47 protein-coding genes and 1 tRNA gene (2 of these 48 only partly in view) are annotated in these 57671 nt (G+C 52.8%); 16 read left to right on the top strand and 32 right to left on the bottom strand.

All coding sequences use genetic code 11. The features are described 5' to 3' along the window. A protein-coding gene (locus tag EZJ44_RS06600; RefSeq protein WP_131281515.1) for a hypothetical protein crosses the window boundary here: on the top strand, positions 1-726 show its 3' portion. Its footprint begins 291 nt before the window's first position; only the last 726 of its 1017 coding nucleotides appear in the window; its start codon lies beyond the left edge, outside the window; the stop codon is at positions 724-726. On the opposite strand, the gene EZJ44_RS06595 is transcribed toward EZJ44_RS06600, so the two are convergent. Next, the gene (locus EZJ44_RS06595) at positions 656-2662 is read right to left on the bottom strand and encodes an ATP-dependent DNA helicase UvrD2 (RefSeq protein WP_131281513.1); all 2007 of its coding nucleotides are present in this window, start codon (positions 2660-2662) and stop codon (positions 656-658) included. The genes EZJ44_RS06600 and EZJ44_RS06595 overlap by 71 nt on opposite strands. Positions 2663-3009: 347 nt before the next feature. On the opposite strand from EZJ44_RS06595, the gene EZJ44_RS06590 reads away from it, so the two are divergent. Then, positions 3010-3267 (top strand): mycoredoxin, encoded by a 258-nt coding sequence (locus tag EZJ44_RS06590; RefSeq protein WP_131281511.1) that lies wholly within the window; start codon positions 3010-3012, stop codon positions 3265-3267. A gap of 86 nt (positions 3268-3353) precedes the next feature. On the opposite strand, the gene mnmA is transcribed toward EZJ44_RS06590, so the two are convergent. After that, positions 3354-4454 (bottom strand): tRNA 2-thiouridine(34) synthase MnmA, encoded by a 1101-nt coding sequence (gene mnmA / locus EZJ44_RS06585; protein ID WP_131281509.1) that lies wholly within the window; start codon positions 4452-4454, stop codon positions 3354-3356. A 109-nt stretch (positions 4455-4563) separates the two neighbouring features. Between mnmA and glgX the strand changes: the two genes are divergently transcribed. Continuing rightward, a complete protein-coding gene (gene glgX / locus EZJ44_RS06580; RefSeq protein ID WP_241658621.1) occupies positions 4564-6792 on the top strand; it encodes a glycogen debranching protein GlgX in 2229 nt (742 codons plus the stop codon). A 144-nt stretch (positions 6793-6936) separates the two neighbouring features. Further along, entirely contained in the window at positions 6937-8043 is a 1107-nt protein-coding gene (trpS, locus tag EZJ44_RS06575; protein ID WP_131281507.1) for a tryptophan--tRNA ligase, read from the top strand. A 118-nt stretch (positions 8044-8161) separates the two neighbouring features. On the opposite strand, the gene EZJ44_RS06570 is transcribed toward trpS, so the two are convergent. Further along, positions 8162-9409, bottom strand: coding sequence for an ROK family transcriptional regulator (locus tag EZJ44_RS06570; RefSeq protein ID WP_131281505.1), 1248 nt, complete (start codon positions 9407-9409; stop codon positions 8162-8164). 153 nt (positions 9410-9562) lie between these two features. On the opposite strand from EZJ44_RS06570, the gene EZJ44_RS06565 reads away from it, so the two are divergent. From EZJ44_RS06565 to EZJ44_RS06525, 9 genes are all read left to right on the top strand, one after another. Beyond that, a complete protein-coding gene (locus EZJ44_RS06565) occupies positions 9563-10075 on the top strand; it encodes a PTS sugar transporter subunit IIA (protein WP_206661860.1) in 513 nt (170 codons plus the stop codon). Then, the gene (locus tag EZJ44_RS06560) at positions 10072-10341 is read left to right on the top strand and encodes a PTS sugar transporter subunit IIB (RefSeq protein WP_131281503.1); all 270 of its coding nucleotides are present in this window, start codon (positions 10072-10074) and stop codon (positions 10339-10341) included. The genes EZJ44_RS06565 and EZJ44_RS06560 overlap by 4 nt, the downstream gene beginning before the upstream one ends. A gap of 33 nt (positions 10342-10374) precedes the next feature. Next, a complete protein-coding gene (locus tag EZJ44_RS06555) occupies positions 10375-11883 on the top strand; it encodes a PTS ascorbate transporter subunit IIC (RefSeq protein WP_131281501.1) in 1509 nt (502 codons plus the stop codon). Positions 11884-12076: 193 nt separating this feature from the next. After that, positions 12077-14449, top strand: a complete 2373-nt coding sequence (locus tag EZJ44_RS06550) for a glycogen/starch/alpha-glucan phosphorylase (protein ID WP_131281499.1) — start codon at positions 12077-12079, stop codon at positions 14447-14449. Positions 14450-14528: 79 nt separating this feature from the next. Beyond that, complete coding sequence (locus EZJ44_RS06545; RefSeq protein WP_241658620.1) at positions 14529-16580, top strand: alpha-1,4-glucan--maltose-1-phosphate maltosyltransferase; 2052 nt, start codon at positions 14529-14531, stop codon at positions 16578-16580. Between the two features lie 3 nt (positions 16581-16583). Then, positions 16584-18413, top strand: coding sequence for a maltose alpha-D-glucosyltransferase (gene treS, locus EZJ44_RS06540; protein ID WP_131281495.1), 1830 nt, complete (start codon positions 16584-16586; stop codon positions 18411-18413). Further along, positions 18414-19976: a phosphotransferase gene (locus EZJ44_RS06535; protein ID WP_131281493.1), complete on the top strand. Its 1563-nt coding sequence runs from the start codon at positions 18414-18416 to the stop codon at positions 19974-19976. 35 nt (positions 19977-20011) lie between these two features. After that, positions 20012-22195: a 1,4-alpha-glucan branching protein GlgB gene (glgB, locus tag EZJ44_RS06530; protein WP_191088404.1), complete on the top strand. Its 2184-nt coding sequence runs from the start codon at positions 20012-20014 to the stop codon at positions 22193-22195. Beyond that, positions 22196-23206, top strand: a complete 1011-nt coding sequence (locus EZJ44_RS06525; protein WP_131281489.1) for a LacI family DNA-binding transcriptional regulator — start codon at positions 22196-22198, stop codon at positions 23204-23206. 43 nt (positions 23207-23249) lie between these two features. On the opposite strand, the gene EZJ44_RS06520 is transcribed toward EZJ44_RS06525, so the two are convergent. Genes EZJ44_RS06520 through EZJ44_RS06510 form a run of 3 tightly spaced genes read right to left on the bottom strand, consistent with a single transcriptional unit; the run spans position 23250 to position 26288 of the window. Then, complete coding sequence (locus tag EZJ44_RS06520) at positions 23250-24248, bottom strand: tetratricopeptide repeat protein (protein WP_131281487.1); 999 nt, start codon at positions 24246-24248, stop codon at positions 23250-23252. Further along, positions 24248-25261, bottom strand: coding sequence for a hypothetical protein (locus tag EZJ44_RS06515; protein WP_131281485.1), 1014 nt, complete (start codon positions 25259-25261; stop codon positions 24248-24250). Before EZJ44_RS06515 ends, EZJ44_RS06520 begins: the two co-directional genes overlap by 1 nt. Next, positions 25254-26288 (bottom strand): hypothetical protein, encoded by a 1035-nt coding sequence (locus EZJ44_RS06510; protein WP_131281483.1) that lies wholly within the window; start codon positions 26286-26288, stop codon positions 25254-25256. Before EZJ44_RS06510 ends, EZJ44_RS06515 begins: the two co-directional genes overlap by 8 nt. A 341-nt stretch (positions 26289-26629) precedes the next feature. Here EZJ44_RS06510 and EZJ44_RS06505 point away from each other — a divergent pair, with 341 nt between their 5' ends. Next, complete coding sequence (locus EZJ44_RS06505; protein WP_165496139.1) at positions 26630-27988, top strand: DivIVA domain-containing protein; 1359 nt, start codon at positions 26630-26632, stop codon at positions 27986-27988. A 122-nt stretch (positions 27989-28110) separates the two neighbouring features. Here EZJ44_RS06505 and EZJ44_RS06500 read toward each other — a convergent pair whose 3' ends face one another. The 23 genes from EZJ44_RS06500 to argS form a co-directional block, all read right to left on the bottom strand. Further along, a complete protein-coding gene (locus EZJ44_RS06500; protein WP_131281479.1) occupies positions 28111-28890 on the bottom strand; it encodes an alpha/beta fold hydrolase in 780 nt (259 codons plus the stop codon). 152 nt (positions 28891-29042) lie between these two features. Continuing rightward, a complete protein-coding gene (locus tag EZJ44_RS06495) occupies positions 29043-29330 on the bottom strand; it encodes an ATP/GTP-binding protein (RefSeq protein ID WP_131281477.1) in 288 nt (95 codons plus the stop codon). Beyond that, the gene (gene nucS / locus EZJ44_RS06490; RefSeq protein WP_131281475.1) at positions 29330-30025 is read right to left on the bottom strand and encodes an endonuclease NucS; all 696 of its coding nucleotides are present in this window, start codon (positions 30023-30025) and stop codon (positions 29330-29332) included. Before nucS ends, EZJ44_RS06495 begins: the two co-directional genes overlap by 1 nt. Before the next feature lie 30 nt (positions 30026-30055). Next, the gene (gene atpC, locus EZJ44_RS06485) at positions 30056-30313 is read right to left on the bottom strand and encodes an ATP synthase F1 subunit epsilon (RefSeq protein ID WP_165496138.1); all 258 of its coding nucleotides are present in this window, start codon (positions 30311-30313) and stop codon (positions 30056-30058) included. Then, a complete protein-coding gene (gene atpD / locus EZJ44_RS06480) occupies positions 30313-31773 on the bottom strand; it encodes a F0F1 ATP synthase subunit beta (protein WP_131281471.1) in 1461 nt (486 codons plus the stop codon). Before atpD ends, atpC begins: the two co-directional genes overlap by 1 nt. Before the next feature lie 46 nt (positions 31774-31819). Further along, positions 31820-32710, bottom strand: coding sequence for a F0F1 ATP synthase subunit gamma (locus tag EZJ44_RS06475; RefSeq protein ID WP_131281469.1), 891 nt, complete (start codon positions 32708-32710; stop codon positions 31820-31822). A gap of 2 nt (positions 32711-32712) precedes the next feature. Beyond that, entirely contained in the window at positions 32713-34338 is a 1626-nt protein-coding gene (atpA, locus tag EZJ44_RS06470) for a F0F1 ATP synthase subunit alpha (protein WP_131281467.1), read from the bottom strand. 48 nt (positions 34339-34386) lie between these two features. After that, a complete protein-coding gene (locus EZJ44_RS06465; protein WP_131281465.1) occupies positions 34387-35199 on the bottom strand; it encodes a F0F1 ATP synthase subunit delta in 813 nt (270 codons plus the stop codon). Then, positions 35199-35762, bottom strand: coding sequence for a F0F1 ATP synthase subunit B (locus EZJ44_RS06460; RefSeq protein WP_131281463.1), 564 nt, complete (start codon positions 35760-35762; stop codon positions 35199-35201). The genes EZJ44_RS06465 and EZJ44_RS06460 overlap by 1 nt, the downstream gene beginning before the upstream one ends. A 5-nt stretch (positions 35763-35767) precedes the next feature. Next, positions 35768-35977, bottom strand: a complete 210-nt coding sequence (atpE, locus tag EZJ44_RS06455) for an ATP synthase F0 subunit C (RefSeq protein ID WP_131281461.1) — start codon at positions 35975-35977, stop codon at positions 35768-35770. A gap of 27 nt (positions 35978-36004) precedes the next feature. Then, positions 36005-36829, bottom strand: coding sequence for a F0F1 ATP synthase subunit A (atpB, locus tag EZJ44_RS06450; protein WP_376988487.1), 825 nt, complete (start codon positions 36827-36829; stop codon positions 36005-36007). 136 nt (positions 36830-36965) lie between these two features. After that, a complete protein-coding gene (locus tag EZJ44_RS06445; protein ID WP_131281457.1) occupies positions 36966-37454 on the bottom strand; it encodes a hypothetical protein in 489 nt (162 codons plus the stop codon). Beyond that, positions 37451-38686, bottom strand: a complete 1236-nt coding sequence (locus EZJ44_RS06440; RefSeq protein WP_131281455.1) for an MraY family glycosyltransferase — start codon at positions 38684-38686, stop codon at positions 37451-37453. The genes EZJ44_RS06445 and EZJ44_RS06440 overlap by 4 nt, the downstream gene beginning before the upstream one ends. Further along, a complete protein-coding gene (locus EZJ44_RS06435) occupies positions 38683-39333 on the bottom strand; it encodes an L-threonylcarbamoyladenylate synthase (protein WP_131281453.1) in 651 nt (216 codons plus the stop codon). Before EZJ44_RS06435 ends, EZJ44_RS06440 begins: the two co-directional genes overlap by 4 nt. Positions 39334-39422: 89 nt before the next feature. Beyond that, complete coding sequence (prmC, locus tag EZJ44_RS06430) at positions 39423-40352, bottom strand: peptide chain release factor N(5)-glutamine methyltransferase (RefSeq protein ID WP_131281451.1); 930 nt, start codon at positions 40350-40352, stop codon at positions 39423-39425. A gap of 4 nt (positions 40353-40356) precedes the next feature. Continuing rightward, complete coding sequence (gene prfA / locus EZJ44_RS06425) at positions 40357-41457, bottom strand: peptide chain release factor 1 (RefSeq protein WP_131281449.1); 1101 nt, start codon at positions 41455-41457, stop codon at positions 40357-40359. A 113-nt stretch (positions 41458-41570) separates the two neighbouring features. Then, positions 41571-41783, bottom strand: coding sequence for a 50S ribosomal protein L31 (gene rpmE, locus EZJ44_RS06420; RefSeq protein ID WP_131281447.1), 213 nt, complete (start codon positions 41781-41783; stop codon positions 41571-41573). Between the two features lie 191 nt (positions 41784-41974). Continuing rightward, positions 41975-43756, bottom strand: coding sequence for a transcription termination factor Rho (rho, locus tag EZJ44_RS06415; RefSeq protein ID WP_131281445.1), 1782 nt, complete (start codon positions 43754-43756; stop codon positions 41975-41977). Between the two features lie 398 nt (positions 43757-44154). After that, the gene (gene thrB / locus EZJ44_RS06410) at positions 44155-45066 is read right to left on the bottom strand and encodes a homoserine kinase (protein ID WP_131281443.1); all 912 of its coding nucleotides are present in this window, start codon (positions 45064-45066) and stop codon (positions 44155-44157) included. 112 nt (positions 45067-45178) lie between these two features. Beyond that, positions 45179-46279, bottom strand: coding sequence for a threonine synthase (gene thrC, locus EZJ44_RS06405; protein WP_131281441.1), 1101 nt, complete (start codon positions 46277-46279; stop codon positions 45179-45181). Continuing rightward, the gene (locus EZJ44_RS06400; protein ID WP_131281439.1) at positions 46279-47619 is read right to left on the bottom strand and encodes a homoserine dehydrogenase; all 1341 of its coding nucleotides are present in this window, start codon (positions 47617-47619) and stop codon (positions 46279-46281) included. Before EZJ44_RS06400 ends, thrC begins: the two co-directional genes overlap by 1 nt. Before the next feature lie 23 nt (positions 47620-47642). Next, on the bottom strand, positions 47643-49016 hold the full coding sequence (gene lysA / locus EZJ44_RS06395) for a diaminopimelate decarboxylase (RefSeq protein ID WP_131281437.1): 1374 nt from the start codon (positions 49014-49016) through the stop codon (positions 47643-47645). 40 nt (positions 49017-49056) lie between these two features. Next, complete coding sequence (gene argS / locus EZJ44_RS06390) at positions 49057-50730, bottom strand: arginine--tRNA ligase (protein ID WP_131281436.1); 1674 nt, start codon at positions 50728-50730, stop codon at positions 49057-49059. Between the two features lie 160 nt (positions 50731-50890). Between argS and EZJ44_RS06385 the strand changes: the two genes are divergently transcribed. Continuing rightward, positions 50891-50963: transfer RNA gene (locus EZJ44_RS06385), tRNA-Arg, on the top strand. 425 nt (positions 50964-51388) lie between these two features. On the opposite strand, the gene EZJ44_RS06380 is transcribed toward EZJ44_RS06385, so the two are convergent. The 3 genes from EZJ44_RS06380 to EZJ44_RS08970 form a co-directional block, all read right to left on the bottom strand. Continuing rightward, a complete protein-coding gene (locus EZJ44_RS06380; protein ID WP_131281434.1) occupies positions 51389-52327 on the bottom strand; it encodes a D-2-hydroxyacid dehydrogenase in 939 nt (312 codons plus the stop codon). A gap of 21 nt (positions 52328-52348) precedes the next feature. Then, positions 52349-53161, bottom strand: a complete 813-nt coding sequence (locus EZJ44_RS06375; RefSeq protein ID WP_131281432.1) for a glycerophosphodiester phosphodiesterase family protein — start codon at positions 53159-53161, stop codon at positions 52349-52351. Positions 53162-53259: 98 nt separating this feature from the next. Next, entirely contained in the window at positions 53260-54513 is a 1254-nt protein-coding gene (locus EZJ44_RS08970) for a M23 family metallopeptidase (RefSeq protein WP_131281430.1), read from the bottom strand. Between the two features lie 369 nt (positions 54514-54882). On the opposite strand from EZJ44_RS08970, the gene EZJ44_RS06365 reads away from it, so the two are divergent. Next, positions 54883-57671, top strand: partial view of a multifunctional oxoglutarate decarboxylase/oxoglutarate dehydrogenase thiamine pyrophosphate-binding subunit/dihydrolipoyllysine-residue succinyltransferase subunit gene (locus tag EZJ44_RS06365; RefSeq protein ID WP_131281428.1) — the 5' portion only. It continues 937 nt past the right edge of the window; 2789 of the gene's 3726 nt are visible here — the first part of the coding sequence; it begins with the start codon at positions 54883-54885; the stop codon falls past the right edge of the window.

Genomic DNA, 57671 nt, shown 5'->3' with positions numbered 1-57671 from the left:
GCACTGCCAAAACACCGCAAAGCAATCCGGATATGCGTACCAAATCTTGATGCACTCGGATTCGGTATTGCTATTGAATTAGTTCGCGCAGGTATCGGAACAATCACGACTGCCGATACACAGAGAGTCGGTGAGTTTGACTTACCAAGTGTGCGCAGCGAATATCTTGGTTTGCCACGAGCCCAAGCGCTAACTACTGTTGGCCGCGAGATCAGCCCGCATATCGCTCTGGGTGCGCAGAAGCCACCGCATCTTGTTGTTATGACAGGTTCACACTGTGTAGACCCATTGGCAGTTGGAAAGTATTTGGCGCGCGGCATCCCTGTTTTTCAGGCAGTCACCGAGGAAGTGGATGTTTATGTAGGACCAATTTCGATTCCACATCGAAGTCCGTGCGGAACCTGTGTATATCTTGAACGGCTCGATGCCGATGCTCGTTGGTCTTATTTTGCTTCCCAAGCTTGTGCGGGGCGTCCCGTTATTCCCGAAATGAGCACGTTCCTGCTTGCCCAGAGCTTAGCGGTACGGGAAATTTTGAATATTGTCGACGGATTTAAGTGCTCAATCACTCACGCCCGTTGGCTCATACCACCTTCACCAGCACCTCCACAGCTCACAGCCATAGACGTGCATCCGAGTTGTGATTGCGCTAGCCCTAATACCGATCACGACGCCGAGCCGACTCAGGATCAACAATCGACAAAATCGCCAAACCATACTTCATGAGCTTGGTATTTCCAATCCCTTTAATTTTTCCTAGTTCTTCGAGGCTGCGAGGCTTGCACACAGCGATCTGCATAAGCGTTGCATCGTGAAGAATCACGAATGCTGGTTTACCTACCTCTTCGCTTACCATTTGCCGCCACTGTTTAAGTTCTTCGAGAAGTGGAACATCGTCGGGATGCTCATGAGCAAAATTCTCATGGCTAAGCTTGGCTTGCTTACGCTTCTGAGTCGAGAGAGATAAAGGTTGTGGCCATTCCTCGTCGAGAAATCTCGATATCTTTCGCTTGCCACGATTCCCATTGCCATGAGCATAGGAAATGTGCAGTTCTTCTTGTGCACGGGTAAGACCAACGTATAGCAATCGACGTTCTTCACGGATTTTTTCGGCAGAATTTGCTAAGGAAATCGGCATAAGGCCCTCGCTCATACCAATGAGGAAAACAATCGGCCATTCCAAGCCCTTTGCCGCATGCAAAGACGACAACGTTACAGAATTGACGGTTGGAACATTTTGCAGCTGTGACCTTTCCTCAAGCTCTAGCACAAAATCACGAACGGTAGCCTTGCGCGCATCCCACATTTCCTCTGCCAAGTTGAGTAACGCCCGAAGCGATTCCCAACGTTCGCGAGCGCTGCCCATCTGTTCCGGTGCAGTTGGTCTCCAGCCCATGGCTTTCAACGTACTTTCCACAATTTCTGGAAGCGCGCTCCGTTCTGTAACACGCGCAGCAGCACGTAAGGCGACCATTGCTTCTCGAACCTCGCGCCGGTTGAAGAACCGCTCAGACCCTTTGAGAGCATACGAAATACCAGCTTGCGACAGCGCGTTTTCGATCTGGGCAGATTGCGCGTTGGTTCGATAGAGAACTGCAATATCGCTGAGATCTTTTCCTTCGCTGCGCAAGGTCAATATTTTTCCAGCAATCTGCGCTGCTTCATCGGCATCATCAGCGTATGTTGAAAACTCAACCGGGCGTCCAGAAGGCAACATCGAGTTGAGATAAACTGCCCCAGCAAGTTGATCGTGGGAAATAGTCGAATTTGCCAACTCCACGATTTGCGGCGTGGACCGATAATTGCGATTGAGTTTAACAGTTGTAGCCTGCGGAAACTCTTTCGAGAATTCCGACAAGTACGAAGATCGAGCTCCAGTAAAAGAGTAAATCGTCTGCGATACATCACCAACCACACACAGATCTTTGCGATCCCCTAGCCACAACTGCAACAGCCTATGCTGCATTGGCGATACGTCCTGATATTCGTCCACCACAAAATGCCGAAAACGATTACGAATCCGACTGGTAATATCGCCACGGTCGCGCATAATACCGATGAGGATCAAGATCGCATCTTCGAAATCAATAATATTTCGTTCTTGTTTGACCTCTTCGTAGGCACTTATGAGCCGCGCAATATCCTCGGGCGACTGGTCAGCAATATTTATGCGCCCCTGTTCTACCGCACGAGCTGCATAATCCTGTGGAGCGATCAACGATACCTTTGACCACTCAATTTCCTCGGTGAGATCTTTCAAACTCCCACGATCAGTTGGCATACCGAGTTGCGCAGCAGCTTGGGATACAAATGGAAGCTTGTGTTCCTTGATCTCCGGCAGACGCCCGCCAATCGCATTCGGCCAAAAGAATCGCAGTTGATAAAGAGCCGCAGCATGGAAAGTCTGTGCTTCGACGTCGGGCACACCCAAATCGCGTAGCCGCGCTCGCATCTCTCCCGCAGCACGGCTAGTGAAGGTAACTGCCAAAACATTGCGCGGATCATAAACTCCCGAATGTACACCATGAGCAATTCGGTAGGTAATGGCACGCGTTTTTCCAGTACCTGCACCAGCGAGTACGCACATCGGACCATGAAGTGAGGTTGCGACGGCGCGTTGCTCAGGGTCTAGATCGCGCAATAATTCACCGTTATAATCCACTATCAGCGCTCCTCTCTTGTCTCGTGCATGTCAATTACTGCGTCGGCCACTGCTCTCCACTATCTACCAAAGCTCTAACTGCTATCTTGCCAATAACCCATCGCCCAAGCCGCCTGCAAATCGCTCAAGTCAGATGGAAAACTGCAAGATAGCTCCTGCGCTCTTCCTATAGTCTAGTGTGGCACAGGGCTCCTGCCTATTTTCGTTGCCGCTTCCCAACCGTCGTCATACACGCTCCAAATCTTCCTTTTTTACCTGCAATTTTATTCATCGTCCGACACCCAAACGAATTTCGCTCCCAGCGTCTGAGCAAGGCATCGCTCCTATACGACGTTTAAGATAAAAGTATGGCTCAAGAACTTCTCACGATATACACAACCACGTGGTGTGGCTACTGCAAGAACCTCAAGAAGCAGCTCGATGCAAAAGGCATTGCATATCGCGAAGTCGATATCGAAGCAGATCCACAGGCAGCCGATAGAGTTGCCGAGGTAAATGGCGGCGACCGCATCGTTCCCACTGTGGAGTTTTGGGATTCGAGCACGCTTACTAATCCGCGTGCGGCAGAGGTAGAATCCAAGCTCAGCGAGTATTCTGGCAGTTGAGGCAATTACCGCACACAGGTAATCCAATAATCCCGATAAGGCGAGTACTTGCTTCCTACTTACCGCGCATTACTGATTGCTCAACTCTAGCGACCGGTTTGCGCAACCAAAGCCCTTCCCAGTACTCGGTCATCGCGATACACCACTACTGATTGCCCGCGTGGTAGCCCGCGAACTTCTTCGTGCAGGTCAATGTGCATAACATCGGCTTCACGCCGTATCGACGCCGGAATCTCACGTCCAGGTGCCCGCACCTGCACGAAAGCCTCCACAACGTCGTCGGAAATATCGGGTGCGAGCCAATTAGCTTGATTACCAGTGATTTTACGTACCGCTAGCAGCTCTTGTGGCCCAACAGTAACCGTATTCGAACGCGCGTCCACGTCAATGACGAACTTGGGTTCCTTACCTTGCATTGACCGATCAAGACCTAGGCCTTTGCGCTGGCCGATTGTATAACCATAGATACCAGAGTGCTCCCCCACCACGTTTCCATGTTCGTCGCGAATCTCTCCAGCTTGTTTACCTAGGCGCGCTTCAATGAAACCGCGGGTATCGCCGTCTGGAATAAAACAAATATCGTAAGAATCCGGTTTCTCCCCTGTGCCCAAATTGCGCCGGATCGCTTCTTCTCGAACCGCTTCTTTCGAAGCAACATCGCCAAGCGGAAAATACGATTTGGAAAGCGCCTCAAGCCCCACTGCGGAAAGCACATAAGACTGATCCTTCGCTCGAAAACGCGCCCGATGCAGCTGCGTAAAACCGCTGGCAGATTCAGTGCCATGCACCACTGAGGCATAATGCCCGCTGATCACACCGTCGAAACCGTGCTCAGCGGCGAATTGATGCAGAACCGCAAATTTCACGTGCTCATTGCAATGCACGCAGGGATTCGGAGTGTGTCCCTGCTGGTAAGCGTCGAGAAAATAATCTATTACCAGCTTGGAGAACACTTCGGCGTAGTCCCATGTTTGGAATTCAATACCGAGTTTATCCGCCACCTTTTGGGCATCGAGCCTGTCGCGTGGATTGCCGCACCCCGCAATCGGACCATCGGGTACGACGTCGGACGCAAGGTTTGCGTGTAACGCGAGGTACACGCCCGTCACGTCGTGCCCTTGTTCCACCATTCGCGCCGTCGCCACGGACGAATCAACACCACCAGACATTGCTGCAAGAATCTTCACCCTCACAGTGTAAAGGCTTGCCCTGGCAATTACAGCAGCAAGAACAACGTGACACTCGACATTCGTTCACAATTTCGGAAAATAGCCCAAAACTGCCACAATATTATGCGTGACTTCACCGATTTTTCCGCCATCCGCGCCGCAGTTCGTTGAATACGACGCCCCGTGGAGTGAAACGCCGCACTCACCTGCACCGCGCTTCGGCGTGCAGCGGGTGGACGACGGCGTGGATATTTGCCTGCATGCAGGGCATGCAAATCGCGTGGATATTTGCTTTTTTGACCGCCGCGGAAACGAATGGCACGAGCGCCGTTTCCAACTACACCGCGCTCTACATGGGAATTGGCATGGACATGTAGCCGGAATTGACGCTGGTCAAGCCTACGGTTTCCGAGTGTACGGCCGCTGGGATCCCGATGCCGGAATGCGTCACAACCCCGCCAAGGTTCTACTTGACCCGTACGCACGAGCTTTTGCCCAAAATCCGCAGCTCCATCAAGCAATCTTTTCGCATCAGGTGGATGAGAATTTCGCACCGTTGCCCGGCAATCTCGCCTGCACTCTGGATTCTGCACCCTATTGCGCCCTCGGAATGGTCACTCACGAGGCACACCATCCCATTCGCCGTCCGCACGTGCCATGGGATCAAACAGTGATCTATGAAGCTCATGTGGTAGGCCTAACTCGTTGTTTGCCAGATATTCCGGCACATCTGCGCGGCACTTATGCAGGAGTTGCCCATCCTGAAACGATTCGATACCTTAAAGGGCTTGGAATCACCACGATAGAATTGCTGCCAATCCAGGCAAAATTTTCCGAACCATTCCTCACCCGAAAAGGTCTGGAAAACTATTGGGGCTACAATACGCTCTCATATTTTGCGCCCGAGCCAAGCTACGCCACTGAGGCAAATCGCAATGCTGGCCCCTCAGGCGTGATCGACGAGGTCAAAGGCATGGTTTCCCTGCTGCACGACGCCGGCATCGAGGTTATTCTTGACGTCGTCTACAACCACACGTGTGAGGCCGGAGTCGATGGACCTACGCTGAGCTGGCGAGGCATCGATTCCACCGCCTACTACCGTCATGATTCACGTCAGCCGGGCAGGTTCAAAGACACCACAGGCTGTGGCAATTCTTTTGATTTCCGCCGGCAAGCAGTCGTGCAGCTCACGCTCGATTCTTTGCGCTATTGGGTGGAATGTATTGGCGTTGACGGATTCCGTTTCGACCTCGCCCCTACTCTCAGCCGCGAGGGCGACACTTTCAACCGCAACCATCCTCTTTACGTGGCGATGGCTACCGATCCAGTTTTACGTTCGGTCAAGCTCATTAACGAGCCGTGGGATCTGGGCATCAACGGCTGGCAGACTGGCAATTTCCCCTCTCCAACAGCTGATTGGAATGATCGATTCCGCGATTCCCTCCGATCTTTTTGGCTGTGTGAGCCGGCCGCTATTCACGCCGGCGGGCAAGGCTGCGACCTGCGCGATATCGCCACTCGCCTCTCTGGTTCCGCTGATCTCTTCGGCCACGGCCGGATCCCAGGCGGGCGCGGTATCCATTCTTCGATAAATTTCGTCACTGCCCACGACGGTTTTACTGTACGTGACCTCGTCTCCTACAACGAAAAACACAACGAAGCAAACCTCGAAGACAATCGCGACGGAACTACGAACAACCTCTCGTGGAACCACGGTTCCGAGGGGGACGACGGCGTAAGCGCAACGTCCGAGATCGCCGTCGCCCGTCGTCGTTCCATCCGTAACCTACTCGGAACTCTCCTGCTCAGCGCAGGTACGCCAATGATTAACGCAGGCGACGAATCGCTGCGCACCCAGCGCGGTAATAACAATGCGTATTGCCAAAACTCAGATATTTCTTGGATGGACTGGGAAATCACTGGCGATTCACGCAATCTCTACGAAACGGTGTCTTATCTCAATTCTTTGCGTCGCGAGCATCAGGTGCTGCGTCCAACCGCGTTCTACACTGGTGAGGTTAGCGAAAACGACTCGATTCGCGATTTAGAGTGGTTCGATGCCACTGGCACGTCGATGGCAGACTACAAATGGTTCGACACCAATATTCGCACGTTGCAGATGTTGCGCTCGGGCAAAGGCGAGGACGTTGACGCACTGATGGTAATCAACGGGTCTATCGACGACGTTCACGTGACTTCGCCGCATGGCCGCGGGCAATCTTATGAGCTCGTGTGGGATTCCGTGTGGGAATCGCCAAATGAAGCGCACTGCGCTGCGTCGTTTGCTGCTGAATCCACCGCCCTCATGCCATGGCTTTCAATGCGGCTGTATTTTTCCACGTCACAGAGCTCATAGAGATAATATTGAGGCGTCGCTTCAAATGGCAGGCACGTACACGCTGATGACAAGTACTCAGCCGCTGATCACAGATACGCAGACCCTGATTTTCGCACGCGCACTCAAAGCCGGTAGGATATTTTGCAGAGTAAAGGAAGAAAAATGACTGCACATAATGTTCAAGATGCCCTAGAGAATGCCACATCCGACGCTTCGTTAGCGCGTGCACGTGAAGTGAGCGCAAAGATCAAGGAAGCGATCGCTAAGGATCCAAGCGAGTTTCGTGTACTCACCGGAGATCGCCCAACTGGCAATCTGCATATTGGGCACTACTTTGGCTCACTACGCAACCGCGTCGAATTGCAACAAAAAGGCGTCGACACTTGGTTGCTGATCGCTGATTACCAAGTGATTACTGATCGCGACGGAGTTGGCCCGATCAAAGATCGCGTTTATTCCTTGCTCACTGATTATTTGGCAATCGGCATGGATCCGCAGCGCACAACATTCTTCGCGCACTCCCAAATTCCTGAGCTCAACGAGCTGATGCTGCCTTTCCTCTCGCTCGTCACCGATGCTGAGCTTCGCCGTAACCCAACTGTGAAGGCAGAACTAGATGCCACAAACGGGCGGCCGATGTCTGGCCTGTTGCTCACTTACCCTGTGCATCAAGCAGCGGATATTCTGTTCTGCAAGGCAAATATTGTGCCGGTTGGCAAAGATCAGCTCCCTCATCTTGAACAAGCCCGCGTGATTGCCGACCGTTTCGAGGCTCGCTATGGCTTGGCTCCTTCTGGAAAGTCCGTGTTTCCACGGCCCCAAGCGCTTTTGTCTGAAGCCGAAAGCGTGCTGGGATTAGACGGCACCAAGATGAGTAAATCACGTGGTAATACCATTGAATTAGGCATGACTGCCGATGAAACTACCAAGCGCATTAAGAAAGCAGTCACTGATTCTGATCGCCATATCACTTTCGATCCGATCAACCGCCCAGAAGTATCGAATCTGCTGCTTCTAGCTGCACTCGCCACGAATGGCGATCCGCACGAAATCGCTGCTGAGATTGGCGACGGCGGTGGCGGCACTTTGAAGAACGTCGTCACGGAGGCACTAAATGAGCATCTCGCTCCGATTCGTGCCAAGCGCCTCGAATTGGCACAAGATCCGGCTTACCTTGCCGATGTGCTTCACACCGGTATTGCTCGTGCGCGTGAGCAGGCACAAGAGACGCTTCGCGAAGTGCACGCAGCAATCAATATGGTGTACTGAGCGGGCGAGGCATCGCCTGAGGAAACGACTATGCAGTCACGCACTGAGGATTTTAGGGGCTGTTTTCGCAACATCTGAATATATATCGAGATGTTGCGAAAACAGCCCCTACTTTCTACTACCCTCGCCCGACAGCTGACTTATCCGATACTTCTGCCTGTTCTTTTTCAGCATCGTTATTGCAGTTATTGCACGCGGCAAGGATTTTTTCTAAGTTCTCTGCAGAAAACAGCGCGTCAAGTGCGCTCATTCCCGCTCCGATAAGTCCACCACGATTCGCTAGCTGAGCAGGCGTGATAGTCACCGACTTTCGAATCATTCGCGGCACCCCTTCCCCAGCACTATCTCTAATTCCTTGGTAGATCAAATCTGAATACGCCGTGAGGTTGCCTCCAACCACCACCACCCCTGGATTGAGCATGGTAATGAGCGGTGCGATGGCCGATCCAATCTTCACTCCCGAGGCGTAGAGTTCATCGCGCACAAGTGAATTTCCAGCCACTGCAAGATCCATAATTTCGACCGAAGAACTGGCATCAATACCCTGCCATACCAGCGACGACGCTATTGCGCGGCCTCCTGCAACTGCTTCGAGGCAGTCGTCGTGTCCGCGTACGCATGGACGCCGTTCTGCGCCGCGAGCGCGCGCACCTACCTGTCGTATGTGCCCAACTTCAAAAGCTCCGCCGTCTTCGCCACGCAGGGGATCGCCGTCGTAAACCACCGAGCAACCTATTCCCATCCCCACCTTGATAAACATCATCATGCGAGTGTCGGGATGCTTAATACGCTGCTCAGCCATCGCCATGAAATCGACATCATGCCCAACCACAAACGGACCGGTAGTGAACCCGCCTAGTTCCTTGCGAACGTCGAAATCCTCCCATTGGCTGTGCCGATGTGATACGTAAGGTTCGTCAGTTTTGGGATTCAAAGGCACAGGTAAACCAACTGCTACCGAGCGGATAGGCGTCTTTGAACTGGATCGAAAGCGCGAGAACATATCGAATAGCTCGCGGCACGCCTCAGTTGGCGATTCAAAGGCCGCGAGCTCAGTTCCAAGGTTGTCTTCGAGCTCGCCGCGCATATTGACGATTCCAGCGCGCACGAAAGATGTTCCCACGTCCGCTACGAGAATCCGACCAAAAGAATTATTTAGGCAATAACGGCGCGCGGGCCGCCCACCCGTTTCGCGCTGTTCGTTCGCGACCGTCACTAGCCCGACGTCTTCAAGACTACGGAGCCAATCGTGCACGGTAACACGCGACATTCCGGTATTTTCGGTCAATTCGGCCTGAGTGGCAGCTCCTTGGCGCAAAAGAGAAACGATGGCACTTACGGGAGACGTTTTTGCTTCAACCGCCATGTTTCACCTGCTCTCTGCGCGGCAGCGGAATAAACCGAACCGCATCGTCCACTTTTGTCTATTCTAACGCCAGAAACATCTATTCAATCAACTTGACTTTTGTAAAGGACTGTACAAAAGTATGGCTTGTGAGCGAAGAGACACACTTTGCTCATGTCATATTCCATCTCAACGTCGAGACTCGAGGTAAGTATGCCTGATTCAACGTCCCTACTAAAACTCATGCCAGCCGAAGCTATGGCTGTCGGCGTGCAGGCGAGCACCTGGCAAGAAGCCATTGAAGCTGCTGGTAAAGGTTTAGTTGCCGGTGGAATCACAACCAGTGATTACATCGACGAAATGATCCAAACAGTCAATACCCTCGGCCCATACATTGTGATTTCCCCCGGTTTTGCCTTGGCACACTCACGTCCGTCTCCGTCTGTTCAGACCACAGGACTTTCGTGGGTGACCCTCGCCGAGCCGGTGGAATTTGGTTCGAAACGCAATGATCCTGTGAAGGTAGTTGTAGGACTCGCCGCACTCGATCACGACGCACATATCGTTGCGATGTCACAGCTTGCACGCTTAATCGCAGACAAGTCTCGATTCGCACAATTAAGCTCCTTGCCCAGCGTTGAGGCTGTGCGAGAAGCTATCGAATCCTATGAAAGGAATGCCCAATGAAGATCTTGGCAGTTTGCGGAATGGGAATTGGCACATCCATCATTCTGAAAATGAACATTGACTCAGCACTCACTGAGCTCAACATAGATGCTGACACCGAAGCGTCAGACATCTCAGCTGCACGTGGCGCCGCTGCCACCGCAGACCTCGTGCTCACCTCAGAAGAGCTCGTAGAACAACTCGGCGAAGTTGGAACACCCATCGAAGTAATCAACGATTTCACCGATATCGAAGAGATCAAATCCGCGATCTCACGGCACTTCTAGCACGCTTAAATAAATCAAAGAAGGAAAAACAAAATGAACGTTCTCCTCGGAATATCAAACTTTCTGGTGAACCAAATTCTTTCGGTTCCTGCTTTTCTGGTGGGAATTATCGTTGCAATTGGCCTTGCAGCGCTAAAGAAGAATTCCGGTCAGGTGCTCGGCGGAGCACTCAAAGCCATCATGGGCTTCCTGATTCTTTCCGCTGGTGCAGGCGTTGTAGTTACCGCGCTAACACCACTGGGCACGATGATTCTCGGCGCTACCAACGCACAAGGCGTAGTGCCAACAAACGAAGCTATCGTTTCCATCGCACAAGAGCAGTTTGGCGGCACCACCGCTTACGTGATGATCCTCGGCTTCATCATCTCGCTCATCTTGGCTCGATTCACGCCATTGAAGTACGTTTTCCTCACTGGTCACCACGTATTCTTCATGGCGACGATGCTCACCGTCGTCCTCACGACGGCGAAGGTCAACGAGGCTATAGTCGTGATCGTTGGCGCAGTGCTCCTGGGCGTCATCATGGTTATCATGCCTGCATTCGCCCATCCTTACATGAAGAAGGTTACCGGCAATAACAACGTGGCAATCGGTCACTTCGGCACGCTCGGTTACATCGCAGCAGGCGCTGTAGGTTCTGCCGTCGGCAAGAAGTCCAAGTCCACCGAGGATCTCAAGCTTCCACAGGGACTCAACTTCCTCCGCGACTCAATGGTGGCCACCGCCCTCTCGATGGTGCTGTTCTATGCAGTGTTCTCGGTGTGGTACCTACTCAAGGTTGGTAACGAGACCGCATTTGCCGTCTTTGATCCTAAGAGCCCAGCGGCTGATACCGGCGCATACATCATGAAGGCACTCACCAACGGTTTGCAGTTCGGAATTGGTGTGGCGATCATTCTCTACGGCGTACGCATCATCTTGGGCGAAATCGTTCCAGCATTCCAAGGCATCGCAAAGAAGTTCGTTCCTGGCGCTGTTCCTGCCCTGGACTGCCCAATCGTATTCCCATACGCTCCTAATGCAGTTCTCGTCGGCTTCGTGTTCTCCTTCGTTGGTGGAATTGCATCGCTGCTGCTCTTGGCAACCGTCTTTGGTCCAGCATTCGGCCTTGCGCTGATCCTTCCAGGCATGGTTCCTCACTTCTTCACTGGTGGTGCAGCGGGCGTATTCGGAAACGCAACCGGTGGACGACGTGGCGCGATCCTCGGTTCGTTCGCAAACGGCGTCCTCATCACCTTCTTGCCAGCACTGCTGCTCAAGGTTCTTGGCTCGCTCGGCTTCGCAAACACCACCTTCGGCGATGCTGACTTCGGCTGGTACGGAATCCTGATCGGCAACGGCGTGAAGGCAGGCGGCGTGATCGGCATCGTGATCGTGCTTGTGATGGCAATCGCCCTTGTTGCACTGGCGGCCGTATGGCAGAAGAAGCGCGTTGATACTGGTTGGGAGCCAGCCACGGCACATACCGCTTTCATCAATGAGCTGAAAGAGCAGGAAAAGGTTGCAGCACAAGCAGCACGTGAAGCTAAGGTTCAGCAGTAAATACACAGCCTATCGTAGATAGACCTGAGTTTTACGCGCGCATATAGCGCAAACAATAAACGGTTGTGGTGCGGGGATTCGCAACAGAAATCCTCGCACCACAACCGTTAAAATTTTGGACTCCGCCATTGTGTTATACGCTTGTTGTGTGTCCGATAGCGATTTAGTCGCTTTACCACATATAGGGAGATTCATGACAGACGTCGATTTCACTACGTCCCTTGGGCAGCAAGTTCGCACCGTTTCCGGGCGAACCCCCAGCACAGCAACATCAATGGAGTATTGGGCAGCGCTTTCGAATACGGTGATGTCAATGCTCGCCGATAACTGGGAGAGCAGCGAAAATACGTACAATGCACGGCGTATGCAGCATTATTTTTCTGCAGAATTCCTCATGGGACGAGCGCTCCTTAACAATCTCAACAATCTCGGTTTAGAACAGCAGGCAAAAGCGGCTCTTGATTCCTTTGGGCAAAACCTCACCGATGTGCTCGAAGCAGAAAACGACGCCGCGCTCGGTAACGGCGGATTGGGACGCCTCGCCGCATGTTTCCTCGACTCCTGCGCCACCTTAAATTTGCCAGTGCGCGGATATGGAATCCTCTACCGTTACGGACTTTTCAAACAGTTCTTCGAAAATGGCTACCAAGGCGAGAAGCCTGACGCTTGGATGGAAGAGGGCTACCCGTTCGTCATCCGCCGCGAAGAAGAACAAAAGCTCGTTCATTACAACGACCTCACCGTGCGGGCAATCCCCTACGATATGCCTATCACTGGATACGGCACCAATAATGTGAATACGTTGCGCTTGTGGAAATCCGAACCGATGGAGGATTTTGACTACAACGCCTTTAATTCCCAGCGATTTACGGACGCTATCGTCGAACGCGAGCGCGTCAATGACATTTGCCGTGTGCTCTACCCGAACGACACAACGTTCGAGGGTAAAGTCCTTCGCGTGCGCCAGCAGTACTTCTTCTGCTCGGCATCTTTGCAGGCCATTGTTGAAAATGAACTAGCTGAGCGCGGCGGTATAAACAATTTCGGCAAGTTCAATTCGATCCAGCTCAACGACACCCACCCTGTTTTGGCGATCCCTGAACTCATGCGCATTTTGCTCGATGAGCACGATATGGAGTGGGACGACGCATGGGCAATTGTTTCGCAAACCTTTGCCTACACGAACCACACGGTTCTGGCCGAAGCTCTTGAGACCTGGGAAATCGCTATTTTTGAGCGTCTTTTCCCGCGGATTCTTGAAATCATCCGAGAAATTGATCGCCGCTTCCGCCTCGAGCTGAGCGAAGCAGGCTTCCACCCTGGAAAAATCGATTATATGGCACCTATCGATGGAAACCGCGTGCGTATGGCATGGATTGCTTGCTATGCAGCCTATTCCATCAATGGAGTGGCCGCTCTTCACACTGAAATCATCAAGAAAGACACCCTTCACGACTGGTACGACGTGTGGCCGCACAAGTTCAATAACAAGACGAATGGCGTGACGCCGCGGCGCTGGCTCAACCAGTGTAACCCGCGTCTAGCTGCGCTTTTGACCCGTGCGCTAGGTAGTGATGCTTGGGTGCGCGATCTTGACGAACTCAAGAAAATCGGTTCGCTGGCCGATATTCCAGAAGTTCTTGACGAACTCAATGAGATCAAGTACCAGAACAAGGTTGATTTTGCCCGCTGGATCAAAGAGCGCCAAGGCATTGACATCGATCCTGAGGCCATTTTCGACGTGCAAATCAAACGTCTGCACGAATACAAACGCCAGCTCATGAATGCCCTCTATATTCTGGATCTTTACTTCCGAATTAAAGACAATCCAGAGCTCACCGTGCCACCGCGCGTCTTCATTTTTGGAGCCAAGGCAGCCCCTGGATACGTGCGTGCCAAGGCCATTATCAAGCTCATCAATGAAATCGGAAATCTCGTCAATAACGATCCAGATGTTTCGAAGATCATCAAGGTAGTGTTCGTTGAAAACTACAACGTTTCGCCTGCTGAGCACATTATTCCAGCTGCGGATGTCTCCGAGCAGATTTCGACGGCGGGTAAAGAAGCCTCCGGTACATCGAATATGAAGTTCATGATGAACGGAGCCCTCACCCTTGGCACGATGGACGGCGCAAACGTCGAAATCGTGGACGCTGTTGGCAACGACAATGCCTACATTTTCGGCGCCTTGGAGGAGGAGCTGCCGCAATTGCGCGCTTCGTATGATCCGCGTGCAGTAGCAGAGAATACGCCTGGTTTGAAACGCACCCTTGATGCCTTCGTTGACGGAACACTGAACGACGATGCCTCGGGAGCTTTCCACGATCTGCTCGGTTCTTTGCTTGATTCCAATGGTTGGGAACCGGCTGATGTCTACTATGTGCTTGGCGATTTCGCTTCTTATCGCGAAACTCGCGACGCAATTGCAGCTGATTACTACGCAGATCGCCGGCAATGGGCGGCAAAGTGCTGGCGAAACATCGTCGAATCTGGGCGCTTCTCCTCCGACCGCACGATCAATGACTACGCTCAAGAAGTGTGGAAGATTGAACCGGTAGCTATCTGAGGAACTGGCACAACTTCAAATTCGTTTGCTTGTGGAGTAACTGCGACGCGTTCAACACAATTCAATTAAGCTAGATATTGTGAAAAGTACTAAGAGTAAAGCACCTGCAAGCAAAGCTGTGACGATTCCTAAGAAGGCGCTTATTGGGCGCATTCCGATAGTCGACGTGTCGCCCTCCCTTGAAAATGGTCTCTGGGCTGCAAAAGCGTGTATTAACGAGTCTTTTCCAGTACAGGCAACCGTTTTCAGGGAGGGGCACGATCTTTTCGGTGCCGAATGTGTTCTTCTCGATTCGAACGACGCCGTGGTTCAGGTTGCTCCAATGCGCGACATCGCTCCTGGTCTGCGTCGTTACGAAGGCTGGCTCACTGCGCGCGACGGCGGTGCCCATTCTTTCTTCGTGCGGGCGTGGTCTGATCCAGTAGCGACCTGGGTTCACAACGCCAAAATCAAGATTGATGCCGGTGTTGATATTGAGTTAGTTTTCCTTGAAGCTGAGCAATGGTTAAATCGTGCTATCACCGGCGCGAAGGCAGATTCTAAAGCTCAGCAGATCTTTACCAATACGCTGGTCAAAGTAAAAAATTCAAAGCTCACTCCAGCAGAGCGACTCGCAGCAGCCACATCAGTTGAAGTTAATGATGCGCTCAGCAAGTATCCGGTGCGAGACTTTGTGACCGAATCTGCACGTTATCCCGTTTTTGTTGATCGGCAACGCGCACTCATCGGATCTTGGTATGAAATCTTTGTGCGCACTACAGGATGCTTCTTTGACCGCCGTTCGAAGAAGTGGGTGTCGGGAACGCTCAAAACTGCCGCCTTGGAACTGGACCGAATTGCGGGCATGGGCTTCGACGTCGTCTACCTCACTCCAATCCACCCGATTGGAACTACGAATCGCAAGGGCAGAAACAACACTCTCACTGCCGAAATCGACGATCCAGGCTCACCTTATGCCATCGGTTCAGAGCTCGGCGGCCATGATGCCATCAATCCCGAACTGGGAACTTTTGCGGACTTTGACGCTTTTGTTGCCCGAGCTCGCCAACTTGGTATGGAAGTGGCGCTCGATATTGCTTTGCAGTGCTCGCCAGACCACCCTTGGGTGAAAGAACATCCCGAATGGTTCACCACCCGCGCTGATGGAACGATTGCGTATGCAGAAAATCCACCCAAAAAATATCAAGACATCTACCCTCTGAATTTCGATAACGATCCTGAGGGCATCTACCAAGAGATTAAACGAGTCTTAGAACTGTGGGTTTCGCATGGTGTAACGATTTTCCGCGTGGATAATCCGCATACCAAGCCACTGAATTTCTGGCAGCGGCTGTTGCATGAATTTAGGATCAAGCATCCGCAGGTCATTTTCCTCGCTGAGGCATTTACACAGCCTCCGATGATGCAGACGCTGGGAATGATTGGATTCCACCAGTCCTACACCTACTTCACGTGGCGAAACGATAAAGAAGAGATTGAAGAATATCTCCAAGAAGTTTCGCGCGAGTCCGATGCGCGTATTCGCCCTGCATTCTGGCCCACGACGCACGATATTTTGACGCCGTATATGCAGCGTGGCGGCACTCCTGCTTTCCATATCCGCGCGATACTAGCCGCAACAAGTTCTCCTACCTGGGGAATTTACTCAGGCTACGAACTGGCAGAAAACATCGCGCGCCAAGGTGCCGAAGAACAAATCGATAACGAGAAGTACGAGTTCAAGGAGAGAAACTTCGCGGCAGCTGAGCACAATGGCATCGCCAAACTACTGCGTGAACTCAACGCCATTAGAGCGAACCACCCTGCCCTACAGCGCCTGCGTAACCTGACAATCCATCCCACCTCAAACGACAAGATCCTGTGCTTTAGCAAAACGGTGCGCCTCGAAGAAAACAACGGCAACACCGATTCTGTGATTGTGGTGCTCAACCTCGATCCGTATGCGTCTCGCGAGGCAGTTATCGATTTGGATGTGGAAGCTCTCGGCGCACAAGCTCGCTGGGACGCCGGCGCGATTCTCGAAGTGACTGATGAGCTGAGTGGCGAAACGTACGAGTGGAATCATCGCCCTTATGTTCGTCTTGATCCACATGGACGCGTAGCACATATCCTCAACGTAAAGGTTTTGTAGTATATGACTATTTCTGCAGCTAATCCCAATACTTTCCCACCTAATAACCTCGTTCTTCGCCTCGGTAACGACGGCGGCGGCTTGAGTAACGATCCAGATTGGTTCCGCACTGCCGTATTCTACGAAGTTCTGCTCCGCTCTTTCAATGATTCCACAGGCTCTGGAACAGGCGATATGCGTGGGCTAGTGGATCGTTTGGACTATCTCCAATGGCTCGGTGTGGATTGCTTGTGGATTCCGCCGTTCTACCCCTCGCCTATGCGCGACGGCGGCTACGATATTTCCGATTACACCGACGTCGACCCCAAATACGGTTCGCTCGCGGACTTTTCTGAGCTGGTAACCAAAGCTCATCAGCGCGGTATCCGCATCATTATTGACCTCGTGGTCAATCACACCTCTGATCAGCATCCTTGGTTCAAAGAGTCCCGCGAAAATCCAGATGGACCCTATGGGGACTTCTACGTATGGCGCGATACCAACGAGGGCTATCCCGATGCGCGCGTAATTTTTGTGGATACCGAAGAATCAAACTGGACCCTGGACGCGCAACGGCGTCAATACTTCTGGCATCGCTTCTTCTCACACCAGCCCGATCTCAATTACGAGAATCCAGCCGTGCGCGAAGCGATCAAAGACGTTGTGCGTTTCTGGTGCAAATTCGGAATTGACGGTTTCCGCCTTGACGCAGTGCCATATCTCTTTGAAGAAGAGGGCACAAACTGTGAAAATTTGCCGCAAACTCACGCTTTCTTGGCCGAATTGCGCGCGATGATTGACGCCGAATTCCCTGGGCGTATCCTGCTGGCTGAAGCCAATCAGTGGCCACAGGACGTGGTGGAATACTATGGTTCGACTGAGCAGCCTGAATGCCATATGTGTTTTCACTTCCCAGTGATGCCGCGTATTTTCTATGCCTTGCGCGATCAGCGTGCCACGGCTATTCGCGATATTCTGACTGAAACACCTGCAATTCCGGCGGGTACTCAGTGGGGAACCTTCTTGCGTAATCACGATGAATTGACGCTCGAAATGGTGTCCACCGAAGAACGCGAGCGCATGTACAGCTGGTACGCAGAAGATCCACGCATGAGAGCAAACGTCGGCATCCGGCGTCGGCTTGCTCCCCTGTTGGGAAATTCGCGCTCCGAAATCGAACTCGCCCACGCGCTCTTGCTCTCTCTTCCTGGTTCACCGTGCCTGTACTACGGCGATGAAATCGGTATGGGCGACAACATCTGGCTCAACGACCGCGACTCGGTTCGCACTCCTATGCAGTGGACTCCTGATCGCAATGGCGGATTTTCCATTGCCGATCCGGGCAGACTCACCTTGCCGGTGGTCCAGTCGCTGGTGTTTAACGCGCAGGCAGTGAACGTCGAATCCCAATTGGCTCAGCCAACTTCACTCCTGCACTGGATTAAGAACTTGCTAGAAGTGCGCAAATCCTATCCGGTTTTGGGTCAAGGCAGCTTTGAATTATGCGAGTGTGATACCGAATCAGTGCTCAGTTTTGTGCGTGCGGACGATCAGCAGACCGTTTTGTGCGTGATGAACCTCGCGCAGACGCCTGTGTCGTGCACGCTTTCGCTCCCCCAGTATGCGGCAGGCGCAGTGCGCGAGGTATTCGGTGGCAACAGTTTCCCTCCGATTGGTGAGGACGGCGCATACCCGCTCACGATCGCCGGTCGCTCGTTCTACTGGCTAAGCATCGATCGCGCTAGCCGTTCAACAATTGACCACACGGGTCACGCAGCTCATACGGAATCTTCAGTGAGCTCTGCGCTGCCTTCTGCAGCAAGTTCTACCCCTCCCGCTGAGGAGCTGAATTGAATGACTGCTCACGATTATGCCAATATTTCGCTGAACGAAAGTGTTTCCTTTCAAACGCAGCTCAACTCCTGGCTCGCTGGTATGCGCTGGTATGCCGATAAAACATCGCAATCGCCGGCATATATCAAAGATGAGTTCCTCTTGTTCGCGAACCGCATTGCGGCAGTGAAACTGCTCATTGTGGCTAGTGCCAACCAAGATTACTTCGTGCCGATTGTGCTACGAGGGCGCACGTCGTCCGCAATCGCAACCGACGGCATTGCCGCAGATAACGCCGCTGATGGCAGTGACGGTGTGGGGCACGAACGCAACCAGGGTGTCGTTGCCGGCAACGGCAACGGTGATGGCAACGAGGCGAGCTGGCACATCGGCGTCGTAGAAAATCCTGAGTGCCCCGAAACTTTGGTAGACGTTGTGGATGCGACGGACGACGAACTCGGACAGCTCACCTTGCTGAACTGCTGTTTCGGCAGCTCACAGACTCGAGCATACACTGAATCCTTCCTCGAGGCATCTGTTTTGCGGGCAAGCGTGGAGGAACTACCAGCAATCAGTTCAGTGGAGAAGATGCGCGCTGAGCAGTCAAATACCTCAATCGTGTACCGTTTTGCGCAACCTGATTCTTTCAACACTGCTGGATTGATCGTCAAACTGCTGCGTATCGTGCAAATTGGCAAGAATCCAGACGTAGAATTGCAAACCGCACTTGACTCGCGCGAGCCGCGCACGGTTCCGAAACAGTATGCGTCCGCGCGCGTTGCGCTGGGACGGATAGCGAATTCCGCCACCGCTTTCGTGCGTAGTGCCGACGCCGGATATGCAGATTTGCTGGTAGCGCAGGAATTTCTCGGTGGCTCGGTTGATGCTTGGCAGGTATTTCTTGACGAGCTTGACGCCGTGACTTCCGCTCCGAGCAGGCCAGATGATATTCGAGCTTTAGGAATGCTCACGGCAGACTTTCATTCGCAGCTGCGGGATCTATTTCCGGCTTCCGCGGTAACAGAAGATCGAAAAGAAGCAATCGTTGCCGGGTGGAAGGAGCGCGCGGAACGCGCAGTGGAGTGCGCTCCTGAGCTTCGTGATCATTTGGGCGACATTGAATCGGTATTCGAAAAAGCAAAGGCTGCCCAATGGCCTGATTTACAGCGCATTCACGGCGACTACCACCTCGGCCAAGTTTTGCAGGTGCCAGGTCAAGGCTGGAAAGCTCTCGATTTTGAGGGCGAACCAATGCGCCCATTATCGGAGCGAACTCAACCTGATCTGGCGCTACGCGATGTGGCTGGAATGTTGCGGTCCTTTGACTACGTAGCTGGTGCGGCGCAACTTGCCGGGAAACCGGCGTCGTTCACTCAGCAGTGGGCTCAGGAAGCAAAAGCACTCTTCATGCAAGGATACGGCGCGATTTCGGCCGAGGAAGAAATACTCTTGGCCGCTTTGACGCTCGACAAAGCACTCTACGAAGTCGCCTATGAAGCCAGCTACCGGCCGCGTTGGTTGCAAATTCCGGTAGGCGCAGTCAACGAAATTCTAAACTTCCATAAATCCACCAGCGAAAATTGACCACGTTAGCCATGAAAAAGTGGGAGACTTACATTATGAATTCGAACGCAATCATCGTCGCACCTGATATCCTCGATGCCGTCTCGCACGGCAGCTACCATGCTCCACACGATGTGCTCGGACCACATTCGGATGGCGAAAACGTCACTGTACGAGTGATTCGCCAGCTCGCAGACGCCGTAAGCATCGTTACTAGCGCCGGAGAGTTCGAAGCAGCCCACGAACATAATGGGATCTGGACGGCTGTAACTCCTGGGGCTGATGTTCCAGACTACCGTGTGCAGGCAACCTATGGCGAGGAAGCACAGCTCTCTGACGATGCGTACCGTTTCCTCCCCACTATCGGGGATATGGACGAGTACCTTTTCATGGAAGGTCGCCACGAGCGCTTGTGGGAGATGCTCGGTTCGCACTTGCGCGAGTACGAGACGACGATGGGTACCGTGCGTGGCACAAGCTTCAGCGTCTGGGCACCTAACGCACGCGCGGTTCGCGTTGTAGGAGATTTCAACGGTTGGAATGGCGTGGGCGCGGCAATGCGCACCCTAGGTTCAACCGGCGTTTGGGAAATCTTTATTCCTGGTGCAAGCGCTGGTGCTCATTACAAGTTCGAAATTCAGTATCAGGACGGCTCGTGGCATCAGAAGGCAGATCCGATGGCGCGCCAAACCGAAGTTCCGCCGTCAACAGCGTCGATCATTACGGAAAGCTCTTTCACGTGGGAAGATTCGCACTGGCTTGACCAGCGCAGTGCCACAGATGCCCATAGCGGCCCCGTGTCAGTTTACGAAGTACACCTCGGCTCGTGGCGCGCTGGACTCAGTTACCGCGAACTTGCCAAGCAGCTCATTGGGCACGTTAAGTATCTGGGCTTCACCCATGTGGAGTTCATGCCAGTAGCTGAGCATCCTTTTGGCCCGTCGTGGGGCTACCAGGTAACTTCCTACTATGCTCCAACCTCTCGTTTTGGTTCGCCAGATGACTTCCGTTATCTCGTCAACGAACTCCATAAAGCGGGCATTGGGGTAATCATGGACTGGGTACCAGCGCACTTCCCGAAAGACGCCTGGGCACTGGCACGTTTCGATGGCACACCACTTTATGAAGACCCCAACCCCCTGCGTGGAGAACACCCAGATTGGGGCACATACGTATTCAACTTCGGCCGCAATGAAGTGCGCAACTTCCTCGTAGCAAATGCACTCTACTGGCTGGAAGAATTCCACATCGATGGTATTCGCGTTGACGCTGTAGCCTCGATGCTCTACCTGGACTACTCGCGCGAAGCTGGCAAGTGGCAGCCGAATATCTACGGTGGGCGCGAAAATCTTGAAGCTATTTCTTTCATCCAAGAAGCCAATGCCACTGCATACCGCAACCATCCTGGCATCATGATGATCGCAGAAGAATCCACTTCGTGGGGCGGCGTCACTGGTCTAACCGAAAACGGCGGCTTGGGCTACGGCTTGAAGTGGAATATGGGATGGATGAACGACACCTTGCACTATTTGCAGGAAAATCCCATCAACCGCCGCTGGCATCATGGTGAATTGACGTTCTCACTGGTATATGCGTTCTCGGAGCAATTCCTCTTACCTATTTCCCACGACGAAGTCGTTCACGGCAAGGGATCGCTCTATTCCAAGATGCCTGGCGATCATTGGCAAAAGCTCGCCGGTGTGCGTTTGCTCTTCGGGTATCAGTGGTCACACCCAGGCAAACAACTGCTTTTCATGGGTCAAGAATTTGCGCAAATTGACGAGTGGAGTGACGGCCACGGGCTCGATTGGTGGCTCACCGATAATCCAGCGCATGACGGCGTGATGCAGTGCGTTAAAGCTCTCAACGAAGTCTATGTTTCGCATCCTGCGCTGTGGTCAGATGATTTCAAGAACTCCGGTTTTGAGTGGATCGATGTTTCCGACGGCGATCACAACGTTCTCTCCTACCTGCGCAAGTCTGCTGACGGTTCGCAAGTTGTGGCAGTGATCTGCAATTTTGCCGGCGTTCCACACAACGACTACCGCGTTGGTCTCCCCCAAGCCGGCGGTTGGAAAGAAATTTTCAACTCCGATGCCAAAGAATTTGGTGGCTCCGGCGTCGGAAATATGGGACGTGTGGAAGCAGAGGAAATCGGTTGGAATGGTCGCCCATATTCGGCAACTGTCCAGCTACCACCTTATGGCGTGATTTATCTCGAACCTGAGGATCTCAACTAGATGACTGGAAATCGGATTCGCCTTTCAGACGTCGCCGAACGAGCTAGCGTATCACCAGCAACGGTGTCTCGCGTGCTCAATGGGAAGAATACGGTTGCCTCGAGCACTCGCTTGTCGGTGTTAGCAGCGCTGGAGGAATTGGGTTATGAGGCGCCGCCTTTCTTGCGTGAGCGCAAAGATGGCTCTATCGGACTGATTCTTCCTGAGCTGACGAATCCCATATTTCCGCTGTTTGCACAGCAACTTCAGATGGCAATGTCCGTGCATGGCTTTACTACTCTGTTGGGAGCGTATGCCGCGAGCGATCCTCTTGAAGAACGCTACGTTGACGCGATGGTCGATCAGCACGTTGCAGGCATCATCTTTGTGTCTGCCTTGCACGCTGATAGAGATGCCGATCTGGATCACTACCATCGACTAATATCGCACAATATTCCTTTCGTGACGATCAACGGGCGAAATCCTCAGCTCAATGCGCCCGATATTTCGACCGACGACGCCTCAGCAGTGAACCAAGCACTGCGGTATGTGATTTCCCAAGGTCATCGAAATATTGGTCTCGCCACTGGTCAGTTGAGATTTCTTCCTGCGCACGAAAAATCCCAAGCATTTAGCGCTGCAATGCATTCGCTTTTGCCCGATTCTCCCATCTACGAGGCCAATACTTTGTTTACCGTAGAAGGCGGTTACGCTGCAGCTGAGCAGCTGGTATCCCAAGGTTGTAGTGCAATTATTTGCGCATCAGACGTGATGGCACTGGGTGTGATCCGCTACTGTCACGCGCACGGACTCGATGTTCCGAACGACGTATCCGTCATTGGATACGACGATTCACCGTTCGTCGCCTTTACGAATCCACCACTTACCACCTTGCGCCAACCAGTAAAAGAAATGGCTGAGGCAGCAGTATCGACGCTTATCACACGGATCAATAACGGCAGCGGTTCTATTAGCTCCGTCCGTTTCGCACCTGAGTTGATCGTTCGAAACTCAACTGGCCCTGCACAGTAATGTGGCACTGCTACATAGCAGTGCCACATCCAGTAACAACTGATTAAAATAGCGCGTTTGTCAAGGCCTTACGAGCAGTTTTCACTAGCTCGGTGCCGTTGCCAACCACATCAAAAAGTTCGATCACACGTTTGCGCACTTCTTCGCGATCATCGCCACTAACTACGCGGATCACATCGATAAGACGCCCAAAAGCTGCGTCAGGTCGGCCGTATGCCGTCTCCACATCGGCAGCGTCCAAATGCTTCTTGATGTCTTCAAATGGAGCCTGCTGAGCAGCAACAAGGATTTGCTGAGCACCTTCAGATGTGCCTTGCGGATTCAATATAGCTACCCGCTGCAATAACTCAACATGACGCAAGGACGTAAGCGCTTCGGCGTCGCCCGGATTTTCCTTCAATGCCTTCGTGTATGCGAGGTGAGCGGCCTCAAGATCGCCGCGCTGAAGTGCCTCTTGTCCCTCCTTGTGCAGCGGCGGAAGCTCTGGTTCGGCTGCAACCGCTTCGGCGTCGCCATTCAAAACGCCGGTGATCCCATAGCCAGCAGCGGCCTCAATCAACTTGGCGATCGTATTCTCAATATCTGCTCGTTCCGGCAGTCCCTGGAAAAGCGGTACCGGCTGACCTTGCAAAACTGCTGCCACAGCAGGCACTCCCGTGATTCCAAACATCGACGTTATTTCGCGCTCTGAATCGGTAGAAACCAAAGCAACCTGAATCTTGCCTTGTTGCGCATTGGCAATTTCCACCATGATGTCACGCAACTTGGCAGAATTTTCCGAATGAGTGGAGTGGAATACCATCACCACGGGCAAACTCATGGAATTCTTGAGTACCTGCTCCAGATTGGCGGTGCTTACATCCAAGGTGAATGGTCCTGGAACAACCTGCGCACCAGTGCCGGCAGCTCCTTGTGGTCCCTGATGCGAAGTAGGAGCCGTTCCCGCAGTCGGCGCGCTCCCCTGGGCTGGATTTGTCCGCAATGCCGCTAAATCAATAGCTCCACGCAACGCACTAGGCGAAATTCCGTCATTCACGTCCATCAGCCTTCTTTCGAGACACTTAGCAGGGTCGGAACAGATGCACCGAGTACTTTGACCGTCTTGTCTTGTGCATTTTGTGGCGGCACGTAGAAAGCTATTAACGCAGAATATTGCGCCACGACTGGTTTATCTACGTCCACAATGGCGTTATTAGCATCTTGGCTAAACATTGCACCAATATCACCACGCAATTTGAGTGTTGCACCCTCTTTAGTTTTGGCAACATACACACTGTATGCCAGCTCATTCACAATCAGAATTCCGCCGTCTTCAGTTGCCACAGCTTGTACAGGCTCAGGTCCAGCGGCAAAATGTGTTTGCACAGTGCCGTTATCGCCAATAGTTTGCGCCAAGTTATCTTGTTGCTTTGAGATCTGGGTAAATAATGGATCACCCGCAGAAAATGGCACGGTAGTAAGCTGTCGAGATTTGTTGTATTCCACGTATGCGTTAATAACCGCATTGGGATCTACCGCATATTTCTTTGGATCATCGGTAAGTTTGCCAGTTTGATTAGTCAAACTGGCTTTCAACTTCGGTGCCTGAACGCCCGGGAAGATCTGCACCTGACCCCATAAATGATATTGATCGCGCGCATTTAACTGATTCCAAATCGTCAATGACGGCAGATTCTGCTGATTGTTCGGCGCGGCAACGGCCATAATTGTGCGTGGGAAAGCTGCACCCGATGACACTGGCACAGCTTTTTCATCAACGACGACGGGCGGAATATTGTAGGAGTTACCCAACACTCGCTTGAGTCGATAGCGGGCATCACGATCACGTCGCAGACGATCACCGATGCGAGCACCGAGCTTATTGGCATCTGCTGCGGCATCTGCTTCAGCAATATTCTTATTTACCTCAGCTGCGATCTTGCTAAAAGTCTCTTTGGCAACCACAGCCTCAGCGACTTTCGCTGATGCCGGTGCAGGTGGCTCAGTTTGTGAAGCGCATGCCGACAGCATCAGCGCACTTGCAAACGCTAGGGAAACAGCGCGTTTCTTAGCCATTGTTCGCACCGCCCTTCTCTGAATTTGAACCATCGATATTTTCTGAACCATTGCCTGGTCCGCTAGCCGATTTGCTGTTGGTTCCGTTGACCGATTCACCGGCGGAATCATGCTCCGAACCATTGGCAAAAGTCCACAAGGATTTCCAATACTCGTTCTTTACTTGCTTCTCTTCGGAATCCTTGTGGTTGGGGTTCTGATCAGCCATTTCGTAGGCAGAGCTAGACGCCGAGTTGGCATCTTCTTGTTGACCTGCAACGATACTGGACGTCGCGGCGTCGTCAGAATCTTCCGTTGGCAGTACCACCCGATCTTGTGGCTGTAACTGACGCGAGCGCCACTTATCTGCCCGCAAGGTACCAGGCACGATAATCGCACCAAGCGCGCGATCTGTGTGCCGAACTTGGATTTCTCGATCCGTTTCTGGGCTGGCGATGTCTCCCTTAAAGGCAGGAAGAACTGAGGTTTGAGCTTCAGCAAACCGAGTTTTTTGTTCACGACGCCGGATCTGCCCTTCGCGAATCGCTTTTAGTTGCGCCCGGTCTTGGCTATCGCCAATCAGAAGGAATCCACCAATCAAGGCGAGCAATATTCCGATGAAAATCCACGGTATTGCGCCGTTCACCGTCTGCGGTTTTTCCCACGTGAGCGTTACTTCGGGGGCTTTCCCATTCAAAGTGCTCACAATCAGCGACCTGTTCGGGCCTTGGGCGGAACTGTATTCTACCTGTGCTTTGTCTTTTCCTTTACCAGATTTTATCCAAAGGTCAGATGGAGAAATATCAAACGCACCTTTGGAACCGAGCGCTTTATCGCTGGCGATTGTTTCTTGTTTTCCTTCATGCTCTTTGATTTTCGCAGTATCCCAGTTCTCGAAACCTGCGATTTCTACCGCAGCAGAATCACCAACATAAGCTTTTACGTCGTCGCTATTTCCAATACCCCACACCACAGTGTCGTCTGGCGCTTCGATGTTGATCGTGACCTTTTCGTTCACGAGGTTCAGCACTCCCGTGGATGTGAACACGAAAGTAGAATCTGAGACAGATTCCGAATTCAATGAAACGGTAGTCTCAGTGTCCTGCCACAGGGTAAAAACACTTGCAACAGCGGCTATGAGTACACCAATAACGGCAAGCGCAAAGCCGGCAAGTTGTCTTTTGGAAATGTCTTTCAATGTATTCTCAATTCGCAAGGAAACAAGATGAGCAAAAACTGCTCCTTTTAATTATAACGATTTGGCAACAATATGCCGCATCGTTTAGCACTACTCACAATTTTAGCGAATCTTTTCCTTAATTATTCCTTCGCCTAAGTGAGAAATTCGCGGTACGCTAGAGGCATAACTCAATACTTATGGAGGTTCCGTTGAACGAAGAAACACCCTCGTTCCCGATTGTGATGCGTGGATACGACCGTGCTCAAGTGGATGAGAAAGTCAATCAACTCACCGAAAAATTGGCTCATTCTCGCTCGCATGTAGCGAATCTAGATGCGCAAATCCTTCGACTATCCGGTGAACTCTCTCAAGCACAAGCGAATCTTAAAGAAAACGACCGTCCGTCTTACGCTGGCTTGGGAAGTCGAGTCGAGCGCCTGCTACGTTCCACAGAAGAACAGGCACTTGATGTTATGACGCAGGCTCGCCGCGATGCCAAGTTCATCATCGATTCTGCCCATAAAAAGGCAGAATCACTTCGCCTAGCTGCAGAAGAAGAAAGCCAAGCCCTCCTCGCTGCCGCTCAGAAAGACGCTATGGATATTCGTAATCTAGCTGCCAGTGAAGCACGCACCCGCACTGAAAATGCCGAGCAAGCGAGCGAAGAAATGCTCGCATCGGCACACCGCGAATCCGAGCGTATGCGCGAGCAGTCAGAAGCTTCGGCGGCTCATACCCGCTCTGCAGCTGAACACGAAACAACAGTACTGCGCTCTGAGGTACAAGACGAAGTTGCTCGCTTGCGCGCAGAAGCAGAGCGGGAAACCACTCAGATGCGCACCGAAGCACAGAATTACGCGGCCCAGGTGAAAGCAAATGCGGAATCGGAGGCAGCTTCGCTTCGCTCCGCCGTCGATCTCGAGATTTCTGAACTTCGCACGCAAGTGCAAAATGAAGTCTCCCAAATGCGCACTGAAGCTGAAGAAGCTATCGCTCAGCAGGCTAAGGAATCGGCAACAAAGCTCGCTGAAAAAGAAGCTCGGCTGCGCGAATCAGCTCAGACGATGATGGAGTCGGCCGAGTTCTCGGCACGCGAAGCCGAACAGCGCGTGGCGGAAGCTACCCAGCGAGCAAATCAGCTCAACGAAACGTCGTCACAAAAAGCAACCACAATTGTGGCACAGGCAGAGGAAGAAGCTCGCTCAATTCTCGCTGCTGCAAAAGAGGAGGCAGAGCGGATTCACCGCGCAGTTGAAGACGAGACCCAGCAAATGCGCAAATCTGCCGATGATCACGTGCAGTCCTTGGAAGATCAGCGCAATAGTCTCACTTCCTACCTCGACGATATTCGCGCCCTGCTGACAGGGTCTACTTCGTCGCTTGCTCTAGGAGAAATCGTCAATAGTGCTCACAGTAATACGGGAAATACCCTGGCTGCTGAGATTCACTTCGGCGAGGAAACCGGAACGGCGCACGAGAGTGAGAATCATGGTGATAACGTGATAGAAACTCACACAGATGCTGGTGAGGGCGCTGCTGAGAACGATCACAACGAAGAATCCAACTAAATACTCTTCGATAGCTATTTACTCGGCAGCTGGTAGATTTCACTGCTATCTACGCCGAGCAAGACGCTAATTATGGAGGGAGCACCTGCCGGTGCTCCCTCTACGCTTTCTGCGCAGCTCTGCTAGCTCAGCGAATCATGAAATTCCGCGAGCACCTGAGCCAATTCCTCGGGCTTCTCGTCGGCAGTGAAATGTCCAGCTTCTTCGATCTCCACGATACGTGGTTTCTTGGCTCGCAAAGCAATATTCATCAACGATTCCAAAGAACACGTGGCGTCTTGCGAACCGCGAATGAGATACACCCACCCATCAACCAGCGAAACCGCATCAAGACGATCCTCGCGCGCACCCATCGCGCGCTGAATCCACGCCAAGGACTTATTTGGCAAAGCTCGGAAACGCGCGTCAAGATCATCACGTACTGCCTGCGGTGTTTCTTTCGCAAGCATGGTAGTAGTCCACTGCTTAACTGTTTCATAGCCATGACCAGCCTCAGCACGCTGAGCTACTTGTTCACGGAACTCTTTTCTTTTGGCATCGTCAGCAGTAATATTCGTGTCCATTAATGCCAAACCGGCAACTCGTGCAGGGAAACGAGCCACGAAATCTGCCGCTACCGAGCCTCCCATGGAGAGACCACCAAGAGCCACTCGCTCAATTCCTAATTCGTCCAAAGTATCGGCAATCGCCTGGGAATACGCACCCAGAGACGGCGTTCCGTCTCCTAACTGCTCACCCGCTATCGAATCGCCAAAACCTGGCGCATCAACGGTGAGAATATCGCGATCGCCCAGATAGCTCCGCACGCCGTCCCACATTGACGAATCAAGTGGCAAAGCGTGGAGCAACAACAATGGTAGTTCGGACGGTGTTCCTGTGCGCTTATATGCAAGAGTATTCATACTTCGACGCTACCATTGCGCTAGAAATTTCCAAGGTGTTTCCCCAAAAGCGAACTGGCTATGCGAACCAACCGCCCTAACGCCGTCGCCTTCCGTGACACTATCGACGTGACCTGCGCTGGCAGTACGCCCCGCACTTTCGGTACGCAACCTTAACGCCGTCGTCCACGAGCATTCCAGCAGCCAGTATGCCAATGACGACGCTCGCGCGCCCCCGCTAGCGGTCCGAAAAGGCTCTCTTCCGTCCAAGCCACCACATGTGCAACGCCGACCGAAATAATGCCGTTACAACCTGGGCAAACGTACTGTTTCTTGGCACTGGGAATAGAGTGAACTTTGTATTCGAGCCCGTCAGCACCAATTTCGTAGCGCGTGTACCCCATGAGACGATGCGTGTTCAACGGCGTTACTTCACGCTGGTACTTTCGGGACCGACGCATCAGAACAGCCGGTCTTCAGGATTGTCCAAACCCCGCATAGCGTCGTAATCCAACACTAAGCACTCAATACCGCGATCCTCTGCCAATACTCGCGCCTGCGGCTTGATTTCCTGAGCGGCAAAAATTCCTCGCAGTGGTTGCAAGGTAGAATCGCGCCCTAAGTACTCGAGATAACGAGTCAGCTGCTCAACGCCGTCAATCTCGCCACGACGCTTAACCTCAACCGCAACGTAAGTGCCCTGAGAATCCACCACCATGAGATCAACTGGGCCAATCGGCGTCGGATACTCTCGACGCACCAGACGGGTACCAGCGCCAATAAGTGAAACTTGCTCAGCCAATAGCTTTTGCAAATGTGCTTCGACGCCGTCCTTGACCAAACCGGGTTCTTCACCGAAATTCTGCTCGTGATCGGAGTGAATGCCAAACAGCCGCACTACCAAACGGTCGCTCGTCTTGCGATGCTCAACATCCCAAACTTCCACCACACCCAATTCGGATTCTTCAGAATCTGGCTCACGAACAGTCAGATTACATGGAGCGCTCATCCAGTTCAGCGGTTTATACGAACCGCCATCGGAATGAACGAGCACCGAACCATCGGCCTTGATCATCAGCAGGCGCGTGGCTGGCTCCAAATGCGCATCCAAGCGCCCAGAGTAATCAACAGAACAGTCGGCGATAACAACTCGCACTCGATGTCACCTCAGAGAATTTTGGTAGATTCAGTTATCAGAATTGCGCTGAAACTCTACCACAACCATGACTTCATCAGAATCAACGGTCACGAATCCGCGGCTAGTCAAGATTTCGCGTTTCTCGCCTGTGACGAGCGTAAAACGCACGCTACCTGGTTCAAGTACTGCCAGCAACGGGGTGTGGCCAGGAAGAATTCCCAGCTCACCGTCCGCTGCTGGAACCACAACGTCCGTTACTTCGCCCTCAAAGAGAACGCCGGACTTTGCCACAACTTGCAGTTTCATCAGCGGGTTTCCTGCTGAATCTTGTGCCATGCCTTTTCGATATCGTCGATACCGCCGATATTGAAGAATGCCTGCTCAGGAACGTGATCGTACTCGCCGTCACAAATACGACGGAACGCTTCTACAGTTTCAGCAATCGGCACAGTAGATCCTTCCACGCCGGTGAACTTTACAGCCGTGTAGGTATTCTGCGAGAGGTACTGCTCGATACGACGTGCGCGCGCCACAGTAACCTTGTCCTCTTCCGAAAGCTCGTCCACACCCAGAATCGAGATAATGTCTTGAAGCTCCTTGTTCTTCTGCAGAATCTGCTTCACGCGCGTTGCTGTCTCGTAATGATCCTTACCAACGTACTGTGGATCGAGAATACGGGAGGACGATGCGAGCGGATCCACAGCTGGGTACAGACCACGGGAAGCGATATCACGTGAAAGTTCGGTGGTAGCATCCAAGTGCGCGAACGTCGTCGCTGGTGCCGGATCGGTGTAATCGTCGGCTGGCACGTAAATAGCTTGTAGCGAGGTAATGGAGTGACCGCGCGTGGAGGTAATGCGCTCTTGGAGGGCGCCCATCTCGTCGGCAAGCGTCGGCTGGTAGCCCACCGCAGATGGCATACGTCCAAGCAGCGTCGATACTTCAGAACCAGCCTGCGTGAATCGGAAGATGTTGTCGATGAACAACAATACGTCCTGATTCTGCACGTCGCGGAAGTACTCAGCCATCGTCAGACCCGAAAGGGCAATACGCAAACGCACCCCTGGCGGTTCGTCCATCTGGCCGAACACGAGCGCAGTTTTCTCGAGCACGCCCGCATCTTCCATCTCGCGAATAAGATCGTTACCTTCACGGGTGCGCTCGCCTACGCCAGCAAACACCGACACACCGCCGTGATCCTGAGCAACACGCTGAATCATCTCTTGGATCAGCACAGTTTTTCCAACACCCGCACCACCGAACAGACCGATCTTTCCACCCTGAACATATGGGGTGAGCAGGTCGATTACCTTGATACCCGTCTCGAACATCTTCGTTTCTGGCTCAAGCTCGTCAAAATGAGGTGCCTTGCGATGGATCGGCCAGCGCTCGGTCACTTGGAGCTTCTCGCCGTCTTCGAGGTTCAGGCACTCACCGATCACGTTGAACACGTGGCCTTTAGTTACGTCACCCACCGGCACCGTGATTGGCGCACCAGTGTCGACGACGGTAGCACCACGTACCAAACCGTCGGTTGGCTTCATCGCAATGGCGCGGATGATATTGTTGCCCAAGTGCTGAGCAACTTCCAAAGTCATCGAGTACTTCGACTCGGACTCCCCTTGGCCAGTGAGGTCGATTTCAGTGGTGAGAGCATTGTTGATCTCAGGTAATGCATCCGGTGGAAACTCGATATCCACAACGGCACCAACAACCTGTACCACGCGCCCGGTGGAGGCTTTCTGTGTTTCTTCTACAGCGGTCATTGTTACTTCCTTTTTGTTTCCCGGCAACCGGGCTAGATTGACGGGACTACTTACCCAGCGCGTCAGCGCCCGAAATAATCTCAGTAATTTCTGTTGTAATTTCTGCCTGACGTGCGTTATTAGCAAGTCGGGTGTACTTTTCGATGAGTTCTTTAGCGTTGTCAGTTGCCGAGTGCATAGCCTGCTGACGTGCAGCAAGTTCCGCAGCAGCAGACATCAGCATCACCGAGTGGATTCGCTGCGTCACATACATTGGCAACAGACCGTCAAACACTTCCTGTGCAGATGGCTCAAATTCGTACAGCGGCACGGACTCGTCCGCCACGTCGTCGTCGGCATCAACAACCTCCAACGGAAGCATACGGCGAATCTGAACCACTTGGGACACCATCGAAACGAACTGAGTCGAAACGAGGTGTAACTCGCTCACGCCGCCCTCGTCAGCAGGTGCCAAGAACAGATCGAGGAACGTCTGCGCGATTTCCGCAGAAAGCTCGTCGCTCGGCTTATCAGACTCTCCAGTCCAGGCACGTACCACAGGCACATCGCGGAACCGGTAGTAGGACTCGCCACGCCTTCCAGACACAAAAAGCACAGGTTCTTTACCTTCAGCGCGCAGCTCAGCCATGAGGTTGTCCGCCTCACGTAGCACCGACGACGAATACGCACCGGCCATACCGCGATCCGAAGTCACAACGAACACCATCACCCGATTAGTGTCGGTGCGCTGTGAAACGAGTGGATGATCTGCATGAGCGTGAGCCGCAACAGTAGCAATAGACTTCGTGAGCGCACGCGTATATGGATCCAGACCTAATGCGCGATCACGAGCCTTACCGATTCGTGACGCAGCAATAAGCTCCATTGCGCGGAAGACCTTCTCAAGAGTGGCCGTAGCCTTGATCTTCTGCTTATAAATACGCTGTGTACCTGCCACAATTACCCTCGCTTTGCGCGAACAATCTGCTCTTGGGACTTCTCTACGTCCACCTCGAGGTCGGCCGGCGTCTCAACGTCAACCGTGGTAAGGAACGACTTTTGGAAATCGGACACTGCGGTGCGTAGCGCGTCCTCAGTATCTGCTTCGAGCTTGCCTGTTTCCGCGATCGTATTGAGAACCGTGGTGTTACGGCGCAGATAGTCCAGCATGCCTGCTTCAAAGTCGTGAACTTTCTCCACTGGAATCTCATCGAGATAACCGTTGGTACCTGCCCACACTGAAGCTACTTGATCCTCCACTGCGTACGGAGTGTACTGTGGCTGCTTGAGCAGTTCCATCAAGCGCACACCACGTGCAAGCTGGCGCTGCGTGGCAGCATCAAGATCGGAAGCGAACATCGCAAAGGCCGCCTGGGCACGATATTGCGCCAAAGTGATCTTTAGTGTACCGGCAACCTTCTTCATTGCCTTGATCTGTGCGTCGCCACCCACGCGAGACACCGAAATACCTACGTCCACAGCTGGACGCTGGTTGGAGTTGAACAGATCAGACTGCAAGAAGATCTGGCCGTCGGTAATCGAAATGACGTTGGTAGGAATGTATGCCGAGACGTCGTTCGCTTTAGTTTCGATGATAGGCAGGCCAGTCATCGAGCCAGCACCGTATTCGTCTGAAAGTTTCGCACAACGCTCTAGCAAGCGAGAGTGTAAGTAGAACACGTCGCCTGGATAAGCCTCACGCCCTGGCGGACGACGAAGCAAGAGCGAAACTGCACGGTAGGCCTCTGCCTGCTTGGACAGATCATCAAAGATGATGAGCACATGTTTGCCCTGGTACATCCAGTGCTGGCCGATGGCCGAACCGGTGTAAGGAGCAAGGTACTTATAACCAGCTGAATCCGAAGCTGGGGATGCCACGATGGTGGTGTACTCCAATGCTCCAGCACGCTCGAGCGTTGCGCGCACGGATGCAATTGTTGAGCCCTTTTGACCAATCGCAACATAAATACAGCGAACCTGCTTATTTGGGTCGCCGGATTCCCAGTTCGCCTTCTGGTTGAGGATCGTATCGATGGCGAGCGCCGTCTTACCGGTCTTACGATCGCCAATGATGAGCTGGCGCTGACCGCGCCCCACTGGGATCATGGCGTCAATTGCCTTGATACCCGTTTGGAGCGGCTCGTGCACCGACTTACGCATCATGACGCCGGGTGCCTGCAGTTCGAGCGCACGACGCTCTTCAATGCCAGTGATCTCGCCGAGACCGTCGATTGGCTCGCCAAGTGGATCGACAACGCGTCCAAGATAGCCTTCGCCAACTGGAACCGAGAGCACTTCACCGGTGCGGCGGACTTCCATTCCCTCTTCAATACGAGAGAAATCGCCCAAAACCACGACGCCGATTTCGCGCTCTTCTAGGTTCATCGCCAAACCTAGGGTTCCGTCTTCGAACTTCAACAGTTCGTTTGCCATAGCTCCTGGCAGACCTTCAACACGGGCAATGCCGTCGGCCGTGAGGGTTACATGACCAACCTCTTCACTGGCAGCCTTGGCGGGCTCGTATGAGCTCACAAAGGAATCCAGCGCAGCCCGGATTTCCTCCGGCTGGATGGTAAGTTCAGCCATTCATCTTCCTTCGCTCGAAGCGGTTTTCACCGCAAGAATTATTAAACGTCATTTACTGAAAACTTCTTTGACATCCGCAATGCGGCTTGCCAAAGTACCGTCAATGAGGTCGTCTCCGATATGGATTCGTAACCCACCAACAATCGTTGGATCAAGTGCGATATGCAACTTGACGTCTTGGTTGTAGTAGCGGCACAAGATCGAGCGCAATCGCTCTTCCTGTTCAGTGCTGAGCGGAATTGCCGCCGTCACCGACGCTACCAAGTGCTTGCCACGTTCAGAAGCTTGGTCAATGTACCGAGCAATCACTGCGGTCAACGAGGACTGCTTCGTATGTGACACTGATCGAACTAGCAGGGCTTGCGTGTACGGATTCACATTCGCAAAGACTTTGCGAACCAGCTGCGCACGCGCAGCTACTGGGTGCTGCTGAGAATTGAGCGTCAGACGCAAGTCGCGCTCCCGTTTCAGCATTCGCAGGCACTGGTACAGCTCTTCTTCCGTCTTGCTCAGTGCATCATCTAACTGCGCACTCGCAAGCACGGTCTGAACGCCGATTGTCTCTAGTGCAATGAGTAGATCGCCGCTTTGTGCCCAGCGTTCCCGCACGATACCTTCGAGGAGTTCGAGTACTTGTCCAGACACTTTACCTTGGAAAAGGTTCGTAGCAAGCTCAACTCGATCACCAGTATCGCGCGAAGCGTCCTCAAGTGCGGCTAGCACTGACGGATTGTCTTGAATGACATCGGCGAGGCTGAAAATCTCCTCACTGAAGTCCACAGCATTCGTCTGCCGCTCTCGTAACAGAGCGTCCCAAGTATCTACAATCCACGCAAGAGCTGCTTCACTTTTCGACCGCATTAGGCCTCCCGTGAGGTAGTTGGCTGCTTTGCCAGCAGTGAGTTTTCCAAATCGTCAAGGAAACGATCCACTACTCGCGATGCCAATGCTGAATCTGTCACTGCTTCGCCAATGATACGACCTGCCAATTCAGTAGCAAGAGCGCCTACATTTGACTGCAATTCGCGCGATGCCGCCTGTGCGTCTGCAGCAATACGCTGTTGGGCAGAATCCACCAGCGTTGCTGCTTCATGCTTGGCTTTCGCCTGTGCTTCCGTGACGATCGATTTGGCGTTGTCTTGCGCCCGCTCCCGAATTTCGGCAGCTTCACGATGCGCCTGTGCAACCTCATTCTGAAGTCCAACACGTTCAGCAGCAATTTCTTCACGTGCGATTTCAGCAGCTTGAAGACCTTTTTCAATCTTTTCAGTACGCTCGTCGAGCGTAGCGATGAATGAAGGCCACGCGAATTTGTAAACGGCAAGAGCAACGACGACGAAAGCTAAAGTTCCCCAGACCAAGTCTGGCAATGCGGGTACAAGCGGATTGCCTCCCCCAGATGCGATAATCGTCGATTCAAGCATAAATATCACGCAGCAAAAACGAATCCAGCAACGAAGCCAAGCAGACCGAGTGCTTCTGCAAATGCGATCGAAAGGAACATATTAACGCGCAAGTACCCCTTGAGCTCTGGCTGACGTGCCGTTGCTTCTTGGTTCTTTGCACCAATGAGTCCAATACCAATTCCTGGGCCTAGCGCTGCAAGACCATAACCGATGGTGGCGATGTTACCAATCATGTGGTTCTTTCCTTTTTGTTCAGAATCTCAGTGTTCTGAGATCGATAGTGAAATGTAGACGGCAGCTAGCATGGCAAAGATGTATGCCTGTAGCGCGCCGACAAACAGCTCGAAGACGACGAAAATGACGCCACCGAGAAGCGTGAGAGTACCGAGTCCGATTCCCATTGAACCCGACAGAGTGAAGTACAGGTAGTGCGTTCCCAAGAAACACAACACCAAAATGAAGTGACCTGCGATCATATTGGCCAGCAAACGAACAGTTAGCGTGACCGGACGCAGAATAAACGTTGAGAGGAACTCAAGCGGCACCATCAGGACGTAGAGCGGCTTAGGCACACCTGGCGGAATGAGCTGATTCTTAAAGAACTTAGCTCCTTGCACCCGAACACCTGCAACAATAAACCCGATATAAGCCACCAAAGCAAAAATTAATGGCATGCCCACAAGTGAAGTACCAGCGATCTGCAAACCTGGAATCACGCCAGTGAGGTTCATAAAAAGAATCCCCAAGAACAGCGTGGCCAAGAGTGGCTGGAAGCGTTTTGCATCAGCTTCGCCCAAGATTTCGTGGCCAATCTGAACTCGCGAAAAATCGAGCAGAGTTTCCATCGCGCCTTGAGCACGCCCTGGTACAAGCTTGGCACGGCGCGCGTAGATGATGAGGCACAAAGCGAGTACCGCCACTGCGATGAGTCGCACCATGAGGATTCTGTTCAGCTCAAAAGGGGTACCTGCAAATAGGAAAGGCGCCGGATTGAATTCGTGGTCGAGCGTTGGAGGTTCAAAGCCACCGTCATTGGAAGCAATAAATACCGGTGATGTGGCAAGACTTAATAGCAAATTCACTATCCAGGTATTCCTATCTTGACAAAATTAGTGCATACAAGTTGCAGAAAATCGTTATTTCGCACGAAACAACTTGCGATAATACTTTACCGCAGTTTTCAATTTTCTTCCAAGGCTGCACGGAAAATAGTCCCATGTTTTAGCAATTCGTGACGAAGCTATCGTTCGCACCGTCTGACTCGATCTCCAGCGGTGGCCCCGGCTGGCTCATGACCACCACTGAACTCACCAATAAGGACACAACGATAGCGCCTGCGAATCCACAGAGCATTTCACGAAAGGCGATGATTTCCAGACTTTTCGCCACAAAAACCAGCAAAATCAACAAGAACAGTTTAGTTACAAACATCAGTGCACTAGCAGCGCCTTGAAATCGAGATCCATGGCGAGCCAAATGCCGATAGAAAATCCACGACAACATATTCGAAACAGCAACTGCCAGCACTCCACACACAAGGCTCCAAGCAGACAAACTCGAAACTCCGGCGAGGGGCGAAAGTCCCAGGAGTATCGCTATTCCGCCCAAGCACAGCAAGTTCCATTTCATTGCTGCCGCAATAATCTGGTCGGCGTTTTTCCGTTCACCAGCAGTATGCAAAGGCGTCCGACGCCGAAATCCGGCGTTCATTCCATCTCCACACGTATCGAGTGGCGTTTTTCGCTCTCAATGGCGACGACGACGTCATCCCCCGCCACGCCAAGATTTTGCTGCTCGTGCGTATCTTTAACAACCCGACGTCGACGCAATTTGCGCGATAACACGCGACGCGGGCGCTGCGGCGTCGTAAGTTGACGAGCGGTGACGATCAATGCAACTACCGCGGCAACTAAAGAAATCGGGAACAGGATCGGATGCGGGTAGATCACGTAAGCAACAGCGGAGAATGAGGCCACCGCCGTCCACATATACAGCACCAATACAGCTGCGCGATGGGAGTGACCACGCCGCAACAAACGATGGTGCAAATGACCAGCGTCGGCTTCAAACGGCGATTTACCTTGGCGAACGCGCCGCAATACTGCCCACACCATATCAACCAAGGGGATAACCAAAACCAACGCAGGCACCAAAATTGGCATATAAGCAGGAACTGCCGTGCGGCTATTGACGTGCATCGGGTCAATCTGGCCAGTCACCAAGATGCTCGCCCCCGCAATGACTGCTCCAAGCATGAGTGCGCCCGAATCGCCCATAAAGATGCGAGCCTGGTGAAAGTTATGCGGCAAGAAGCCGATACAAATGCCCACAAGACCTGCTACAACAGCGGTCGCAACTGAGGTGTAGTCCCCCGGCGACGCCGCGCGCGTAAGGAAGTATGCGTAACCAAAGAAAGCCAGAGCGGCAATACCCACAACGCCTGCAGCTAGACCGTCCAAGCCGTCGATAAAGTTCACCGCATTGGACACCATCACCACCACAATTATCGTGACGAAAAGCGTCAGCTTTTGCGAGCCGATCGTCAACCCAAGGAAAGGAACCGAAATGAGCTGCACACCAAACCACGCCATTGCACCCGCTGCGAGGATCTCTCCTGCTAGCTTCGCATACCAACGCAATTCCCAAATATCGTCAATCACGCCGATAACACACATCGTGCCAGCACCGAGCAAAATACCCCAAGCACCTGAACTAGCACTAAAAACATTCTTCAGATACGGGATCTGCGCTGCGAGTACAAAAGAAAATACCAAGCCTAAATACATCGCCACACCGCCGAGGCGAGCGATAGGCACTTCGTGCACATCTCGACCACGAATCTTCGTAATCGCTCCAGTAGCAAGTGCAGTATGCAGCACCAATGGCACCAGTAGGTAGGTTACCACTGCCGCCATCACCATAATGAGGAGATAAACTCTCACTGAATCACCTGCACATTCGCAGTAGATTCAATAATCTCGGCACTGATAGCACCAGCTCGAATCAATTGCACTTTGCGTGGAGACTCAGGCGAGAACTTAATAATGGTTGATGGCACGCCTCCGCCTGCTTCACCGCCGTCGAGATATACGCCGACGGCGTCTCCCAACTGCTCATAAGCTTGTGTGATGTTAGTGGCTGGAGACCGACCCGTCTTGTTTGCGCTGGTAACAGCCAATGGACCGGTGTGCTCGAGCAACTCAAGTGCAATTGAGTTATCGGGCATACGCAAAGCCACTGTGCCCTGTGTTTCGCCAAGATCCCAACCGATATTCTCGCGCGCAGGCAAAATAATTGTTAAAGCTCCAGGCCACAAGTTTTCCATCAGCGCCATGGCTTCATCATTGATCCAAGCCGTTAGTGTGCTCGCTTGCTCGGCGTCATGTACTAAGACGGGCGGAGGCATCTGTCGCGTACGAGATTTTGCGGCGAGAAGTTCGGTTACGGCGTCGTCATTAAACGGATCAGCGCCGATGCCGTAAACGGTATCTGTGGGCAGACACACCACATGCCCAGCCCGAACGACGCTCACTGCCGCCTCAATGGCCGCGTGGCGAGCCTGCAAGCCAGTACAGTCAAAGATTTCCATATCGCTATAGCCTCCGCGTTTTCCCACCAATATTCTAGCCAGAAATCAGCACTGGTTATCGACGCGCGCTACGGTTTCGCCAAAATACCTCATTTTCGCGCCCACAGCCAGCGATCTGCCCCAGAGTAATCTGTGCCAGTGCGCACCTGCGAAAAATACTGCCCTGCCGTCTCCCTCAACGCTTTTCCCTGCTCATCTGCATGTTCCATCACCAATAGCGCTCCTGGCTTGAGAATTTTCGCTGCGTGGGCGATCAAAGCGGTGGGAAACTCCAAGCCATCGTCTCCTCCCCCAAACAGCGCCATGTGCGGATCGGAAAGTACCTCAGGTGCAAGATCGTGGTAACGCGGCACGTAAGGCGGATTAGACACCACAACGTCAAAATATTCGTTGACACATTCTTCGCTGCTAGGCGAGGATGTGTTCTTTTCCACCGGCGACGCTGCGCGAGTATCGACCGTTGCTACTGCACTTGGCTTCACTTCAATCCCAAATTGGAGCGCATCTGCCTGGACCAGCTCAACTCTATTGCCATACGCCGCATTATTGCGCTGCGCAGATTCGAAAGCCACCTCGCTTAGTTCCACGGCCGTGACCTGGCACTGCGGAACTTCCGTGGCAATTGAAATGGCAATCGCGCCCGATCCAGTGCATAGATCGAGAATTCTTGGATTCTCAATACCATCTTTTATCAGCCGATTTGCCTCGTCTATTGCCGCTTGCGCTACAAGTTCTGTTTCGGGGCGAGTGATAAAGACGCCGGGGCGAGATTCGAGTTCGAGGTAGCGAAACCACATAGTTCCAAGGATGTGTTGCAAAGGCTCACGTTCAGCCCGACGTCGGACCAAAGCTTCGAACGAAGCCTGCATTTGCGCAGAAATCGGTTCCGATGCCACTGGCACACGTCCGAAACAGTGCTCGGCTAGAGATCGTGCGTCATATTTGGGGCTTGGTACACCGGCGTCACACAACTGTTGTATCGCTTGCGAAAGTGGAACTTGCCAGCTGGTTGTGACCATAAAATCACTGCTCAGTGGCGTTTTGAAGACGGTCCGCTTCGTCCATATCACGCAAAGAATTAATCACTGCTTGGAGATCGCCATTGAGAACAGCGTCCAAGTTATGGGCTTTATAGCCGGTGCGGTGATCAGATATGCGGTTTTCTGGGAAGTTATAGGTGCGCACACGTTCTGAACGGTCAACTGTACGAACTTGGGAACGACGCGCGTCTGCTTCTGCTGCGGCCTGCTCGTCGAGTTGCTTTTGGCGCAGTCGTGCACGCAGCACACGCATTGCAGATTCACGGTTCTTGATCTGCGATTTCTCGTCTTGCATCGAAACAGTAATCCCAGTGGGAAGGTGGGTGATGCGCACTGCCGAATCGGTAGTATTCACCGACTGTCCACCCGGACCAGAAGAACGGAATACGTCGATACGCAGGTCATTATCGTTGATTTCAATTTCGCCTGGATCATCTACTTCGGCGAATACCAGCACACCCGCTGCTGAGGTGTGAATACGCCCTTGAGTTTCCGTCACGGGCACACGCTGGACTCGGTGAACACCGGCTTCAAATTTGAGATGCGACCATACGCCGTCGGCCGGATCTTCTGGAACGACTTTCGCTTTCACAGCAACTTGCACGTCTTTGTAACCACCGAGATCAGTGGTTGTTGCCGAAAGAATCTGAGTAGTCCATCCCTTTGACTCGGCATAACGCAGGTACATACGCAGCAAATCTCCAGCAAATAGTGCTGATTCTTCGCCGCCTTCACCTGCTTTCACTTCCAAAATTGCATCACGTAGATCATCGGGATCGCGTGGAATGAGGGCATCACGTAGTTCATCGGCTGCTTGTTGCGCAGCTTCTTCAAGACGCGGCAATTCTGCAGCGAACAATTCACCATCTTCGCCGCCCATCTCAACGATCTCACGCGTCTCGCTCAGGTCCTGCTCGGCCTGTTCCCATTTATTGAAGCGGGTTACTACTCGCCCAAGCTCCGCATAGCGCCGACCAAGAGAACGCAGTTTATCTGGGTTGGCCAAAACCTCCGGTGAGGACATCTGTGCTTCGATGTCTTTGTGCTCCGCAACCATTGCAACTGCTGCCGGAAATCTCTCCATAATAATTCTCATCCCTCAATCATTACTGTGCTTAACTGGGCACACACCAGATTTTGCCGTTCCAAAATAGCGCGAACGCCGGTACCATCCAGTACCGGCGTTCGAAAGACTAGCTACTTGGCGCGCTTGCCGAAACGTGCTTCGAAGCGTGCAACACGTCCGCCGGTGTCCAGAATCTTCTGCTTACCGGTGTAGAACGGATGGCATGCTGAGCATACATCTACGCGCAGCTCCCCGCCGTCAACAGTGGAACGGGTTTCGAATTCGTTGCCGCAGGTGCAGCTAACACGAATGGTTTCGTATGTAGGGTGGATTCCCTGCTTCATTTTTTCTCCTTGGATCGTTTAACGCCCTGGGTCCACAGCGCACTTGAACAGTATGAACTGGCCTAAGCTTGCCGAAGCTGCGAAGTGGTGAACCAGAAGCCGACGCTATATTAAATCACTTTTCGGCACAGTAGCGCCACCGACGTGAGCAAGTGCTCATTCGCGTGGCGCTACAGCCAATTAGCTCAGTTTTATTCAGCGTTGTTCTGCATACCACGCACGATCGAGACCAAGAATTCCTTGTTGGACTCAGTCTTACGCAGACGATTAAGCAGGTAATCCGAAGCTTCCTGCACATCGAGAGTGCCCAATGCGCGACGAAGATGCCATACGATCTGCAATTCTTCGTTGCTGAACAGTTGTTCTTCGCGGCGAGTACCCGAGGCATTAATGTCAACAGCAGGGAAAATACGGCGATCCGCCAATTGACGAGACAGACGCAATTCCATATTTCCGGTGCCCTTGAACTCTTCGAAGATCACTTCGTCCATCTTCGATCCAGTTTCCACAAGCGCCGAAGCGATGATCGTGAGCGAACCGCCATTTTCAATATTGCGCGCAGCACCAAAGAACTTCTTTGGCGGGTAAAGCGCAGCAGCGTCCACGCCACCAGAGAGAATGCGTCCAGAAGCCGGAGCTGCCAAGTTGTAGGCACGCGAAAGGCGAGTGAGTGAATCGAGGAGGATGACGACGTCTTGCCCGAGTTCTACCAAACGCTTGGCACGCTCAACGGCGAGCTCTGCAACGATGGTGTGATCGGTAGCCGGACGGTCAAACGTTGAAGCAATGACCTCACCCTTGACCAAACGCTGCATGTCGGTGACTTCCTCAGGGCGTTCGTCGACGAGTACCACCATGAGATGAACATTTGGATCATTCTTTGCAATGGCCATCGCCAACTGCTGCATCACGACAGTTTTGCCCGCTTTTGGCGGAGACACAATCAAACCGCGCTGCCCCTTGCCAATTGGCGCTACCAAATCAACAATGCGGGTAGTGAGCGCATTTTGCGTGGTTTCCATACGCAACATATCCTGCGGATAAAGTGGCGTCAGTTTATTGAACTCTGGACGCTTGGCACTTTCTTCTGGCGATAGGCCATTAATAGCGGTGACTTCTACCAGCGGATTGTATTTGTGCTGGCGCTGACCGCGACGCACGCTAGCTTCGGTTACCGAACGCACCGCACCTGCCACGGCGTCGCCACGACGCAAACCAAACTTCTTGATAATCTGCTGTGAAACGTAAGCATCGTTCTTGCCAGGCAGATAACCACCCGTGCGCAAGTAGGCATTGGTTCCAGAAATATCGAGGATTCCGGCTACTGGAATGAGTACTTCTTCGTCGGTAGCCTCGTCTTCGACGTCCACAATATCAGCGCGCGCATTATTAGGCGCTCCATCGCGGCGGTTGTTGCGGTTGCGTGGATTTTCGCGGCGGTTGTTGCGGTTGCGTTCGCGACGATTGCGGTTACGACGTGGGTTTTCGTCGTCGCCTTCCCCATCGCGCTGCTGCTCAGCGGCACGGCGTTCGGCAGCCTCGCCCAGCGCTTCTAATGCAGCTTGCTTGTCTTGCGCCGAGAGTTCTTCTGCTTCGCGGCGCACACGAGGACGGCGTTCTACGCCGTCGCGATCGGCGCTGCGGTTCCGGTTACGACTGCGACGTGGCAAGTCACCGAAGATATTTTCGGTTCCTTCAGCTGCAGGAGTGGCTTGCTCGTCGTTCTGGGTTGAGATCTTATCGCTCGATTTGGCAGAGGTTTGAGCCTTTGACCTGCGCTCGCGCGAAGGCGCAGCAGCTTCCTGAGAAGACGTAGACTTCGCCGCAGATCCTGCTTGTGAAATGGCTGCAACGTAGTCTGCTTTACGCGATTTAGGGGGCATTTTAATACCCATCGAAGCTGCAATTTGCTTCAGCTCCGGCAAAAGTTTGCTTGCCAGTGAACCGCTGGTCTTGGTGGAGGTTTCGCTCACGAGGTTCCTTCCCCGGGTACCACTTCGGTACGTTGTTCTTGTGATGATTCGTCCTCGGAAAGTCACGAGGATAATAAATTTAGACAGAAAAATAGTTCATGCATAACACAATTGGAATGCTTGAAACCGAGCCGCCGACTCTTTGACCTTATCGAGCGGCACAGCATGTGATCGATTGGTTTAACCAAACAACTGCTGTCTAGTTGCAATACTACACGCAAGTAAAACACTTTCGAAATCTTAAGCTCTTAATTGTGTTCTACCTCTATGATTCTTGATGTCGCACCTCAAATATGCATCGGAAGTATAGCTCGCAGCACAGCGCTGTACACCTTGCATCACTAGGTTATGCAGCCGCGCGACCGTGTAACACAACAACCGCACTAAGCCTTACTGTTTCAGCTTTGTACGTTACCGTTATCATCAACAAAATGTGCACCGCGCACTTGAGTCGAATTGATAACTCTAAAGCCCTGCTCGCCAAGAATTTTTGCCATGGGTGCATCAATATGGGCAAATACGAGAATCGTTGGACCCGCTCCCGAAATCACAGCCGGCCAATTTGCCGCTCGCAACGCCTCTAACATCGCGGCGCTCTTTGGCATCGAATCTGCCCGATAATCCTGGTGGAGTTTGTCGGCAGTGGCGGCAAAGAGCAGTTCAGGTTGATGTTCAAGCGCATGTACCAGCAAAGCAGATCGAGCGGAGTTAAATACGGCATCGCGATGCGGAACGGCACTGGGCAATACTGATCGAGCTTGCGAGGTGGGAAGCACTTCGTTGGGAACGAGCAACGCCGTCTTGACGTTAGGCGACACATTCAATCGAGCCGTTTCAAGCCCGTCGCCTTCACCCCACGAGAGGGTAGCTCCACCGTAGATCGCGGGAGCAGCATTGTCTGGATGTCCCTCAAACTCAGTGGCAAGTTTCAACATCGCGGCTTCATCGAGGGCGTCCGGGCGGTCAATTAGCCCTTTAACCAGCATTATTGCCGCCACAATCGCCGCAGCTGAGGAACCCAATCCACGACCGTGCGGAATTTTATTTCTACATACAAGATCAATGCCTGAGCTTGGAGCCCCGAGGCGTTCGAGCGTCGTCTTGATAGTCTGCACGATAAGGTGGCTTTCATCGCGCGGAAGTGTTTGCGATCCCTCGCCAAGAATCACCACACGCGATGCTCCGGTGGTAAGCGTTACTGCGACTTCGTCCCACAGATCGTGAGCCATTCCCATCGAATCAAAGCCTGGACCTAGATTTCCCGAGGTAGCAGGCACACGCACCCGCGCATGGCTATTGATCAATCGCATAAAGCTCTGAACCTTTCCCAGTATCGCCACACCATCGCGGTGTAAAGTTTCCACGTACCGATGTCGTTAACCGCTCGCACACGGCGTCTACGCCCTGACGACGTCGGAGCACTCACAATTCTAGAGCACTCACGGCAGCTTGTACGTGAGGCTCAATCGGTTCGAACGTGAGCTCGGCATTTCCAAGCGCGGTAGCGGTATCTTTCAAACCATTTCCAGTCACCGTACACACAATGCGCGCGCCTTTTGGAACTTTCCCTGCCTGAGCTGCCTTAATAAGACCAGCCACCGATGCTGCCGACGCTGGTTCTACGAAAATTCCCACCTGTGCAGCCAATACAGACTGCGCGTGCAAGATTTCGTCGTCAGTAACTCGATCAATCCAACCGTGCGAATCCGTTTTCGCTGCTTGGGCGTAATCCCAAGAAGCAGGATTGCCAATCCGAATCGCCGTCGCAATCGTCTCAGGCTGTGCCACTGGATGCCCCAGCACAAATGGTGCCGCACCCCATGCCTGGATTCCCCACATCTGCGGAACTTTCGTAGCTACCGGATCGAGCGAAAGTGCCGACTCCTCAATTGAAGCCGCCGTTAATTTGCCTGCATACTCGTTATATCCCATCCAATATGCGGAAATATTGCCTGCATTGCCTACTGGCAACACATGGATATCTGGTGCGTCGCCGAGCGCGTCCACGATTTCAAAAGCGGCCGTCTTTTGCCCCTGCAAGCGATAGGGATTTACTGAGTTAACGAGCGCCACCGGATAATTCTGGGTCAGCTCGCGCACAATATTGAGACAATCGTCAAAATTTCCATCCACAGCTACTAGCTTCGCACCGTGCACAATCGCCTGCGCCAATTTACCAGCAGCGATTTTGCCAGCAGGAAGGATAACCGCACATTCCAAACCCGCCGCCACCGCATAGGCGGCAGCAGAAGCCGAGGTATTGCCGGTAGACGCACAGGCCACAATCTTGGTGTCGCTTTGCAAAACATGAGAGATTGCAGTGGTCATACCACGGTCTTTGAACGATCCAGTAGGATTCGCTCCTTCAACCTTTACGAACACTTCGGCAGAAACCAGATCGCTCAAGGCCTGGGCGTAAACGAGCGGCGTTCCTCCCTCGAGGAGGGTGACGACGGGGTCGTTCTTTGCGAACGGCAGGCGCTCGCGGTATTCGTTAATGAGTCCTCGCCATTGATGTGCCATCAGTTTTCCTCCACCTTCAAGATGCTTGTTACACCGATTACATCGGCCGATTCTTTCAGTTCTTCAATCACATGATCGATAGCTGCTTGCCGCACAACGTGGGTAATTATTGTGATCTGAGCGTTTTGCGCCGAATGCGTTTCGGATCGAGCCGACTCAGATCTTCCGTCTGCCCTATTTTGGATCACCGAGGAAATAGACACTCCCGCTGCCGCAAAACGCTGAGTGAGACCAGCCAATACGCCAACTGCATCTGCAACTTCCAATTTGATGTAGTACCGCGAGCTGAACTCAGCAGCTGGAAGAACTGGCAAATTTCCATAAATGACTTCGCGCGGAGCGTGCCCACCTATCACTCGTTTCGCTGCAGCAGCTACCACATCCGAAAGCACCGCCGATGCGGTTGGCGCACCGCCAGCACCCCGCCCGTAAAACATGAGTTGATCGGCAGATTTTGCTTCAATTAGCACCGCGTTAAAGGAACCATGCACCGAGGCAAGCGGATGATCCTTGGCCACGAGAGTTGGGCTCACCGACATCTCGATACCTGTCTCGCCGCCCTCATCACTGTGGCGATGCGCCCGCGCAATCAGCTTTATCACGTACCCGGCAGCATCCGCCGAGGCGATATCGTCAGAACTAATCGCACGAATACCGTCGACTTTCACATCATCCAAGCTCACACGGGTGTGGAACGCAAGGGAAGCCAGAATCGCAATTTTGGCTCCGGCGTCGTAACCATCCACGTCAGCCGAAGGATCGGCCTCAGCGAAACCGAGATCCTGCGCAAGTTTAAGCGCCGAATCGAAATCCATACCCTGCGTCGTCATTGCATCGAGAATGAAGTTCGTGGTGCCGTTCATTATGCCCATGACGGTATTGACCTGGTCGCCCGCCAAGGACTCGCGCAAACCGTATACAACGGGCACGGCTCCTGCCACGGCAGCTTCGTAATAAAGATCGACGTCGCTTTGGGTAGCGAGGTCATAAAGCTCAGGGCCGTGTGTGGCCAGTAGCGCTTTATTTCCGGTGACGACGCTCGCTCCACTACTGAGCGCTGCACGTACGAGAGTGCGAGCGGGTTCGATTCCGCCGATTAGTTCAATAACGATATCCGCTTTCGAGATGAGCGAATAAGGATCGTCCGTGAGCAAGGTGCGGTCAATCGAAGGGTCGCGTTGCGCATCTAAATTATTGACTGCAATCCCGATGAGCTCGAGCTTCGCCCCGGCGCGGGCTGCGAGAAGTGCGGATTGCTCATTGAGTAACCGCGCCACTTGAGTGCCAACCGTACCGCAACCCAATAGCGCGATCTTGACCGTTTTTTCTGCGTTTTCCACTAGTTCCACCACTACTCTGTACGTTATTGCTGGTCTTGATCGAGAGCGAGAAGGTCATCAATACTCTCGCTGCGAATAAGCTCGGTGAGTACGCCGTCTTCAACTGCTACCACACCTGGCCGTGGCAACATATTGTAATTAGACGCCATCGCCCGCCCATAGGCCCCCGTTGCGGGCACAGCAAGCAAATCACCAGCATGAATATCGGACGGCAAGGCTACATTTCGCACCACGATATCTCCAGATTCGCAGTGCTTTCCTACCACGCGGCAGCGCTGGGTAGGGGCTTGTGAATTTCGAGCAGCCAGAGCCGCAGTGTAATCGGCTTCGTACAGGGCGGGACGAATATTATCGGACATTCCGCCGTCTACCGAAACATAGGTACGCACGCCAGAATCAATGGCAACATCTTTGACTGTACCCACCGTGTACAGCGTAAACATCGCTGGAGCGACGATCGAACGGCCCGGCTCGATAGAAACCAGCGGTGCCGGTAGACCGGTCTTCTCCACGTGCTCGCGCACTACCTGCGCAAGAATCCGCGCAAACTCGCGCGGGCTGGGAGCGATATCGTCGGCTGCCGTATAACGGATGCCATAGCCACCGCCGAGATCGATCTCATTGATGGCGATCCCCTGCTCATGTGCCCAGACTCGCTCTTCAAAAATAACTTGCGCCGCCTGTGCGAATCCCTCGGTTGCCGAGATTTGTGATCCAATATGCGAATGCAAACCGATGAGCTGCACGTTCTCTAGTTCGTGTGCACGTGCCATCGCTTGCCGCGCCACGCCCGTCGTCACCGAAAGACCAAATTTCTGATCCTCGTGCGCCGTGGCAATAAACTCGTGCCCGCCAGCGTGAACGCCGGTAGTTAGCCGCAGATAGATTGGAGCGACGGCGTTGTTTTCCTGCGCAACAACATTGACAAATTCAAGCTCGGCGAGCGAATCGACCACAATATGGGCTACGCCTTCGCGCAAAGCTCGTTCAATTTCGGCTCGAGATTTGTTATTTCCGTGCAGACCACACGCACTACCTGGCACTCCGCCGGCTAATGCAGTAACTAGCTCGCCTTCAGAAGCCGTGTCGATATGGAGGCCTTCTTCGTACATCCACCGAGCAAAGGCCTTGGAAAGAAAGGCTTTTCCAGCGTAATAGACGTGCGCGCCGGCCAAATCAGCAAAGGCCTGATCCATCGCCTCTTTCCATGCACGTGCCCGCGAGCGCGCGTCATTCGCGTCGAGCACGAAACGTGGGGTGGGAAACTCCTGCGCGATCTGCCCCACTGGCACACCAGCGACGCATAATTCACCCGAAGGCAAACGCTCTGTATTTATTGACCAAACTCCGTGAGGTGCTCCATCTGGGACTGGCGCTTCAAGCTGTTCCATATTCATATTTATCCTTTCGGAATTCCTTGCGGAGCTCGGTCAAGCACTACATCTTATCTGGAGCACTCACTCCCAAAAGACCAAGTCCATTGGCCAAAACTTGACCAGTAGCGTCGTTAAGCCACAAACGCGCCTGATGCACCGGAGTTACCTCTTCATCAGCACGTGGTGTGACTCTCGACTTACCATACCAAGCGTGATATGCGCCGGCTAAGTCTTCCACATAGCGAGCAATCCGATGAGGTTCGCGCAGCTGGGCGGCTTGTGACACGATCTCTGGATACTTCGCGAGCGTTGCCAAAAGTTCGTTATCCGCCTCAGAATCGAGCAAGCTCGGATCGAAATTATCGCGCGTAACGCCGTGTTCTGCCGCATTGCGGTCAACCGACTTTGTGCGGGCATGAGCATACTGCACGTAGTACACCGGATTTTCATTGGTATGAGAGGAAATCAAAGCCAGATCGATTTCGAGGGTAGTGTCCATCGCTGCGCGTACGAGCGAGTAGCGCGCGGCGTCAACCCCTGCTGCTTCCACCAAATCTGCCAGGACGACGATCGTGCCCGCACGTTTCGACATACGCACCGGTTCGCCGTCGCGCACCAAATTGACGAGCTGTCCGATGAGAATCTCGTGGTTTTCGCCCTTTCCAGCAGTATCGCCAAAAGCGCGGGTCATGGCATAAATTCGACCAATGTATCCGTGGTGATCGGCGCCGAGCATGAGAATAACCTGATCAGCACCACGATTACGCTTGTCCAGGTAGTAGGCGATGTCGCCCGCGAAGTAAGCCGCATCGCCGTCGGACTTAATAATCACGCGATCCTTATCGTCACCAAAATCGGTGGTACGAACCCAGGTTGCGCCGTCTTGCTCGAAAATAACTCCCTTGCTACGCAAGGTTTCAATAGCGCGATCCACAGCACCTGATTTGTGCAGCGTATCTTCGTGGAAGAACACATCAAAGTGGACACGGAAAGCTTCAAGCTCTTTTTTGATTTCGGCGAACATGAGGTTCACGCCGTATTCGCGGAAAAACTCTTGAGCTGCGGCGTCGTCAAGTTCGGCCAAAGTGACCTCAGGGTGTGCACCAAGAACTTCGTTGGCTATATCTTCGATGTACTGACCACCGTAGCCATCCTCTGGAGCTTCTTGACCACGAGCACGGGCAAGCAAGGACTTTGAGAAACGGTCAATCTGCGCACCGTGATCGTTGAAGTAGTATTCGCGCGTAACATTCACACCCGTTGCTTCGAGGATGCGAGCCAAAGAATCGCCTACAGCAGCCCAGCGGGCGCCGCCCACGTGGATAGGACCAGTTGGATTGGCCGATACAAACTCCAGATTCACATGCGTACCTTCGGCGCTCTGGTTGCGACCATAAGATTCACCAGCGGTGAGAATCGTACGTGCCAATTCGCCGGCTGCTGCCGCATTCAAGGTGATGTTTATAAAGCCAGGACCAGCAATATCCGTCTTGGTGATATCTGGGTTCGCATTCAGCTTTTCAGTCAAAATACCTGCAAAAGCACGTGGATTCGTGCCTGCCTTTTTCGCAAGCTGCATGGCAATATTGGTTGCCCAGTCGCCGTGCTCGCGAGATCGAGGGCGTTCAACCTTGATCTCGACCGGGATATCTTCTTCGCTAAGATCAATAAGATTCTCAGAAATCGCTTCAAGAAGCGACGTGCGGATAAATGCTGAAAGTTCCTCTGGTGTCATGTGTTAATTGTAGCTAGATATCTACTTGTTCCCTATTTCTGGGGCGGTGAACTTAGCCATTCTCTTGCGCCAAGTGCATTCTTTGCCACTAGCTAGCCAATAATTCACACCTCAATAATTCGTAGATTGAAATGTTGTACTGCTATACTCTTTTATCGTTGCCCCGATAGCTCAGGGGATAGAGCGTTCGCCTCCGGAGCGAAAGGTCGCAGGTTCGAATCCTGTTCGGGGCACAGCAGGCCGGCTTTACACTGTAGATTTACAATGTAAAGCCGGCCTTTAGCATACGTTGGCAGCGGGTGCGCTGAGCTTACGGTGTTGGGTGCGGTATCAATGAGCCCACGGTACGCCGTTCCCAATACACCGTGCCCTAACTTAGGCGGTGGCTTGTTCATCGCGCTATATCACGCCGATACATAAGAAATCGTCTAAGTTAGGGCAAGTATCTGCATCACAACTACTTCACACTCATGCTTCACACTTAGGCTATTTTGAAAAATTAAGCAATTTTTCGAAATAGACCCCCAAAACACTGCTTCTATTTTCAAAAAATGGCACTTTTTTCAAAATAGAGTTCACATTTTTCTGCTATATTTTGAAAAACTAAGCAATTTTTCAAAATAGAAATAGGCTGCGCAGATATTATTCGACGAGTGTCCTAATACCAGCCATCTAAGTTGATCAAATTTGGAGGCTTCGTTCCAGCCCGCAGCGCCTGCAAATTCGCCAAAAAATCGACCACAATATCGTCGCGGCGTGTGAGTCCCGAAATATGCGGAGTCACCGTTACCTGTGGGTGATCCCAATGCCAGTCACCATTTTGCAAAGGTTCTTCTGGGAAGACGTCGAGAATCGCGTGACGCACCTGCCCGCCGTCTAACGCTGTGCGCAAGGCATCGTCGTCTACAGTAGAACCGCGGCCCACGTTTACGAAAATAGCATCTTGGAGCTGCGAGAATACATTCTCGCCCACAATATTGACCGAAGCGTCCGTATGCGGCAAAACGGTAACCACAATATTGGCCTCGCGCAGCAGTTCACCAGGATCGCTAAGTGGGCGCACCGTGTCGAACTCCTCGCGAGCGCTGCCGGAACGCGAAAGCCCATCAACTCGCGCTACAAATGGGCGCATCAGTTTGGCAATAACACTTCCAATATGCCCAGTTCCAATAACCACCATATTCATGTGCTGAGCAGTGCCGTTACCCAAACGCTTCCACTCACCACCATGTTGTAACTCCTGATACTGGGGAAATTCTCGCACGTAGCCTAGCACTCCTGCTACAACGTATTCCGCCATTCGGTGCGGCATTGAAGCCACCGTATTCGTTAGCACAGCGCCCGTTTCGCGCAAATCGTCATAATATGGGTGCATGTGTTCGATCCCGTCAGTGGCAGAGTGGAACCAACGGATCGCCGTCTCATTTGGACGCAATGGAAAACGGAAGCCGAGCCAGGAGTCGGCCCATTGCACGTCGTCGTCGCTTAACTCGTCGTTAGGAACGTAGCGCACCTCGAGGTCTTGAACATGCCCAACCTCCGCAGCGAAATAATCCGCAAAGTATTCATCAGTTACCAGCAGTTTCGTTGGATACATCGAAATGTCCTTTCTGAAGAATCAGTGATGGAGGCTCTCGAGCACATTCCATTCATCGTCAATAACTTCTTGAGCCAGGCTCGGCTCATCGGTAATAATCGCGTCTACTCCGAGCCGCACCAAAGTTCTCATTGCCTGCGGATCGTTGATGGTCCACACATGCACTGCCTGCTGGCGTGCGTGACACAGATCGATTAGTCGCGGCGTGAGGACCGGAATCCCCCGGTGAATTATCGGAACTTGGATCGCCTCCACACCGTGCTTCACACCCGGCACCGCCCGAGCTAAACGCCACCCTAAACCTTGCGGGAGCAGAGCTGAAATCACCAACCACGCAATTGCTCCTCTGCCAAGCGAGGTGCGTACCCCCGGTAGCTTCCTACGCAAATACTTGAGGCGAGTCTCGTTAAATGAGGAAAGTGACACCCGATCAAGCGCGTCGCAACGTTTGAGCACTTTAATTAGCGGGCGCACCACATGCTGATCCTTGGCATCAATATTATAGATGAGGTGCGGAAAGCCTTTGAGAGCGTCCTCAAGTCGCACCGGATGATTTCCAGATTCATCAGCCACATCGAGAATCTGTGACCACGTAAAAGACGAAATCTTTCCCGCGGTATTCGTGGTGCGCGCGAGGTTCGCGTCGTGCATGAGGATGACGACGCCGTCCGACGTGGCATGCGAATCCGTTTCGATATAGCGAAAATTCTTCGAATCCATGTTTGCAAAGGCACTGAGCGAATTCTCTGGAGCCTCATTACCCCCGCCACGATGCGCAATAACAATAGGTTTCTTACCGTACTGCCACATGCGCTGAGTTTGTTGAGTTACCACGAGCCAATTCCTTTCGATACCGAGTTCAGATTATCGAAATATCGCGTGATGTGCAGGGCAACTGACCGTAAATTTTGCTGGTTACTAATTACAACTTACTAGTTACAGCGCTCGCCAAGATCGCGCGCACCCATCTTCATCATGAATCCCATGGGCTCAATCGCCGTGGTACGCAAGCCTTCGTCTGGATGAATCTCAAAGTGGAGATGCGGACCCGTGGAACGCCCCTGCGAACCTACCAATCCAATTTTTTGACCCGCTTTAACAGTATCGCCAGCTTTGACGAGAATGCCGTCTGACCACATGTGCAAATACCAGGACGTAAACTTCTTGCCGTTCACATTGTGCTGCACAACGATCATATTTGAGGCTGCACCGTCAAGCCCTTCGCCTGCGTGGAGCACAGTACCATCGGCCACTGCGAAGAACGGCGTGCCGTCTGGCGCCGAGAAATCTTGCCCTTCATGCAACTTTGCACCTAAACCAAATGGATCAGTGCGATAGCCGAAGGTCGAAGAAACTCGATACGTTCCTTCCTTCATCGGCATGAACACTTCATCGTTTTCTGCAACAAACGAGCCTACCAACGAGTTCGCTCCGGTTTGTGGCAAACATTGTGCCTGAGCAGAATGAGCTGCTTCTTCCGCGGCCTTCAAGCGAGCGCCGTCGGCAGCACCTTCATTAGCGATAAGCGTCTTCGGAGTGCTGAACGTACTAGAAGCATTCACCGAGCTGAGCAAAGATTTTTGCGAAGCACTCGGTTGTGCCCCCATCGCATCTTGAATTTGAAGCACACCAGTCGAAACAAGAGCCACTGCAGAAAGAATTCCAGTTCCTGCAACAACGGGCGATTTACCTGCTACCCGAATGCGATCCCATGCCTGCACAATATCGGAGCGGTCAAATTTATTGTTAAAGGCGATGCGCTCGCGCAATCGACCCAGTGCACTCCCCTTGAGAATCGGCAGTGCTTCGGTGAGTTGTTCTACGCCGCCCGTCACCTCGAAATTCACTGTGTGTTCGACATCATTCTTCGCCGCTTCAACAAATGCCTGCGATTCCTCAATTGCGAGCACCGGCGGCTTCTCACCCTCAGCAAGGTAGTGTTTAGCTTGAGTTTGTTCGCCATCCTCTGCGCGGGTGCGACGCAACATTTCTTCGAGACGACGTGCGCGTTCGTCGTCACTAATAACCTCACGACGACGGCTCCTACGCTGCGTTACAACGGCGGTGTCGTTTTCCGCAATGGAAACCGAAGTACGCGAAGCGTTCACTTCTTCGCCACGTTGAGCAGCTAGACGCTGTTCACGGCGCGAAGGAAGCGTGCGTTGAGTGTTGACGTTTGTCGTCAAGGCGTACTCCTTATGGTGAGATTTCGAGCGAAACAACACGAAGTCAAACGTTGCTGTTTAGATCCATACTCGATCATAACGGTTTGATAACAAACGCGCTATAGAAAATATATTTTGGACCAGTGAATCAAAACACAAACCTAAGCAGGGTGATTGCCACCAATCACAAACACACCACCCACTACTCAATCTTCACACGATCATCACCAAGCTTTTGACGTGTCTATACGCTTTCTTGACGAATCAATAATTTCTCCACGAAATTTGGAGCAATTTAGCGAAATATTCACACACAATTCCGCTCAACGGGACTAAAGTCACTAAGATAGAAACAAAGGATCATCCCAAAAAGATTGAGGGCGGAAACAGATGTCACAAAGTAGTGAAGAATTCGGACCGAACCAAGGATTTATCGAAGAGCTCTACGCTGCCTATCTCAAAGACAGATCAAACGTTGGCCCGCAGTGGTTAGACATGTTCAGACGCTGGGAATCGGCCGGTCGCCCACCACAAGACGCCACCAGCTCCCCCGATTCTCCTGATGATCGCGACGATCAAAGTAAGGAACACCACCACAGCTTGCAAGAAGCAGACCGCGAAACAACCCCATCGACGAACGTTACGCGCTCCGATTTGCCCCCACAGCCCCGATCCGCAGCTCAGCCAGCACTCACGCCTTACGTCAAGTCGTACGACGTGCGCCCGACGTCGCCTAACACCACTGGAGCGAACGACGAATTCGTTTTACTTAAAGGTGCCGATCGCGGTCTTGCCAAAAATATGGATGCCTCACTCAACATTCCAACGGCTACGTCTGTGCGTGGTCTACCTGCTCGAATCATGTTTGATAACCGCACGGTTATCAACAAGTACCTCGCCAACACTCGCGGCGGCAAGGTGTCGTTTACGCATCTGATTGCCTACGCGATGGTTGAGGCACTGGCGGAAATGCCTGAAATGAACTACTCATACCAGGTGTCCGACGGCGGAAAACCCACCTTGGTTAAGCCAGCTCACGTCAATCTTGGAATCGCCATTGATGTGGCAAAACCGGATGGTTCGCGCACGCTCGTCGTACCGAATATTAAAGCAGCTGAAACTCTAACTTTCTCCCAGTTCTTTAATGCCTACGAAGACCTCGTAGAACGCGGGCGCAATAACAAACTAACTCTCGATGATTACCAAGGCACAACGGTATCGCTCACCAACCCAGGCGGTTTGGGAACAGTTCACTCCATTCCACGGCTCATGAACGGCCAAGGCTTGATCGTGGGCGTGGGCTCCATGACTTACCCGCCAGAGTTCCAAGGAACTGCGGAAGAAGCCCTGGCTCGCTTGGGAGTTTCGAAGGTTGTTCATCTCACCTCAACATACGATCACCGCGTGATTCAAGGCGCTACCTCGGGTAGATTCTTGCGACTCATGGAGCAAAAGTTGCTCGGTCTGGACGACTTCTACGATCGCGTGTACATGTCGCTACGTATTCCTTATCGCCCATTCATCTGGGAGAAGGACGTAGAATACGACGCCGAACGCGAACTCGGTAAGCCGGCGCGCATCGCTGAGCTTATCCACGCCTATCGTTCTCGTGGACACCTCATTGCAGATACCGACCCACTATCGTTCCATATCCGCCGTCATCCAGACCTTGAGTTGCAGTCTTACGGACTTACGCTCTGGGATCTTGATCGATCATTCCCGACCGGCGGATTCGCAGGAACTTCGCATCTGACTCTGCGTGAAATCCTCGACCAATTGCGTGAAGCCTATTGCCGCACTGTTGGAATCGAATACATGCACATTCAAGATCCAGCCCAGCGCAAATGGTTCCAAAAGCGACTTGAACGGCCTGCCGATCCGACGTCGGGCGCTACTCGCTTGCAAATCCTTAAAAAGCTCAACGAGGCCGAAGCATTTGAAACCTTCTTGCAGACCAAATATGTGGGGCAAAAGCGTTTCTCGCTCGAAGGCGGAGAATCTCTTATTCCTGCGCTTGATGCTATTTTGCACGGCGCGGCTGAAGACGGCCTTTCCGAAGTTGCTATTGCGATGGCACACCGTGGACGTCTCAATGTACTCACTAATATTGCTGGTAAATCCTACAAACAAATTTTCACCGAATTTGATGGAATCGTTGATCCACAGAGTGTACAAGGCTCTGGAGACGTTAAGTATCATCTTGGCACCGAGGGTATGTACACCTCGCCCGAAGGCGATACAGTGGGTGTTTATCTTGCTGCGAACCCATCGCATTTGGAAGCGGCCGACGGCGTGCTCGAAGGTGTTGTGCGAGCCAAACTAGATCGAATGAACATGGGAGACGAATACCCCGTGTTGCCTATCCTTATTCATGGCGACTCTGCTTTCGCTGGCCAAGGCGTGGTTACCGAAGTGCTGAACTACTCGCAGCTACCTGCATATCGAACGGGCGGCACAATCCATGTGATCGTCAACAACCAGATCGGGTTTACGACGGCGCCGTCGTCGGCACGTTCTTCACGCTACGCAACCGATATTACGAAAGGCTTGCAGCTACCAATTTTCCACGTGAACGGCGACGATCCTGAAGCAGTGGTACGCATGGCACGCATGGCCTACGAATACCGCGAAGAATTTAAGAAGGACGTACTGCTGGACATCACGTGTTACCGCAAGCGCGGACACAACGAGGGCGATGATCCATCAATGACGCAGCCCATCATGTACTCGCTCGTAGATTCGAAACGCAGCACTCGTCAGCTTTACACCGAAGCACTGTTAGGACGTGGTGTTTTGTCTACAGAACAGCTCGAAGCAGTGGAACGAGACTTCCAAGAGAAGCTCGACCGCGCTTTCGCCGAGGTGCGCGAGGCAGAAAATGCTGCAAAGGAAGCTGGAAAGTCAGCCTCGGAGATTCTTGGTCTGCCAAATCCTGGCGCAGAGGAAGATTCCACACTGGTGGGATGGGAGACGGCGATTTCCTCGGCTGTCCTCGCCCGTATCGGCGACGCTCATACCACTCCGCCCGAAGGCTTCACACTGCACCGCAAGATCGAACAGCTCTTCGACCGCCGCAATAAGATGGCACGTGAAGGCGGAATCGACTGGGGATTTGGCGAGCTGATCGCCTTCGGTTCGCTTCTGATCGACGGCGTTCCCGTGCGTATCTCGGGGCAGGA

The organism is Arcanobacterium bovis (assembly GCF_004331995.1).
GTDB classification, from domain to species: Bacteria; Actinomycetota; Actinomycetes; order Actinomycetales; family Actinomycetaceae; genus Arcanobacterium_A; species Arcanobacterium_A bovis.
This window is presented reverse-complemented; position numbering and strand designations above follow the sequence as displayed.

What these genes read in the sequence shown, in the direction of transcription:
- EZJ44_RS06380 (WP_131281434.1), bottom strand. Translation starts at nt 52,327, where the DNA reads ATGTATCCAACGAAACTGCTGGTAACTGATGAATACTTTGCGGATTAT.
- EZJ44_RS06565 (WP_206661860.1), top strand. Translation starts at nt 9,563, where the DNA reads ATGTCATATTCCATCTCAACGTCGAGACTCGAGGTAAGTATGCCTGAT.
- lysA (WP_131281437.1), bottom strand. Translation starts at nt 49,016, where the DNA reads ATGAATATGGAACAGCTTGAAGCGCCAGTCCCAGATGGAGCACCTCAC.
- EZJ44_RS06570 (WP_131281505.1), bottom strand. Translation starts at nt 9,409, where the DNA reads ATGGCGGTTGAAGCAAAAACGTCTCCCGTAAGTGCCATCGTTTCTCTT.
- glgB (WP_191088404.1), top strand. Translation starts at nt 20,012, where the DNA reads ATGAATTCGAACGCAATCATCGTCGCACCTGATATCCTCGATGCCGTC.
- EZJ44_RS06500 (WP_131281479.1), bottom strand. Translation starts at nt 28,890, where the DNA reads ATGAATACTCTTGCATATAAGCGCACAGGAACACCGTCCGAACTACCA.
- atpE (WP_131281461.1), bottom strand. Translation starts at nt 35,977, where the DNA reads ATGATTGGTAACATCGCCACCATCGGTTATGGTCTTGCAGCGCTAGGC.
- argS (WP_131281436.1), bottom strand. Translation starts at nt 50,730, where the DNA reads ATGACACCAGAGGAACTTTCAGCATTTATCCGCACGTCGCTTCTTGAA.
- EZJ44_RS06555 (WP_131281501.1), top strand. Translation starts at nt 10,375, where the DNA reads ATGAACGTTCTCCTCGGAATATCAAACTTTCTGGTGAACCAAATTCTT.
- thrB (WP_131281443.1), bottom strand. Translation starts at nt 45,066, where the DNA reads ATGCGATTGATCAATAGCCATGCGCGGGTGCGTGTGCCTGCTACCTCG.
- atpA (WP_131281467.1), bottom strand. Translation starts at nt 34,338, where the DNA reads ATGGCTGAACTTACCATCCAGCCGGAGGAAATCCGGGCTGCGCTGGAT.
- EZJ44_RS06520 (WP_131281487.1), bottom strand. Translation starts at nt 24,248, where the DNA reads ATGGACGTGAATGACGGAATTTCGCCTAGTGCGTTGCGTGGAGCTATT.
- thrC (WP_131281441.1), bottom strand. Translation starts at nt 46,279, where the DNA reads ATGGCACATCAATGGCGAGGACTCATTAACGAATACCGCGAGCGCCTG.
- EZJ44_RS06590 (WP_131281511.1), top strand. Translation starts at nt 3,010, where the DNA reads ATGGCTCAAGAACTTCTCACGATATACACAACCACGTGGTGTGGCTAC.
- EZJ44_RS06465 (WP_131281465.1), bottom strand. Translation starts at nt 35,199, where the DNA reads ATGCGGTCGAAAAGTGAAGCAGCTCTTGCGTGGATTGTAGATACTTGG.
- prmC (WP_131281451.1), bottom strand. Translation starts at nt 40,352, where the DNA reads ATGGTCACAACCAGCTGGCAAGTTCCACTTTCGCAAGCGATACAACAG.
- EZJ44_RS06460 (WP_131281463.1), bottom strand. Translation starts at nt 35,762, where the DNA reads ATGCTTGAATCGACGATTATCGCATCTGGGGGAGGCAATCCGCTTGTA.
- atpD (WP_131281471.1), bottom strand. Translation starts at nt 31,773, where the DNA reads ATGACCGCTGTAGAAGAAACACAGAAAGCCTCCACCGGGCGCGTGGTA.
- prfA (WP_131281449.1), bottom strand. Translation starts at nt 41,457, where the DNA reads ATGGAGAGATTTCCGGCAGCAGTTGCAATGGTTGCGGAGCACAAAGAC.
- EZJ44_RS06435 (WP_131281453.1), bottom strand. Translation starts at nt 39,333, where the DNA reads ATGGAAATCTTTGACTGTACTGGCTTGCAGGCTCGCCACGCGGCCATT.
- EZJ44_RS06515 (WP_131281485.1), bottom strand. Translation starts at nt 25,261, where the DNA reads ATGGCTAAGAAACGCGCTGTTTCCCTAGCGTTTGCAAGTGCGCTGATG.
- EZJ44_RS06495 (WP_131281477.1), bottom strand. Translation starts at nt 29,330, where the DNA reads ATGCGTCGGTCCCGAAAGTACCAGCGTGAAGTAACGCCGTTGAACACG.
- treS (WP_131281495.1), top strand. Translation starts at nt 16,584, where the DNA reads ATGACTATTTCTGCAGCTAATCCCAATACTTTCCCACCTAATAACCTC.
- trpS (WP_131281507.1), top strand. Translation starts at nt 6,937, where the DNA reads ATGACTGCACATAATGTTCAAGATGCCCTAGAGAATGCCACATCCGAC.
- atpC (WP_165496138.1), bottom strand. Translation starts at nt 30,313, where the DNA reads ATGAAACTGCAAGTTGTGGCAAAGTCCGGCGTTCTCTTTGAGGGCGAA.
- EZJ44_RS06550 (WP_131281499.1), top strand. Translation starts at nt 12,077, where the DNA reads ATGACAGACGTCGATTTCACTACGTCCCTTGGGCAGCAAGTTCGCACC.
- EZJ44_RS06535 (WP_131281493.1), top strand. Translation starts at nt 18,414, where the DNA reads ATGACTGCTCACGATTATGCCAATATTTCGCTGAACGAAAGTGTTTCC.
- rpmE (WP_131281447.1), bottom strand. Translation starts at nt 41,783, where the DNA reads ATGAAGCAGGGAATCCACCCTACATACGAAACCATTCGTGTTAGCTGC.
- EZJ44_RS06560 (WP_131281503.1), top strand. Translation starts at nt 10,072, where the DNA reads ATGAAGATCTTGGCAGTTTGCGGAATGGGAATTGGCACATCCATCATT.
- EZJ44_RS06445 (WP_131281457.1), bottom strand. Translation starts at nt 37,454, where the DNA reads ATGAACGCCGGATTTCGGCGTCGGACGCCTTTGCATACTGCTGGTGAA.
- EZJ44_RS06525 (WP_131281489.1), top strand. Translation starts at nt 22,196, where the DNA reads ATGACTGGAAATCGGATTCGCCTTTCAGACGTCGCCGAACGAGCTAGC.